55 protein-coding genes and 1 riboswitch (1 of these 56 running past the window's edge) are annotated in these 56,843 nt (G+C 59.9%); of the genes, 39 read left to right on the forward strand and 16 right to left on the reverse strand.

What is annotated here, in order from left to right:
* From FHT28_RS07285 to FHT28_RS07315, 7 genes are all read right to left on the reverse strand, one after another.
* On the reverse strand, positions 1 to 1,031 hold a 1,031-nt coding region (locus FHT28_RS07285; RefSeq protein ID WP_168595866.1), incomplete at its 3' end, for a HAMP domain-containing protein.
* Positions 1,032 to 1,055: 24 nt separating this feature from the next.
* Positions 1,056 to 1,568 (reverse strand): chemotaxis protein CheW, encoded by a 513-nt coding sequence (locus tag FHT28_RS07290; RefSeq protein WP_037191739.1) that lies wholly within the window; start codon positions 1,566 to 1,568, stop codon positions 1,056 to 1,058.
* Positions 1,565 to 3,598, reverse strand: a complete 2,034-nt coding sequence (locus tag FHT28_RS07295; protein WP_168595867.1) for a chemotaxis protein CheA — start codon at positions 3,596 to 3,598, stop codon at positions 1,565 to 1,567. The genes FHT28_RS07290 and FHT28_RS07295 overlap by 4 nt, the downstream gene beginning before the upstream one ends.
* Positions 3,595 to 3,963 (reverse strand): response regulator, encoded by a 369-nt coding sequence (locus tag FHT28_RS07300; RefSeq protein ID WP_034509986.1) that lies wholly within the window; start codon positions 3,961 to 3,963, stop codon positions 3,595 to 3,597. The genes FHT28_RS07295 and FHT28_RS07300 overlap by 4 nt, the downstream gene beginning before the upstream one ends.
* Positions 3,960 to 4,286 (reverse strand): hypothetical protein, encoded by a 327-nt coding sequence (locus FHT28_RS07305; protein ID WP_168595868.1) that lies wholly within the window; start codon positions 4,284 to 4,286, stop codon positions 3,960 to 3,962. Before FHT28_RS07305 ends, FHT28_RS07300 begins: the two co-directional genes overlap by 4 nt.
* A complete protein-coding gene (locus FHT28_RS07310; RefSeq protein ID WP_047555458.1) occupies positions 4,283 to 5,386 on the reverse strand; it encodes an HD domain-containing phosphohydrolase in 1,104 nt (367 codons plus the stop codon). Before FHT28_RS07310 ends, FHT28_RS07305 begins: the two co-directional genes overlap by 4 nt.
* A gap of 245 nt (positions 5,387 to 5,631) precedes the next feature.
* Positions 5,632 to 6,594: an AraC family transcriptional regulator gene (locus FHT28_RS07315; RefSeq protein WP_168595869.1), complete on the reverse strand. Its 963-nt coding sequence runs from the start codon at positions 6,592 to 6,594 to the stop codon at positions 5,632 to 5,634.
* Positions 6,595 to 6,836: 242 nt separating this feature from the next.
* Between FHT28_RS07315 and FHT28_RS07320 the strand changes: the two genes are divergently transcribed.
* From FHT28_RS07320 to nrdF, 6 genes are all read left to right on the forward strand, one after another.
* A complete protein-coding gene (locus FHT28_RS07320) occupies positions 6,837 to 8,573 on the forward strand; it encodes a hypothetical protein (RefSeq protein ID WP_168595870.1) in 1,737 nt (578 codons plus the stop codon).
* Between the two features lie 313 nt (positions 8,574 to 8,886).
* Positions 8,887 to 10,032 (forward strand): acyltransferase family protein, encoded by a 1,146-nt coding sequence (locus FHT28_RS07325; protein WP_168595871.1) that lies wholly within the window; start codon positions 8,887 to 8,889, stop codon positions 10,030 to 10,032.
* A gap of 259 nt (positions 10,033 to 10,291) precedes the next feature.
* Positions 10,292 to 10,512: riboswitch (cobalamin riboswitch) on the forward strand.
* A gap of 252 nt (positions 10,513 to 10,764) precedes the next feature.
* Positions 10,765 to 10,986 (forward strand): glutaredoxin-like protein NrdH, encoded by a 222-nt coding sequence (gene nrdH, locus FHT28_RS07330; protein ID WP_037191719.1) that lies wholly within the window; start codon positions 10,765 to 10,767, stop codon positions 10,984 to 10,986.
* Positions 10,987 to 10,997: 11 nt separating this feature from the next.
* Complete coding sequence (gene nrdI, locus FHT28_RS07335) at positions 10,998 to 11,393, forward strand: class Ib ribonucleoside-diphosphate reductase assembly flavoprotein NrdI (protein WP_168595872.1); 396 nt, start codon at positions 10,998 to 11,000, stop codon at positions 11,391 to 11,393.
* Complete coding sequence (gene nrdE / locus FHT28_RS07340; protein ID WP_168595873.1) at positions 11,381 to 13,591, forward strand: class 1b ribonucleoside-diphosphate reductase subunit alpha; 2,211 nt, start codon at positions 11,381 to 11,383, stop codon at positions 13,589 to 13,591. The genes nrdI and nrdE overlap by 13 nt, the downstream gene beginning before the upstream one ends.
* Before the next feature lie 25 nt (positions 13,592 to 13,616).
* On the forward strand, positions 13,617 to 14,591 hold the full coding sequence (nrdF, locus tag FHT28_RS07345; protein ID WP_047555831.1) for a class 1b ribonucleoside-diphosphate reductase subunit beta: 975 nt from the start codon (positions 13,617 to 13,619) through the stop codon (positions 14,589 to 14,591).
* 51 nt (positions 14,592 to 14,642) lie between these two features.
* Here the strand turns inward: nrdF and FHT28_RS07350 are convergent, their stop codons facing one another.
* Positions 14,643 to 15,569, reverse strand: a complete 927-nt coding sequence (locus tag FHT28_RS07350) for a LysR family transcriptional regulator (protein ID WP_037191712.1) — start codon at positions 15,567 to 15,569, stop codon at positions 14,643 to 14,645.
* 281 nt (positions 15,570 to 15,850) lie between these two features.
* On the opposite strand from FHT28_RS07350, the gene FHT28_RS07355 reads away from it, so the two are divergent.
* The 5 genes from FHT28_RS07355 to FHT28_RS07375 are packed head-to-tail and all read left to right on the forward strand — an operon-like array spanning position 15,851 to position 20,103.
* A complete protein-coding gene (locus FHT28_RS07355) occupies positions 15,851 to 16,633 on the forward strand; it encodes a 5-oxoprolinase subunit PxpA (protein WP_037191711.1) in 783 nt (260 codons plus the stop codon).
* A gap of 9 nt (positions 16,634 to 16,642) precedes the next feature.
* A complete protein-coding gene (locus tag FHT28_RS07360) occupies positions 16,643 to 16,885 on the forward strand; it encodes an acetyl-CoA carboxylase (protein WP_168595874.1) in 243 nt (80 codons plus the stop codon).
* Positions 16,882 to 18,267, forward strand: coding sequence for an acetyl-CoA carboxylase biotin carboxylase subunit (locus FHT28_RS07365; protein WP_168595875.1), 1,386 nt, complete (start codon positions 16,882 to 16,884; stop codon positions 18,265 to 18,267). The genes FHT28_RS07360 and FHT28_RS07365 overlap by 4 nt, the downstream gene beginning before the upstream one ends.
* Complete coding sequence (locus tag FHT28_RS07370; protein WP_047640875.1) at positions 18,267 to 19,142, forward strand: carboxyltransferase domain-containing protein; 876 nt, start codon at positions 18,267 to 18,269, stop codon at positions 19,140 to 19,142. The genes FHT28_RS07365 and FHT28_RS07370 overlap by 1 nt, the downstream gene beginning before the upstream one ends.
* Positions 19,132 to 20,103 (forward strand): biotin-dependent carboxyltransferase family protein, encoded by a 972-nt coding sequence (locus FHT28_RS07375; protein ID WP_047555467.1) that lies wholly within the window; start codon positions 19,132 to 19,134, stop codon positions 20,101 to 20,103. Before FHT28_RS07370 ends, FHT28_RS07375 begins: the two co-directional genes overlap by 11 nt.
* A 125-nt stretch (positions 20,104 to 20,228) precedes the next feature.
* Here FHT28_RS07375 and FHT28_RS07380 read toward each other — a convergent pair whose 3' ends face one another.
* Positions 20,229 to 20,507, reverse strand: coding sequence for an HU family DNA-binding protein (locus tag FHT28_RS07380; protein WP_037192047.1), 279 nt, complete (start codon positions 20,505 to 20,507; stop codon positions 20,229 to 20,231).
* 375 nt (positions 20,508 to 20,882) lie between these two features.
* On the opposite strand from FHT28_RS07380, the gene FHT28_RS07385 reads away from it, so the two are divergent.
* A complete protein-coding gene (locus FHT28_RS07385; protein WP_037191705.1) occupies positions 20,883 to 21,104 on the forward strand; it encodes a hypothetical protein in 222 nt (73 codons plus the stop codon).
* A 49-nt stretch (positions 21,105 to 21,153) separates the two neighbouring features.
* On the opposite strand, the gene FHT28_RS07390 is transcribed toward FHT28_RS07385, so the two are convergent.
* Complete coding sequence (locus FHT28_RS07390) at positions 21,154 to 21,870, reverse strand: hypothetical protein (RefSeq protein ID WP_168595876.1); 717 nt, start codon at positions 21,868 to 21,870, stop codon at positions 21,154 to 21,156.
* Between the two features lie 490 nt (positions 21,871 to 22,360).
* On the opposite strand from FHT28_RS07390, the gene FHT28_RS07395 reads away from it, so the two are divergent.
* The 6 genes from FHT28_RS07395 (at position 22,361) to FHT28_RS07420 (ending at position 28,515) form a co-directional block, all read left to right on the forward strand.
* Complete coding sequence (locus FHT28_RS07395; protein WP_168595877.1) at positions 22,361 to 23,353, forward strand: Tim44 domain-containing protein; 993 nt, start codon at positions 22,361 to 22,363, stop codon at positions 23,351 to 23,353.
* Between the two features lie 308 nt (positions 23,354 to 23,661).
* Positions 23,662 to 24,486 (forward strand): aldolase, encoded by an 825-nt coding sequence (locus FHT28_RS07400; protein WP_047555470.1) that lies wholly within the window; start codon positions 23,662 to 23,664, stop codon positions 24,484 to 24,486.
* Positions 24,487 to 24,507: 21 nt separating this feature from the next.
* Positions 24,508 to 25,662 carry a Gfo/Idh/MocA family oxidoreductase gene (locus tag FHT28_RS07405; RefSeq protein ID WP_168595878.1) on the forward strand — a complete coding sequence of 385 codons (1,155 nt, stop codon included), beginning with the start codon at positions 24,508 to 24,510 and terminating at the stop codon, positions 25,660 to 25,662.
* Entirely contained in the window at positions 25,662 to 26,330 is a 669-nt protein-coding gene (locus tag FHT28_RS07410; protein WP_168595879.1) for a D-lyxose/D-mannose family sugar isomerase, read from the forward strand. The genes FHT28_RS07405 and FHT28_RS07410 overlap by 1 nt, the downstream gene beginning before the upstream one ends.
* Before the next feature lie 2 nt (positions 26,331 to 26,332).
* Positions 26,333 to 27,394: a carbohydrate kinase family protein gene (locus FHT28_RS07415; RefSeq protein WP_168596110.1), complete on the forward strand. Its 1,062-nt coding sequence runs from the start codon at positions 26,333 to 26,335 to the stop codon at positions 27,392 to 27,394.
* Between the two features lie 110 nt (positions 27,395 to 27,504).
* Positions 27,505 to 28,515, forward strand: coding sequence for a zinc-dependent alcohol dehydrogenase family protein (locus tag FHT28_RS07420; protein WP_168595880.1), 1,011 nt, complete (start codon positions 27,505 to 27,507; stop codon positions 28,513 to 28,515).
* A gap of 50 nt (positions 28,516 to 28,565) precedes the next feature.
* On the opposite strand, the gene FHT28_RS07425 is transcribed toward FHT28_RS07420, so the two are convergent.
* Positions 28,566 to 29,585, reverse strand: a complete 1,020-nt coding sequence (locus FHT28_RS07425) for a LacI family DNA-binding transcriptional regulator (RefSeq protein ID WP_168595881.1) — start codon at positions 29,583 to 29,585, stop codon at positions 28,566 to 28,568.
* A gap of 242 nt (positions 29,586 to 29,827) precedes the next feature.
* Here FHT28_RS07425 and FHT28_RS07430 point away from each other — a divergent pair, with 242 nt between their 5' ends.
* The 13 genes from FHT28_RS07430 (at position 29,828) to FHT28_RS07490 (ending at position 43,794) form a co-directional block, all read left to right on the forward strand.
* Complete coding sequence (locus FHT28_RS07430) at positions 29,828 to 30,736, forward strand: TIGR03571 family LLM class oxidoreductase (protein WP_348644971.1); 909 nt, start codon at positions 29,828 to 29,830, stop codon at positions 30,734 to 30,736.
* Between the two features lie 315 nt (positions 30,737 to 31,051).
* On the forward strand, positions 31,052 to 31,141 hold the full coding sequence (kdpF, locus tag FHT28_RS07435) for a K(+)-transporting ATPase subunit F (protein WP_034509905.1): 90 nt from the start codon (positions 31,052 to 31,054) through the stop codon (positions 31,139 to 31,141).
* A 32-nt stretch (positions 31,142 to 31,173) separates the two neighbouring features.
* Positions 31,174 to 32,877 carry a potassium-transporting ATPase subunit KdpA gene (kdpA, locus tag FHT28_RS07440; protein ID WP_168595883.1) on the forward strand — a complete coding sequence of 568 codons (1,704 nt, stop codon included), beginning with the start codon at positions 31,174 to 31,176 and terminating at the stop codon, positions 32,875 to 32,877.
* A 12-nt stretch (positions 32,878 to 32,889) separates the two neighbouring features.
* A complete protein-coding gene (locus FHT28_RS07445; RefSeq protein ID WP_156143622.1) occupies positions 32,890 to 33,051 on the forward strand; it encodes a hypothetical protein in 162 nt (53 codons plus the stop codon).
* Positions 33,052 to 33,098: 47 nt separating this feature from the next.
* A complete protein-coding gene (gene kdpB / locus FHT28_RS07450) occupies positions 33,099 to 35,186 on the forward strand; it encodes a potassium-transporting ATPase subunit KdpB (protein WP_168595884.1) in 2,088 nt (695 codons plus the stop codon).
* 11 nt (positions 35,187 to 35,197) lie between these two features.
* Positions 35,198 to 35,803 (forward strand): K(+)-transporting ATPase subunit C, encoded by a 606-nt coding sequence (locus FHT28_RS07455; protein WP_047555476.1) that lies wholly within the window; start codon positions 35,198 to 35,200, stop codon positions 35,801 to 35,803.
* A 59-nt stretch (positions 35,804 to 35,862) separates the two neighbouring features.
* The gene (locus tag FHT28_RS07460) at positions 35,863 to 38,574 is read left to right on the forward strand and encodes a sensor histidine kinase KdpD (protein ID WP_037191672.1); all 2,712 of its coding nucleotides are present in this window, start codon (positions 35,863 to 35,865) and stop codon (positions 38,572 to 38,574) included.
* Entirely contained in the window at positions 38,571 to 39,263 is a 693-nt protein-coding gene (locus tag FHT28_RS07465; protein WP_168595885.1) for a response regulator transcription factor, read from the forward strand. The genes FHT28_RS07460 and FHT28_RS07465 overlap by 4 nt, the downstream gene beginning before the upstream one ends.
* A gap of 101 nt (positions 39,264 to 39,364) precedes the next feature.
* A complete protein-coding gene (locus FHT28_RS07470; protein ID WP_037191668.1) occupies positions 39,365 to 39,820 on the forward strand; it encodes a PTS sugar transporter subunit IIA in 456 nt (151 codons plus the stop codon).
* A 161-nt stretch (positions 39,821 to 39,981) separates the two neighbouring features.
* Positions 39,982 to 41,010 (forward strand): sulfate ABC transporter substrate-binding protein, encoded by a 1,029-nt coding sequence (locus tag FHT28_RS07475; RefSeq protein ID WP_037191666.1) that lies wholly within the window; start codon positions 39,982 to 39,984, stop codon positions 41,008 to 41,010.
* 6 nt (positions 41,011 to 41,016) lie between these two features.
* The gene (gene cysT, locus FHT28_RS07480; RefSeq protein ID WP_037191664.1) at positions 41,017 to 41,874 is read left to right on the forward strand and encodes a sulfate ABC transporter permease subunit CysT; all 858 of its coding nucleotides are present in this window, start codon (positions 41,017 to 41,019) and stop codon (positions 41,872 to 41,874) included.
* Positions 41,864 to 42,736, forward strand: coding sequence for a sulfate ABC transporter permease subunit CysW (gene cysW / locus FHT28_RS07485; RefSeq protein WP_037191662.1), 873 nt, complete (start codon positions 41,864 to 41,866; stop codon positions 42,734 to 42,736). The genes cysT and cysW overlap by 11 nt, the downstream gene beginning before the upstream one ends.
* An 11-nt stretch (positions 42,737 to 42,747) precedes the next feature.
* Complete coding sequence (locus tag FHT28_RS07490) at positions 42,748 to 43,794, forward strand: sulfate/molybdate ABC transporter ATP-binding protein (protein WP_037191660.1); 1,047 nt, start codon at positions 42,748 to 42,750, stop codon at positions 43,792 to 43,794.
* Positions 43,795 to 43,822: 28 nt separating this feature from the next.
* Here FHT28_RS07490 and FHT28_RS07495 read toward each other — a convergent pair whose 3' ends face one another.
* The 3 genes from FHT28_RS07495 to FHT28_RS07505 form a co-directional block, all read right to left on the reverse strand.
* Entirely contained in the window at positions 43,823 to 44,620 is a 798-nt protein-coding gene (locus tag FHT28_RS07495) for an NAD(P)-dependent oxidoreductase (RefSeq protein WP_168595886.1), read from the reverse strand.
* 170 nt (positions 44,621 to 44,790) lie between these two features.
* A complete protein-coding gene (locus FHT28_RS07500; RefSeq protein ID WP_047555479.1) occupies positions 44,791 to 45,630 on the reverse strand; it encodes an endonuclease/exonuclease/phosphatase family protein in 840 nt (279 codons plus the stop codon).
* 124 nt (positions 45,631 to 45,754) lie between these two features.
* Positions 45,755 to 47,218: a phosphatidylserine/phosphatidylglycerophosphate/cardiolipin synthase family protein gene (locus FHT28_RS07505; RefSeq protein WP_168595887.1), complete on the reverse strand. Its 1,464-nt coding sequence runs from the start codon at positions 47,216 to 47,218 to the stop codon at positions 45,755 to 45,757.
* A gap of 349 nt (positions 47,219 to 47,567) precedes the next feature.
* Between FHT28_RS07505 and FHT28_RS07510 the strand changes: the two genes are divergently transcribed.
* From FHT28_RS07510 to FHT28_RS07530, 5 genes are all read left to right on the forward strand, one after another.
* Complete coding sequence (locus FHT28_RS07510) at positions 47,568 to 47,840, forward strand: DUF2934 domain-containing protein (protein ID WP_037192035.1); 273 nt, start codon at positions 47,568 to 47,570, stop codon at positions 47,838 to 47,840.
* Positions 47,841 to 48,116: 276 nt separating this feature from the next.
* A complete protein-coding gene (locus FHT28_RS07515) occupies positions 48,117 to 48,290 on the forward strand; it encodes a hypothetical protein (protein WP_168595888.1) in 174 nt (57 codons plus the stop codon).
* 60 nt (positions 48,291 to 48,350) lie between these two features.
* Entirely contained in the window at positions 48,351 to 48,665 is a 315-nt protein-coding gene (locus FHT28_RS07520) for a plasmid stabilization protein (protein WP_168595889.1), read from the forward strand.
* 239 nt (positions 48,666 to 48,904) lie between these two features.
* Positions 48,905 to 49,642, forward strand: a complete 738-nt coding sequence (locus tag FHT28_RS07525; RefSeq protein ID WP_168595890.1) for a glutathione S-transferase — start codon at positions 48,905 to 48,907, stop codon at positions 49,640 to 49,642.
* On the forward strand, positions 49,639 to 50,217 hold the full coding sequence (locus tag FHT28_RS07530) for an isoprenylcysteine carboxylmethyltransferase family protein (RefSeq protein ID WP_037191649.1): 579 nt from the start codon (positions 49,639 to 49,641) through the stop codon (positions 50,215 to 50,217). Before FHT28_RS07525 ends, FHT28_RS07530 begins: the two co-directional genes overlap by 4 nt.
* A gap of 2 nt (positions 50,218 to 50,219) precedes the next feature.
* Here the strand turns inward: FHT28_RS07530 and ligD are convergent, their stop codons facing one another.
* Together ligD and FHT28_RS07540 are read right to left on the reverse strand one after the other, a co-directional pair.
* A complete protein-coding gene (gene ligD / locus FHT28_RS07535) occupies positions 50,220 to 51,107 on the reverse strand; it encodes a non-homologous end-joining DNA ligase (RefSeq protein WP_047555842.1) in 888 nt (295 codons plus the stop codon).
* A 90-nt stretch (positions 51,108 to 51,197) separates the two neighbouring features.
* Positions 51,198 to 51,992, reverse strand: a complete 795-nt coding sequence (locus FHT28_RS07540; RefSeq protein ID WP_047555482.1) for an SDR family oxidoreductase — start codon at positions 51,990 to 51,992, stop codon at positions 51,198 to 51,200.
* 231 nt (positions 51,993 to 52,223) lie between these two features.
* Here FHT28_RS07540 and FHT28_RS07545 point away from each other — a divergent pair, with 231 nt between their 5' ends.
* The 3 genes from FHT28_RS07545 to FHT28_RS07555 all read left to right on the forward strand — a co-directional run.
* Positions 52,224 to 54,149 (forward strand): S9 family peptidase, encoded by a 1,926-nt coding sequence (locus tag FHT28_RS07545; RefSeq protein WP_210255700.1) that lies wholly within the window; start codon positions 52,224 to 52,226, stop codon positions 54,147 to 54,149.
* A gap of 180 nt (positions 54,150 to 54,329) precedes the next feature.
* On the forward strand, positions 54,330 to 54,725 hold the full coding sequence (locus FHT28_RS07550) for a RidA family protein (RefSeq protein WP_113108377.1): 396 nt from the start codon (positions 54,330 to 54,332) through the stop codon (positions 54,723 to 54,725).
* Positions 54,726 to 55,248: 523 nt separating this feature from the next.
* On the forward strand, positions 55,249 to 56,843 hold the 5' portion of the coding sequence (locus tag FHT28_RS07555; RefSeq protein ID WP_168595891.1) for an ABC transporter substrate-binding protein. 100 nt of this gene lie beyond the right edge of the window; 1,595 of the gene's 1,695 nt are visible here — the first part of the coding sequence; its start codon is at positions 55,249 to 55,251; its stop codon lies beyond the right edge, outside the window.

Below are 56,843 nucleotides of genomic sequence, written 5' to 3' on the forward strand. Positions count from 1 at the left end.
CGCATGGCGTTGACGGCGCGGTCGACGGCCTGGCCGCTGACCTCGGCATCCCTGGCGGACTGGCGGGCGATCTTTTCCGTCTGGGCGGCATTGTCGGCGTTCTGCTTGATGTTGGCGGCCATCTCCTCCATCGAGGCGGAGGCCTCTTCGGCGGAGGAGGCCTGTTCGGTGGCACCCTGCGAGAGCTGCTCGGACCCGGCCGATAGCTGCTGGCTGCCCGATGATACGTTGTCGGAGGCAGACAGCGCATCGGCGACGACACCACGCAGCCGCTCGATCATCGCGTTGACATGGCCAAGAAGCTCGCCGATTTCATCCCTGGTGGTGATTTTGGCGAATTCCGTCAGATCGCCCTCGGCAACCGTCTGAACCGTGTTGACGGCGCGGTTGATGCCCCTGTTGATCGAAAGAATAATCGCGATCGCCGAAACGAGCGCGATGATCGATGCCGCAGATGCTATGGCGATCAGGATGGACCGTGCGTTTGCATAATCGTTTGCAGCATCCTGGTCGGCCTGCTTCAGCCGGGCGCGTTCGGTTTCGAATATCTGGGCCAACGCACTGTCGATCTTGGCGCTCGTTTCACGCGCTGCGGTGGACGAAACGTGAAGCGCCCCGGCGCTGTCGCCGGCAAGCATCATGCTGCGAATGCGGTCGTCGGCATCACGCCAATTGGCACTAAGATCCTTGATCTGCGACCAGAGAGGCATGTCCTGATCGGTGGTATTGTCAAGGATCTTGGCGAAATCGGCGTCAAAGGTCGTGCGTGCGGCATCGCTCTTTGCGATATAGTTCTTGGTCTCGTCGACCGAACCGGACGACAGCATATTTTTCTGCTGCCTCAGCTGTTGGAGAACGGCGATATCCAGATTCTGGGCCAGCCGGAGACGTTCCGCGGGTCCTGACAGAGTATCAGACCAGTTATTGTTGACCTGGCCGAGGGTTGTGATGCTGTAGATGGCCGTGCCAACAAGCATGGCGATCACGACAGCAAAGGTTAGAAGCAGCTTGAGCTTTATCGTAAACCGCATTTGTTAGCTTCCTTGTTCCACAAATTATGCCGTTGCTCTGACCGCACTTGCCCGCTGCGAAGAGAAGATCGCCTGCAAGTTCGGGATGATGATGAATTCGCGTTCGCGCTTTACGAGGGCGTGGATGTAATCGGCGCGCCAGCGCATGCCGACGATGGGGGGCGGCTCGCTCGCGGATAGCGATAGCTGCGTGACTTCGTGAACCTTGTCGGTGCGGATGCCGATCAGCGTCGTCTCGCCGTCGAGCTCCAACTCTGTCACCACGATGCGGCTGTCGATCGTGACATTGGCCGCTTCCATGCCGAAAGCGACACGAATGTCGGCCAGCGGGATTACCTTGCCGCGGAAATTGATGACGCTGCCGACGAAGGGCAGACTGCCGGGAACATTGGTTTCGGGCAGCAGGTCCAGAATTTCCTGTACGACGACCGCGTCGATGGCGAAGGTTTCGCCATTGAGGCTGAACGTCAGAACCGAAAGCTCTTCAGCGTCTTTCCAGACAGCGCGATAGTCGGATTTCAAACCTGTCTCACTCATCCTGCTGCCCGCAATTGCGCCTCCTGATGTTGTCCGGCTGCGATCAGATGCGCGACATCGAGGATCAGAGCCACGTTGCCGTCACCGAGGATGGTCGCGCCTGAGAAAGTCGAGACTTGGTCGTGGAGCTTCGACATCGATTTGATGACGGTCTGATGGTCGCCGATGATTTGATCGACGACGAGGCCGACCTGCTCGCTGCCGGTCGAGATGACCACGACTTTTTGATAGGGGTCCGGCTCGGTGCCGGTGCGAAACAGTTCGCGCAGGCGAAGGAAGGGCACCAGCTTGTCGCGCAGCGAGATGAAGCTGCGGCCGCGCGACCGCAGATCCTGTTCTACCGAGAGCTCGAGGCATTCCTCGACTGCGGTAAGCGGGATGACGTAGCGCCCATTGCCCACCCGCACGAGAAGCCCGTCGATGATGGCGAGCGTTAGCGGGATCCGCAATGCGATATCGGAACCCTTGCCGAATTCGCTCGTAATATCGATTGAACCGCGCAGCGTCTCGATCGTTTTCTTGACCACGTCCATGCCGACGCCGCGGCCGGAGAGGTTGGTGACTTTCTCCGCCGTGGAAAAGCCGGGCTGAAAGATGAGCTGCAGCAGGTCCTTGTCCGAAAGCTGGGCGCCGGGCTGGATGAGCCCGTTGGCCTCGGCCTTCGCACGCACCTTCTGGCGATCGATGCCGCGACCGTCATCCCTGATGGAGATCACCACTTCGCTGCCGGTCTGGTGCGCAGAGAGGATGACTCGCCCGGTCATGGGCTTGCCGGCTGCGGCACGATCGTCCGGGCCTTCCAGCCCATGATCGATGGAGTTGCGCACAAGGTGAACGAGCGGGTCGGCGAGGCGATCGATGACCGTCTTGTCGACTTCCGTAGTTTCACCCTCGGTGACAAGCTCGATATCCTTGCCGGTCTCGCGTGCGAGATCGTGGACCAGGCGGCGGAAGCGGCTGAAGAGGCTTGCGACCGGCATCATGCGCAGGACCATCATCGTGTCCCGCAGCTCGCCGGCCAGACGCTCGATCTCTTCCGAGACCGAGCGAAGGCCGAGGTCGGCGGCCGAATTTGCCATCTGGCTGAGGCGTGACTGGGCAATCACCAGCTCGCCGACCCGGTCCATCATCTCGTCGAGACGCAATGCGGGAATGCGGACATTGTCCGCCTGCTTTTGCGACTTTGTATCGGCAGGCTGAACCTTGCCTGCCTCCGTCGGCGGGATTGCGGCTTTGGGTGGCTCGCTCGCCGGCGACTGTCGTGGGCTCAGGGCGGCGGGCGTGGGATTGGGTTGTTTTGGAGCCGAATGCTCCTTGAGCTCCATCGTCATCTCGTCCATCACGAAGATGAAGACGTCTTCGATCTCGGAGCGCGGCTTTTCGGTTGTCAGATGAATCGTCCAACCGATGTGGAGATCGCGCGGATCGAGGTCTTGAAGCGGCGGAATGGCCCCGATATCAGCCTCGATCCGGCACTCCCCGAGCTCGCGTAACTCGTCCAGAAGACCGAGCGGATTGGTGCCGTTGGCCATGGAGTTGGCTGGGAGGCTGAATTTCAGCTGCCATGCCTTGGCCTCGCCGGCGATGGAGGCAGAGCTGATCGAGGTCGAGGGCGGCGGCGTGATAACGGGCGCTGCGGGCGCATTTTGCGAGGCAGTGGCGCCAACTGCATTACGCAGGTTCTCCAACAGAACGGAGCTCATGGCTTCATGATCGCCGTTCGGATTTTCCAAGAGCGCCTGCATGTGGCCCTGCGCGTCGAGAACGGCGCCCACCAACTCCTTGGTGGCCGCAGCCTCGCCCCTGCGAACCCGGTCGAAGGCCGTTTCGCAATGATGGGTGAAGGCGGCCAGTTGATCGAAGCCGAACATGGAGCCCGATCCTTTCAGGGTGTGAAGCCCCCTGAAGACCGAATCGATCTGAGCCCTGTCGCTCAAGTCGCGCATCAGATCGAGAAGTCCGGCCTCGATCAGTTCGAGCTGTTCGGCGGCCTCTGTCCTGAAGACGGCGATCGGATCGAGATCGTTCATCTGCCCAGCACCTTGCGCGCGATCTTGACGAGGGTATCGGGCTCGAAAGGCTTGGTCAGCCAGCCTGTCGCGCCGGCAGCTTTTGCCTGCTGTTTCAGGTCGCCGTCCGACTCGGTGGTCAGGAAGATCACCGGCGTTCCCATATAGGCCGGCAATTGCCGCAGGCCGCGGATCATGGTCAGCCCGTCCATATTGGGCATGTTGAGATCGGTGACGATCAGATCGAAATTGCCAGCCTTCAGCTTGTTGAGGCCGTCGGCGCCATCGACCGCTTCGGTGACCGAATATCCGGCGCCAGTGAGTGCAATGCGCGTGGTCAGCCGAATGCTGGCGGAATCATCGACGGTGAGAATATTGGCGCTCATGCTGCTTTTCCTTCTAGCCAGAAACTGTCTTGTTGCCGGTCCCCGCAAAGGAGACCCGCGCGCTGCAGGACGGCCAGAAAATTGCCGTCTGCCGGCTTGTTCAAAGCGATCGTCACACCCGCCCGCTCGGCCGTGTGTCGGGCGGAAAGAAGTAGTTGCGGCAGGGTGAGATCGATGTCCGCGTTGCCATCTATGTCGATGATCAGGGACCGGCTAAGCGATGCCGATTCCTGAAGGTAGACCTGGACGATGTCCCTTGCGTTTGTGATCGTCTTGATGGTCAGTGGACCGCGAAGATGCAGTATTTCCATTTGTCCGCTCATGCCGAACCTCGGGATAGTTGAAATGTGGGCGCGGTTTTCGACGTCTGCTGCGGCGTCACGGGATCGCCGTCGGACAGCTGCAGCTCGAAAAGACCCTTTATATCCGCCCAGCGGCGGCAGAAGGCCGCGACACAGGCGGGATCGAAATGCGTTCCGCTGCTGTTGACAATCTCGCGGAACGCTTCCGCGATCGGCCAGGCGGGCTTGTAGGAGCGCTTGGAGCAGAGTGCGTCGAAGACGTCGGCTATGGCGACGATACGGGCCTCAAGCGGGATGGAGGATCCTGAGATTCCCTTGGGATATCCGGTCCCATCCCATTTCTCGTGGTGGCTTTCGGCAATCCTTTGGGCGGTCTGGATCAATTCGCTTGAGCTGTCGTTCAATATCTCGCTGCCGAATTCGGCATGCCGCTGCATTTGGCGGCGCTCCTCGGCGCTCAAGGGCCCGGGCTTTGAGAGAATGGCGTCCGGCAAGCCGATCTTGCCGACATCGTGCAGGGCGCTGCCAAGAAAGATCATGCGGGATTGGCGTGCGCCCACACCAAGTTCCTCGGCGATCATCCGCGCGACGATGGCGACCCGGTCCAGATGGTCCGCCGTCTCGCCGTGGCGGGCGGCGATCGCCTTGGAGAGGCGCCAGATGATTTCCTCCTCGTGCCGCTCTACCGTCTTCATCGCTGCGTCGAAATCGCGCTGCAGGCTTGCCGCCTTGGCTGCGAGTGCCAGCCGCTCCTCTCCGATGCTGAGAATGTTGCGAACGCGTATCGTCAGCTCCGTCTCGTCGATCGGCTTGGTGAGGAATTCGGTGGCGCCTGCCTGCATCGCAGCCAGCTTGATGTCAGTCTCCTTGCGGGATGTGATCATGATAGCGGGAACGTGGGCCGTAAGCGCATTCCTACGGACATGGGTGATTACTTCGATACCGTTCATGTCCGGCATCATATAGTCCACGAGAATGAGGTCGGGCGTTTGGTCATCAAGCCGCTTGAGAGCCTCTCTCGGCTGCAAGAACGACAGGACCTCGCTGCCTCTGATCGCTTCGACCGCTTGGCAAAGCTTGGCGACAACGGAAGGACTGTCGTCTATTACGAAGATGCGCATAGTGACCCCGCTAAGCGTCCGCGTTGTCACGCGCGGATCCGCTCACGATTATCGGCTTGGATGTTTGGATGACCTTTCGGATGAAAGGGCCGCGTCACAATGATTGTGAATCTTGGCTCAGGTAACGAAATCGTTAAATGGCTAACGGTGCGTTAAACTCGGCTTCAACCAGTGCGCGACTTTGCAATTAACTGCGATAAAGTGATAGCGTTGCGTTTTTCTGATATAAAATGCACGCTGGAGTATCAACGATGACGACCAGTGCGTGTTGAAGACGGCGAAACGCCATATAGGGCGCGATAGCGCGCAGCAAAATATCCCATGTGACTGAAGCCCCAGCGAGCAGCAATATCGGATATGTTCTCGTCTGCATTGCCATGAAGCAGATCATGGTGGATTTGCTGCAACCGCAATCGCTGCACATAGCTCAAGGGGTTCATGCCCAGGTTCTGCCGAAAGGACATCTGCAGTCCGCGGACGCTTTGTCCGGCGTTCCTTGCGATGTCAAGAACGGTGAACTCTTCCCCCAGGTGCGCCCGGATCCAATCCAGCGCCCGCTTCAAATTGCGAGGGCGCGCCGTCTGTGGCGTGGCTTTTGCCGCCGATCTTGGCCATGACTGCACGAAAGTGGCAACAATCGCCTCCTTGAAGAGGGAGGCACCAAGCGGCGAGCCGGCAAAGAGATGATCATCCGGCTCCAGAAGCAGGTCTGCCATTCGATAGAGCGTTCGCACACCTTTGTCGGCGATGTCGGCCATTCTGTCGAAACGTCCGAAGAACAACTCAGGATCTTCGTCCGTCACATCTATCAGCGGCAGGCAGAGCGCGCGTGGTATTGCAAGTGCGATCTTGCGGGCGTCGCGCGAGGCTCTGAGCCTTATGAAGCCGTGAGACAGCAACATGAACGTCGTTCCGGCCGTTGCCGTGAACTCCTGATCCTCCGTTTCAACCTGAAATGTGCCGCTCTCGACGAAGTGCAGTTCTATGCGGTCGCTGTGACGAAGCAGATAACGGATTTCATAACCCGTTTCGGAAAATATCTTCCAAGCCGTCATCTTCCGAATCATCGCGAGCGTCACGTCGATGTGAAAATCCGATGCTTCCGATCCCCGGTTCAGGGAAACCGATATGTTGGTTGCCCTCAGGCTTTCCTGTAGCTCCGCAGGCTCGCAGGACGACCATGCATATTTGTCGACGGCAACATTCATCTTCGTTCAATCAGCTTCGACGGGCTTGTTTGCGGGTAAATCGCAATCGGCACCGATGGCCTGAAAAAGGTACTGGCGCTCTCGAGGTAATGTCTACTCCCCGGGTCTTGCCCAAAGCTTTAGCGCTCTCAGTTCGAAAGCTGAGGTTGCTGATCGGCCCATTTCACACGTCATGTTAACTCCGTATTTCTTTGTACGCTTTAGGTTGCGGTAAGCGGTCTTAGGCGGAGTCCAAAAGAATTATGGTGCATGCAGCGACAAGCCGGCAATTTACTCTTCCCGAGGATGATGTCATCGGTCGGTTGGAAGGCGCTCGGCTGCAGATCGAGCAGCGTTTTCTGGACGGCGGCGCCGTCCTTCTCACGGTGACAGAAGTTCTGGCCAAGCTGGTCAATCTGCTGGAAGATATCGGCGGCTCGCTGAAGGAGGAAAACGCAGCCGAAGCGACCGCCCGGCTGCTTCAGACAGTCGATCTGCTCAACAAGTTGCCGCCCGCGGAAGTTCGTCGTCAGGAGTGCGTGGTCTCTATTGGTCAAACCGGGCGGCTTCTCGCCACGCAGGTCCTCTCCATGGAAGAAACCCTGCGGTACCTCAGAACCTTTGCTGCGACAGCGAAAATTGCGGGCGCGCGAATTCCGGATTTCTCCAGTTTTGCCAGCGAGATCGTCGAACGCATCGAGTTCGCCACCGGCGAGGTCAAAGCACTTTCGGGGCAGATCCGCGTGCTTGAAAACGGGATAAAATCAGCGGCGGCAAGCGAGGACGGCTCGCTCGGACAATATCTGGATGACATACCGTCCATCGTCCAGCGCCTTCTGTCGAATGCACAGGAGATCCAGACCCAGCGCCGCGGTCTGTCGACATTGGCCGATACCGTTGCCGGGCTTGCGCGCCGGATTCAGAACAAGGTCGCCCACACCCTCTCCGCGATGCAGATCGGCGATATCACCCGGCAAAGGGTCGAGCATTGCCAGGCCGTCTATTCGATCACGGATGCCTATCTTGCCTCCCAGGCGTCCCTCAATCTTTCCGCGACTGATCGCAATCGCATCACGGCTCTGACGACGACCCTCGTCTTCGAGCTGCTCAGCGAGACAACAGACGGTTTCAACCGCGAGACCGCAAAAATCGTCGACAACATCCGTAGCTTCAGGGACGATATCGGCACCCTGCTCGACCTCTATCAAACCATGATGTCGCAGAGCGGGCAGGACGGGCGCAGCCCGATCAATTCGCTGCGCGGTGATCTTTCCGCCGCCCGGGCAGTCGTCGATCGCATTGATGTCGCCGCGGCCGGAGCAAATCGGCTCAGCGAAAAGACGAGCGAGATGGTCAAGGAGCTGACCACGAGCATTCTGACCATCCAGCTCGTGCGTCGGGACATCCAATACATGGCGCTCAACACCAATCTGCGCTGCGGCAAGCTTGGCGAAGAGGGGCGGGCAATCAACGTGGTCGCCGGAGAGCTGCGCTCGTTCGCATCGCTTCTCGATGAAGATGCGGAAAAAATCCTTATCGGGTTGGGCATGCTGGAGGGCCAGACTGCCGGCCTGAAGGACTGGCGGCAGAGCGATGACCAGGATAGTTCGTCGGGTTCCGGTGCGCATATCGATGCCGCTTTGCTGCACATTACCGAGGCTGGCGCATCCATGGATGTCAACGTGAAGGAGCTTCGCCGCTGTGGCGAGGATATGACCTCCAAGGTCGCCGAGGTCGTCAACAGCCTGGATTTCCGGGCGGGAATCGGCGAAACGCTCGCATCCTGCACGGAGGAAGCCGGTCGTGATTATTGCGCTGTCGAGGATTTGATCGGGCTCGAAGCGCCGCTAGCTGCCATTTCGGAGCGCATCGCGAAGATCTATACGATGGCGGCAGAACGCGAGATACATGCGAGTGTTTTTGGCGTGGCGACAGCTCCGGCCAGTCACGGACCGACGACTGGCAATGATGAGGAGTTGTTTGCAGAGGCTCTCTTCTGATCAGTGAGGTCTAAAAATCACCGAATACGTCCTGCCGCCGGTCAGGAGTTTGACGCGCTCGTCCACTTTGCCGCATAGCAGGACGATGATGTTGCGAAGAAGTAGATCCGTCACCGCTGTTGTGGTTGCCGCGCAGTCCTAGAGGGGCGCGCGCGAACCCCTGGGGGTGACGAGCGATCTTCCCGGAAGGCGATGGCGCTAGCGGGCGTAGCAGCATCGCTGCAAAGCATTCGAGATCACTATCCTCTATAGGTTGAGTTTTTTAATCGACAACTCAACCTGATCTTAAAGATTATGCCTTATAGCGTGAACCATGGAGGCAACGTCACGTCGGCATGATCTGGATTTTATCAGGGTCGCAGCATTCATGCTGCTGATCGTCTATCATGTCAGCCTGATGTATAACTCCAGGGGCTTTCTTCTGAAGGCACCGGACAGCTCTCCCATCTTTGACATCATCCATCTGTGGACCCACCCTTGGCGCATGTCGCTGCTGTTTTTGATCTCAGGCGTCGTCACGGGGATATTGCTGACACGGCAAACTCCCGAGGTGCTGAGGAAGGCGCGAACGAGGCAGTTGCTGGTTCCGCTGCTGGTTGGAATGCTGTTTCTGATCCCTCCCCAAATGTATGTCTGCCTGAATACCAGCCTGGGGGTCGACATCAGCCTCCGAGACGTCTTCTGGCACTATCTGACCCTGACGCCCATTCCGCTGCCCGACGGACGTGAGGTCAATCTCTTCTGGATGCAGCACCTGTGGTACCTCGCCTATCTCTGGACCTATACCGCAATCCTGACGCTTGTCGTATCGGCCTGGCCGAAGTTGCTGCCCCTCGCGGGGGATCGGCTGACGCCCCGGCTGGCGGGCAAGTGGATACTGATATTTCCCGCCATACTGTTCATCTTGCTCAGGCTCGCGCTGCGGCCGGCCTTCCCCCCGACACTCAATATCCTCACCGACTGGTACAGCCATAGTATCTATCTGATGTCATTTCTGCTCGGTGTCGTGATGGCCATGCGCAGCGAATGCTGGGAGGCGGTCGTCGACGCGCGAAAACCCGCCCTGATCCTGGCGCTGGGTTGTGCGGTGCTTCTGACGATGCTCTTCCCGGGCCTGCCTGCCGGCGAGCCTGACATGTGGCAGGCATTTGCGGGAAGGGTGCTTGCCGGCACGTTCCAATGGTGTGCGATCGTCGCAATTCTCGGATACGCAAAGGTCTGGCTGAATTCGGAGAACGCCGTTGTCCGCTATCTGAACAGGGCAGTGCTGACCTACTACGTGCTTCACCAGACGGTCATGTTGGTTATTGCCTACTGGTTGCGTGAGTTTGGGTTGATGTCCGCCTCGTCTTTCATCCCGATCGTGGTTGCGACGCTCGCCGTCTGTGCGTTGTGTTACGAACTGAAACGACGCCTGGAAATCTCCTGGAAAGCCAGGATCCGCGCTGGCATTGCCTGACGTATGGATATCTCGATGTTCACCCGGCATGGGCTCCCTGGAGCAATCTCTCTGCTTCAGGGTTAAGAGGGCGTCCGGTGCGCCGACAATCGGCCCCGGCTTTCACGATATCCACTCGCCGCACATTCCCGAGGTCGAGAAGATGACCGATCTTCTGTCGTTGTCGCGAAAACGTCTTCGGGACTTAGCCGCAGGCCTTATCAACATCTTAAATGAAGGATCGGTGACGGAACCTGTTGACGCAAATTTAACCTCGTCTACTATATCTAGTGTTCGAGGTTCCTTCGATTCGCAAGGATTGGAGGCTAAGATGGGAATACGGTCGCCGAGCATGATGCTCGTCAAGCCGTAGCTGCCCCCGCAACTGTGAGCGGCGAGTATTGTTCTGCATGTGCCACTGAGGAATATATGCCTCGGGAAGGCATGAGCAAATACTTCGACCCGCAAGCCAGGAGACCTGCCTCGAGCAATAGCGTCCACGGGCGGGGTGTCCGGATGGCGAGCGATGGTTTGCGGCAGCTCGCCGTTGCCGTCGCTTTCCTCGAATGGCCCGCAAAGGTTACTTCGAGGTGTGAAGTCCATGTCTTTGAGTATCCTTATCTGCCTGCACGACTGACGGCCGCCTAAGCGTCCGGCAGTCGGTTGTGCCCGCCGCCATTTTTCAGATTGCCGAACGGGTGTCGCCCGACGCCCGGACGATCTCGCACGCCTGTCATATATACGAGGACATCCATGAGCATTACCGTCTACAGCAAGCCCGCTTGCGTCCAGTGCACCGCGACCACACGCGCCCTCGACCGCCAGGGTATCGATTACACCATCGTCGACGTGTCCACCGATACTGAAGCCTACGAGCTGGTGCAGGGTCTCGGCTATCGTCAGGTCCCGGTCGTTATCGCCGGCGAGCAGCATTGGGCTGGCTTCCGCCCCGACATGATCAGCGCGCTCGCCTGAGGAACCGGGCGGTGGGCGAGATCGTCTATTTCTCCAGCAGATCTGAGAACACCCATCGCTTCGTTGCCAAGCTTGCCTTGCCGGCCGCTCGCATTCCGCTCGGCGCGGGTGAAGAGCTGCGAGCGGCCCGTCCTTACGTTCTCATTGTCCCAACCTATTGTGGTGAAGGGGGCAAGGGTGCCGTGCCCAAGCAGGTTATCCGCTTCCTCAACGATGCGGATAACCGTTCAAACATCCGCGGGGTCATTGCCGCGGGCAACAGCAACTTCGGGGCGACCTTTGGTATCGCCGGCGACATCATCTCCACCAAATGCCAGGTGCCGTTTCTCTATCGGTTCGAGCTTTTGGGCACGGAAGAGGATGTCGTGAATGTCAGACACGGATTGGAACGATTTTGGACACGCTAAGCTCTTCTTTGTCGCGGCACGCGGCCGAAAAACCGCTTCACACTTTTTCTCATCCCGCGAGCGACCGGCCATCGAAGGTCACGGAAACGGCGTTGGACTATCACGCCCTCAACGCCATGCTGAACCTCTATGACGAGCAGGGTAGTATCCAACTCGACAAGGACCGCTTGGCGGCCAAGCAGTATTTCCTCCAGCATGTCAACCAGAATACGGTGTTCTTCCATAACCTGCGGGAGAAGCTCGATTACCTGGTGACGGAGGGCTATTACGAACGGGAGGTGCTGGACCAATATTCCTTCAACTTCGTCCGCGATCTCTTCGATCATGCCTATGCGAAGAAGTTCCGCTTTCCGACGTTCCTCGGCGCTTTCAAATATTACACCAGCTATACGCTGAAGACCTTCGACGGAAAGCGCTATCTGGAGCGCTATGAAGACCGTGTCTGCATGGTAGCCTTGGCGCTGGCGCGCGGCAGCGAGCAGCTTGCCCATGACATGGTGGACGAGATTATTTCCGGCCGCTTCCAGCCGGCGACGCCGACCTTCCTCAACGCCGGCAAGAAGCAGCGCGGCGAGCTGGTTTCCTGCTTCCTGCTGCGCGTCGAAGACAACATGGAATCGATCGGCCGCGCCATCAATTCCGCGCTGCAGCTTTCCAAGCGCGGCGGCGGCGTGGCGCTGTCGCTCACCAACATCCGCGAGGCCGGCGCGCCGATCAAGCACATCGAGAACCAGTCTTCCGGCATCATCCCGGTGATGAAGCTGCTCGAAGACTCTTTCTCCTACGCCAACCAGCTCGGAGCCAGGCAGGGCGCGGGCGCCGTATATCTCAACGCCCATCACCCTGATATCATGCGCTTCCTCGACACCAAGCGCGAGAATGCCGACGAGAAGATCCGCATCAAGACCCTGTCGCTCGGTGTCGTCATTCCCGACATCACCTTCGAGCTCGCGAAGAACAATGACGATATGTATCTGTTCTCGCCCTATGACGTGGAGCGCGTCTATGGCGTGCCTTTCACGGAAATCTCGGTGACAGAAAAGTACCGCGAGATGGTGGCAGACAGCCGCATCCGCAAGAAGAAGATCAAGGCGCGCGACTTCTTCCAGGTGATTGCCGAAATCCAGTTCGAAAGCGGCTATCCCTACATCATGTTCGAGGACACTGTGAACCGCGCGAACCCGATCGCCGGCCGCATCACCATGAGCAATCTCTGCTCGGAAATCCTGCAGGTGAGCGAAGCGAGCGAATACAGCGACGACCTTTCCTACACGCATATGGGCAAGGACATCTCCTGCAATCTCGGCTCGCTCAACATCGCAGCCGCGATGGACAGCCCCGATTTCGGCAAGACGATCGAAATGTCGATTCGCGCGCTGACGGCAGTCTCCGACATGAGCCATATCTCGTCGGTGCCTTCGATCGAAAAGGGCAATGACGACAGCCACGCCATCGGCCTCGGCCAGATGAACCTGCACGGCTATCTTGCCCGCGAGCGCATCTTCTACGGCTCCGAGGAAGGCGTCGATTTCACCAACATCTATTTCTATACCGTGACCTATCACGCCATCCGTGCCTCGAACCTCCTAGCGGTCGAGCGCGGGCAGAGCTTCAAGGGCTTCGAGAACTCGAAATACGCGTCCGGTGAGTACTTCGACAAATATACCGAGCAGGAATGGAAGCCGGCGACCGAACGCGTGGCCGAACTGTTCGAAAAGGCCGGCATCGCCATCCCGACACAGGAAGATTGGGCGAAGTTGAAGCAGTCCGTGATGAAGGGCGGCCTTTATAACCAGAACCTGCAGGCCGTGCCTCCCACAGGTTCGATCTCCTATATCAACCACTCGACTTCTTCGATCCATCCGATCGTCTCCAAGATCGAAATCCGCAAGGAAGGCAAGATCGGCCGCGTCTATTATCCGGCCGCCTTCATGACCAACGACAATCTCGATTATTATCAGGACGCCTACGAGATCGGGCCGGAAAAGATCATCGACACCTATGCGGCCGCCACCCAGCATGTCGATCAGGGCCTGTCCCTGACGCTGTTCTTCCGCGACACGGCAACCACGCGCGACATCAACAAGGCGCAGATCTACGCCTGGAAGAAGGGTATCAAGACCATCTACTACATCCGCCTTCGCCAGATGGCGCTGTCCGGCACCGAGGTGCAGGGCTGCGTTTCCTGCGCCCTTTGATTTCCGGTTTGAAAAGGACATTTCCGTGAACATGCAATTCAAGCCGGTAAGCCGTATCCGCGCCATCAACTGGAACCGTATCGAGGACGACAAGGATCTCGAGGTCTGGAACCGCCTGACCGGAAATTTCTGGTTGCCCGAAAAGGTGCCATTGTCGAACGACATCCCGTCCTGGGCAACCCTGAAGCCGGAGGAGCAGCAGCTCACCATCCGCGTCTTCACTGGCCTGACCCTGCTCGACACGATCCAGAACGGAGTAGGCTCCGTGAAGCTGATGGCCGACGCCGCCACGCCGCATGAAGAGGCGGTGCTGTCGAACATCTCCTTCATGGAGGCCGTGCACGCTCGATCCTACTCATCGATCTTCTCGACGCTCTGCTCGACGCCGGATGTCGACGATGCCTATCGCTGGTCGGAAGAGAACGAATTTCTGCAGCGCAAGTCGACGTTGATCATGGAGCAATATGCTTCCGGTGATCCGCTGAAGAAGAAGGTCGCCAGCGTCTTCCTCGAAAGTTTCCTGTTCTATTCGGGCTTCTACCTGCCGATGTTCTGGTCGAGCCGTGCCAAGCTCACCAACACCGCCGACATGATCCGCCTCATCATCCGCGATGAGGCGGTGCATGGCTATTACATCGGCTACAAGTTCCAGCGCGGGCTTGAGCGGCTGCCGGAGGAGCGCCGGCAGGAGATCAAGGACTTCGCCTTCGACCTCCTGCTCGAACTCTATGATAACGAGGCTAGGTACACCGAGTCACTCTATGACGGTGTCGGCTTGACCGAAGACGTCAAGAAGTTCCTGCACTACAACGCCAACAAGGCGCTGATGAACCTTGGCTACGAGGCGCTCTTTCCCGCGGAGGCCTGCAAGGTCAATCCGGCGATCCTCTCGGCGCTGTCGCCGAATGCCGACGAGAACCATGACTTCTTCTCCGGCTCCGGCTCGTCCTATGTGATCGGGAAGGCAGTCGCGACCGAAGATGAAGATTGGAATTTCTAGGACTGGGTGATCCGTCCGCACGGCGTCGGGGGTCGCCCTGACGCCGTGGGCCTACTCGGGCGCCGGTTTTCCGCCGGCCACGCCCGGCAAGCCGAAAGCCTGTTGGAAGTAGTTCCGAAATGCCTGCATCGCAGGCGTCAAGGCGTTACCCGCACGCCATGCAAGTCCCACGTCCATGGCCGGTACGGTTTCCTGGATGTTGATCGTCTCGATGCGGCGGCCTTCGAGCGACCACGGCCGATATACCATGTCGGAGAGGATGGCGACGCCCTGGTTGTTCGCGACCATGGACCGAACGGCTTCCACCGATGAAGTGCGAAGCGTTACATTCGGTTGGTAGGGGGTCTTGCTCCAATATTTGAGCGATGACTGTGCGGCTTCGTCCACCGTCAGCATGATGTAGGGCTCTTGCGATATTTCCTGCAGCCCCACGCCCTTTCGCCGCAGCAGGTGATGTTGCGCCGGAACCCAGAGCCTGCGCACCGAGCTCAACAGCGTCTCTGTCGTGATCATCGGGTTGAGAATGTTCGAGGTGAGTAGGACGGAAAGGTCGTAGCGGTTGGTCAGCAAACCTTCCTCGATCGATTCCCTGTTCAGTTCATAGAGCTGCACCCGCAGTTTCGGGAAGAGCCGGCGTATCCGCTCGATGTGCATCGGCAGGAAATAGCCGATCACCGTGTAGGTGGCCGCGACGACCAGTTCGCCCTCGACATCGGTGTTGATGAAGTTGAGTTGCATCGCCTCGTCGATCTTGGCCAGGATCTCGTAGGCATGCGACAGGAACTGCCGTCCTGACGAGGTCAATTCCATCCCCTGCGCCGTGCGGGCGAAGAGCGGAACGCCGACGATCTGCTCGAGTTCCTTGATGGCCGCGGTTATGGCGGATTGAGAAATATTCTGGCTGATCGCCGCCTGGGAAACCTGCCCATATTCCGCGGTCGCGACGAAATAGCGAAGCTGGCGAATGCTGAGAGCCACCGAACCGTCCCTCCAATAAATTCAGACTACTGCACTGCAAAAATGAATAATGCTGGTCAAAACTGCATCATCTTCAGGAGCAATTTTTGAGCATGCCTTGTAACTATATATTTTATCGCGATTTTTTCCGCACCACTCCGACACATCATTATCATGTTTTCAGATATTACTGCTCAAAAAAATCTATTTTTCAAGCTGGCAATTAGACCCTACCGTACTGATGAGGAAGGCGCCCGCCGAGGGCGGCCTTTGGCGCCGATCTACCAGTGAGGATTGCGGGTTTGAAGCGAACGGTGGATATCAACTGTGATATGGGGGAAGCGTTCGGCCGGTGGCGTATCGGCGATACCAGCGATGAGCACCTCATAGCGCATATAAGCTCCGCCAACATAGCGGCGGGCTTTCACGCCGGCGATCCCAATCTCATCAATGACACGGTAAAACTGGCTGCCGAGCACGGCGTCGCGGTCGGCGCGCATCCGGGATACAACGACCTGCAAGGTTTCGGACGCCGAAAGATCTCGGGCAGCAACAAGGAAATCGTCAACGACATCGTCTACCAGGTCGGTGCGCTTCGCGAGTTCTGCAGGCGTCACGGCACCAGCATGCAGCATGTCAAGCCGCATGGCGCTCTCTACATGGAACTTGCTGCCAATCCGGAGCTGTCGGACGCTTTCATCGAGTACATGCGCACGACCGCACCCAATGCGCCCATTTTCTGCATGTGGAACTCAGCGACCTACGAGGCCGCCAGGCTGCTCGGCCATCCGGTCGTCAGGGAACTCTACGCTGATCGCGATTACGACGACAATGGCTGGATCGTCTTTACCCGCGATGCCGGGCGGCCCGATCCCAAGGCGATCGCCAGGAAGGTCTTGCGCGCCTGCACCGAAGGAAAAGTGCGCACCGTCCAGGGAAGAGACATCCCAATCGAATTTGAATCCATCTGCTTCCATTCCGATACGCTCGGAGCGTTGGATATCGTCCGCGAGATGCGCGAGGCGTTGGTGGCCGAAGGAATTCGGATCGCGCCTGTTTCCCAGATATTAGAACAGCAAAAATGAGGGGCTATCATGAGCAAAGCTGAAATCAGATCACCGCTGCCTGGCACCTTCTACAGGGCCTCTTCGCCGGATGCTCCTCCGTTCAAGGCCGATGGTCAGGACGTCGCGGAAAGTGACATCGTCGGCGTGATCGAAGTCATGAAGACCTTCCATGAGATCCCGGCGGGACTTTCCGGAAAGAACATCACCTTCCTCATCGACAACGAAGAGCCGATCATGGCCGGCCAGGTCATCGCGGAGGTAGAACAGTGACGATCAGCTCCGTTCTCATCGCCAATCGCGGCGAAATCGCGGTTCGCATCATCAAGGCCGCCAAGGCCCTTGGTATCCGCACGGTGCAGGTCCATAGCGCCGCCGATGCCGATATGCTGGCGGTGCGGCTGGCGGACGAGGCGATCAATATCGGACCGCCGGCGCCGAAGAAATCCTATCTCAACATCGAGGCCGTCATCGCGGCTGCCAAGGCCGCGAATGTCGATGCGGTGCATCCCGGCTATGGCTTCCTATCGGAGAATGGCGATTTCGCCGATGCCGTCGCGGCGGCCGGTTTGACGTTCATCGGCCCGAGTGGCGATGCCATTCGCCTGCTCGGAGACAAGGTTGCGGCGCGCGAGGTTGCCAAGCGCGCCGGTGTGCCGACCGTGCCCGGCAGCGGCGGGCGCATTTCCGATCTCGCTGAGGCTCACGAGATTGCCGAGCGTATCGGCTTCCCGGTGATGATCAAGGCTGCCGCCGGCGGTGGCGGCCGCGGCATCCGCATCGTGGAATCGCTTGCGGATCTCGACAAGCAGTTTCCGCTTGCCGCGGCTGAAGCGCTGGCCGCTTTCGGCGATGGCGGTCTTTATATCGAGAAGGTCATTTCCCGTGCGCGTCATGTCGAGGTGCAGATCTTCGGCGATGGGGAGAATTTCATCCATCTCCATGAGCGTGAATGCTCGTTGCAGCGCCGCCGTCAAAAGGTCTGGGAGGAGGCGCCGTCGCTCCTGCTGCCGCAGATCGTGCGTCAGAAGCTCTGCGAGAGTGCCGTCGCGCTGGCAAGAGAGGTTGGGTACAAGGGCGCCGGCACGGTCGAATATCTCTATGACGAAGATAGCAGCGAATTCTATTTCATCGAGGTCAACACGCGCATCCAGGTCGAGCATCCGGTGACCGAGATGATCACAGGCGTCGATCTTGTCCAGGAGATGTTCAGGGCCGCCGGCGGCGCGCCGCTTTCCGTCACGCAGGACGATATCCGCCCGCGCGGACATGCCATCGAGTGCCGCATCAACGCCGAGGATCCCTTCAAGGGTTTCGCGCCGGCCCCGGGGCTTGTCGGGCGCCTGGTGGTTCCCGAGGGAGACGGCATCCGCTTCGATACCATGCTCTACGAAGGCTATACCGTTCCGCCCTTCTATGATTCCCTGCTGGGCAAGCTCATTGTCTGGGGTGAGACAAGAGGCGAATGCCTGATAAGGCTTGGTCGAGCGCTCGACAATCTTGTGATCGAGGGGCTGGCGACGACCATTCCGCTGCATCAGGCACTCGTCCGCTCTTCGGCCGTGCAAATTGCGGCCTTCCATACGCGCTTCCTGGAAGGGTGGCTGGAAACCGAATTCTCTCCCAAAAATCATATTCGATCGGAGGTCGCCTGATGCCCGCGCGCTATAGTTTCGGAGGGGATGAACACCTCTTCATCGAATGCAGCGATGAGATGTCGCTGGAAGCCTTCTTCAAGAGCCTGTCGATGGCAACAGCCGTGCGGGAAAGCCAGATCAAGGGCGTCACCGAGATTTGCCCCGCCAATGCCTCGTTCCAGGTCAAGTTCAACCCGGATATCATCAAGCCCGATGACATGCTGAAGGAAGTCAGGGCGATCGAGGTCGATGCCGAAAAGGCCGAGCCCGTGCTCAAGACGCGGATCGTCGAAATCCCCGTCTTCTACAACGATCCCTGGACCCATGAGACCTTGATGCGCTTTCGCGAGCGGCACCAGGAGCCTGAGGGCACCGATCTCGACTACGCCGCCAGGATCAATGGCTACGATGCCGTCGGCAGCTTCATAGAGGCCCATCACGGCTCACCGTGGTTCGTTTCCATGGTCGGCTTCGTCGCCGGCCTTCCCTTCATGTATCAGATGGTCGAGCGTCAGCGGCAGATCGAGGTGCCGAAATATCTGCGCCCGAGAACCGATACGCCGCGGCTGACGGTCGGCCATGGCGGTTGCTTCGGCTGCATCTATTCGGTGCGCGGCGCCGGCGGCTATCAGATGTTCGGCATCACGCCCATGCCGATCTTCGATTCCAGCCAGACGACGAGCTATCTCCGCGATTTCATGGTCTTTTTCCGCCCGGGCGACATCGTGAAGTTCAAGCCTATCGATCGTGCCGCCTATGACCAGGCGGTCGAGGATGTCGACAGGGGCAGGTTTTCGCCGCCGATCCGTGAGGTCACTTTCGATCTTCGCGAATTCCAGAAGGACATCGACGGCTACAACACCAAGCTGGAGGGCACGCTCTATGCCCATTAAGGTCATACATCACGGCGTTTCCACCAGCGTTCAGGATCTCGGCCGCCCTGGCTATTTTCATCTGGGCATTCCGATGGGCGGCGCCATGGATCGCTACGCGTTGCGGGCAGCCAACCTTTTGGTCGGCAACGACGAGGGTGCGGCCGGCCTCGAGGCGGTCTTCATGGGGCCGAAGCTCGAGTTCACGCAAGATGCGCTCGTTGCTGTTACCGGTGCGGACATGCCCGCCAAGCTCGATGGCGAACCGGTCCCCGGCTGGACTGCTTTCAAAGTGAAGAGCGGTCAGGTCCTGACCTTCGATTTTCTGAAGTCCGGCGCCCGCATCTACATCGCGGTTGCCGGCGGCATCGATGTGCCAATCGCCCTTGGCAGCCGGTCGACCTATCCGATCGGCGCACTTGGCGGCTACAAAGGCAGGGCGCTTGCGCCGGGAGACGAACTGCCCGTCGGCCAAGGCGGCCTTGACGGCGAGGGGCGCACCATTGCTGAGGACCTGCGCCGCAAACCGGGAGCGCCGGCGGAACTTCGCGTGCTGCCGGGCCTCTACTGGGACAGGCTGACGGACGCGGCGAAGGCGAACTTCTTTGCCGACACCTGGAAGGTGGCGCCGGAGGCCGATCGCATGGGATATCGCTTTCGCGGCGGTCGCAAGATCGAGTTCGTCGAGCGCAAGCAGTCGTTCGGAGCCGGCTCCGATCCGTCCAACATCGTCGACAGCTGCTATCCCTATGGTTCCATCCAGATCCCGAGCGGCACGGAGCCAATCATCCTGCATCGTGATGCGGTCTCGGGCGGCGGCTATTTCATGGTCGGCACCGTGATTTCAGCCGACATGGATCTGATCGGGCAGCTTCAGCCGCATACGCCGACACGATTCATCGAGGTTTCGATGGACGAGGCCTTGGCTGCACGAAAGCACCGGGCTTCGCTGCTCGCCAAGCTCAGATCCACGTTTAACTGAGCATCTGCCCGTTTCGGCTTCTAAACTGCCAATGGGTGCGTCATCCAAGAGCTCGCAAGACAAATACACCGGCCCTTGATAGGGCCGGCATTTTCATCGTTGCACAACAAGGTCGTAACCCGCTCTTACTTGTTCAACGCATCCTTCAGCGCCTTGGCCGGCGTGAAGGTGAGCTTCTTTGCGGCGGCCACCTTGATGGTCGCGCCGGTCGATGGATTGCGTGCTTCCCGTGCCGGCGTGTCCTTGACCTTGAACTTGCCAAAGCCCGGGATCGATGTCTCGGCGCCGGAGGTTGCTGCTCCGGTGATGGCGGCGAAGACGGCTTCGACGACAGCCTTGCTCTGAGCCTTTGTCAGCTTGTGATCTGCGGCAATCTTGTCTGCGATTTCGTTGGTGGTGGTCATCATGCTTCCCCCGGGTTGTTTACGGTTGAATCATTTCCATCGTAATCGCCCAATGTCACGCGCTGCCCGGGTCTCAGAGGGCTCATACACCGGCATTTCCACAATTTCCGATGGGAAGAGCCCCATTTTCGGGCTTTTCCCTACCGGTTCCAGGAGATGCGGTGCCGCTTGTTGTTCTGTCGCGACACCTCCTTCTTTCTACTTTTGCTGATTCTTCCCTCCGGGCACGCACCACGGCGGTCTCGCCAAAAGGCATAATCTGGATGGACAAAATGATGGATTCATCACGTCGCGATCCGCGTTATGCCAGCGATGCTGGTCATGGGGCCGGTGACGGTATAGATGCCTCACGATGACAAATAACGGGAACAAGCAATGGAAGACGCGATCAAGATAGATAACCGCGGTGACTTCGGTCTGTGGGCCATCGAAGTTGCAAAGCAGATCGTCAGTGAGCAAGGTTTCGGCCTCGCCAAGGCAGCCCGAGACGGTACGGACGAAGATGTCCGCGTAGCCGGCGGCGCCCTCGGGCAGGCGATCACCAACGCGCTCATGGAAGTCTATGATGGTTTGCTCGATGGTGCGGATGAAGACTAGGCCGGAGCGCTGGCATCCCGCTGCCAGCGAGGGGCCGAATGCTCACGCTTCATGGTCGATGCGCGGGCGGAGCCGGGAAATCCAGAACGCTGTTCGTATAGGTTTCGACCAGCGTGCTGAATGGCGTACCATCCGGCAACTTCAGCACTGCGCGATGTTCGAGAAGAAACGGGGGCAGCGTCAGTTGTCCCGTGCCGGCGGACGGCAGATCGGCTTTCATCTCCCATCCTTCGGGAAGAGGTGACCAAAGCAATTTGGCTGACAGGTTCGTGCGGGTGAAGTTGAGTGACTGAACGGCTCGGCCAAAGGCGATATCGGATGTGTTCAGCGCCTCGTTCATGTCAGCCGTCAGTTTTGCCGGCACATACCAATTATCGGCTTCCGACAGGACGCGATCGCCACAGGCGAGACGAACGCGACGATAGGCAATCGGAACATCCGGCCCCACAGCCAGCAGCTCACGGATATGGGCGTCGGCCGGCTTATCCTGCCCATGCACACGCTGCGCCAGGATCTTGGAGCCCGCCGGCGCAAGCTTATGCGAGGCACACCAGCGGTCGAGCGTCAAAGTGGCGCTGGCATTGCTGAGGAGATTGGCATTCAGCGTCTGGAGGACTGCAAGGGCTTCCACCCGCGATGTCGGGGTGTCGGGCCATTGCGACGGAGCGGCTGAATCCTGAGCCATCAAAGCGTGGGCAGAAAGCATGGCGGCCGCGGAGCCGGCCAAAGCTGCGATCCGGACGAATGTCGAAAGGCGAAAAGGCATGGGAAAGGAAATCCTCTATATGAATATGTCTTGTCGGTCAGAATTGACGCATCTAACCTCTTGAAAGGCCATGCTTGCAAGCTCAATGGCGGCATAGATGGAGAGGGCTTTCCCGGCGGCAAGGTCCAGAGCGAACAATGGTCTCGATCGTGGCAATGAGCGGAGCAGTGTAGCGAACGACCAGACCCACGACCAGCGGCGTCGACCGAGGCACCGCAGGAAGCCGCCCATGGCGATCTGCGCCGCCACAAGGGCAAGCGCGCTTCCGTACACCACCAACACTCAAAACCGCCTGAATGCCAAAAGGCACGGGATCGCCATAGGTGGTAACGCACCGGACAAGGTTGCTTTTCGCGACTGTGATAACGACGCAGTCCTTATCGAAGGCGCGTATTTTCTGGCGGCTCTGTTCCAGTGCCAACTTACAATCGCTATTTGGCATCCCCATATGATCGACAGATTGTCTTTCTGCCCAATGACAGGAGAACCAATGTTCAGTGCAGTTCCGCGTTTCGCCAAGATCGCAGCCATCGTCGTCCTCGCTGCCGCATCGTCCTTTGCGAGCTTTAGCGATGCTGATGCTCGCCGTGCTGGCTCCAGCGGATTCGGCAGCCGCGGAACCAGGACTTTCGACACGCCTGCCATTACGCGGACAGCGCCAACCCAGGCCGCTCCGATCGACCGGACGATGACACCCCAGACGCAGACCGCGACGCAGCCGCCGATCAACGCGCAGCCTCGTCCCGGCCTTTTTGGCGGCTTCGGCGGGTCGATGATCGGCGGATTGATCGCCGGCGGCTTGCTTGGCATGCTGATCGGTCATGGTTTCGGCGGCGGCTTCGGCTTCCTCGGCATGCTGCTGCAGATCGGCCTGATCATCGCGGCGATAAGCTTTGCCATGCGCTTCTTCGCTAACCGCCAAAGAACGAACTATGCGGCATCGGCGCCGGGCACATCCTATAACACAAACAGCATGAATGCTTCGCAGCGTCCCTCCTTCTCGATCCCTCCGATCGGTGGCAGCGCGGCGAACGCGAAGCCGGCGGCGCGGCAGGCGAATGACGAGATCGGGTTGAAGCAGCCCGATCTCGAACGCTTCGAGCAGCTTCTTACCAAAATTCAAACGGCCTACGGGTCCGAGGATTACGCCGCGCTGCGCCAGCTGAGCACACCCGAAGCCATGTCCTATCTTGCCGAGGAGCTTGGCGAGAACGCGACCAACGGCGTCCGCAACAGCGTTTCCGATGTTCGCCTGTTGCAGGGCGATATCGCCGAAGCTTGGCGCGAGGACAGTGCCGAATACGCGACGCTCGCCATGCGCTATTCGAGCATCGACGCGATGGTCGATCGTACGACGGGAAAGCTCGTGGATGGCGACGATCGCAATCCCTCGGAAACCACCGAGATCTGGACCTTCGTGCGCAGGCCGGGTTCGGACTGGAAGCTCTCCGCGATCCAGGGGACAGGGCCTCACGGCGCCTGAACCCGCATTTGGCAAAGATTGCCCTCGCGAAAGATCTAGGGCAATCGCTGGCGCTTGTCGAAGAGATCTACGCACCCCCAAGGCGCTTCAGCAACTCCTCAATGAAGACCTTCAAGCGGGCGCTTTGATGTCTGCGTCGGGCTTGCTGCGAACCGAATGAGGGAAGACGAGCCCTATCGGGCTACCCTTTGGAATCTCCCAGGACACCCAAATGAGACGAATGTGGAAACGATACCGCATCCGTCTTGACTCATTGGATGAGTCCATTAATCTCAATGTGGAAACGTTACCATACTGGGAGGAACTGGATGAAATCCGCGCGGCTCAACCGCCTTTTCGGCGTGTCCGGCAATTGCTTCGATGTCGCCATCGATCATGGCATGTTCAATGAACGGACCTTCCTCGCCGGCATTGAGGACATGAAGACGGCCATCAAGGTGATCGCCGACGCCGCGCCGGATGCCATCCAGCTTCCACCGGGGACCGCGCCACTCTTGCAGGCGATCCCCGGCAAGCATCGCCCGGCGTTGGTCCTGCGCACGGATATCGCCAACATCTATGGCAATCCCCTGCCATCAGCGCTGTTTTCCGAAATGATCGACCGCGCGGTGGAGCAGGGCGTGGCGCTCGACGCGGCCTGCGTCGTCGTCAATCTCCTGATGCTACCGAACCAGCCCGAAGTCTATCGTGCCTGCGTGCGCAACGTGAATAGCCTGAAGCGTGAATGCGAGATCTATGGCATGCCGCTGATGGTGGAGCCGCTGGTCATGCAGGATAATTCCAAGGGCGCTTACATGGTCGATGGTGCGATCGACAAAATCCTGCCGCTGGTGCGTCAGGCCGCCGAACTCGGCGCCGATATCATCAAGGCTGACCCGTGCGATAATGTCGAGGAATATCACCGTGTCATCGAGATCGCCCAGGGCCTTCCGGTGCTGGTGCGCGGCGGTGGGCGCGTTTCTGATCAGGAAATCCTGAGCCGCACCAAGCAGCTGATGGGGCAGGGCGCGCGCGGCATCGTCTATGGCCGCAACGTCATCCAACACCAAAATCCTGCGGGCATGACGCGCGCCTTGATGGCGATCGTCCATGACGGTGCTTCCGTAGAGGAAGCCTCGCGGCATCTCGCCTGACGCATTCTGGGAGGAATGGACATGACAAGGGTATTCCGTTTCGGCGTCATCGGTTGCGGCCTGATGGGGCGCGAATTCGCAAGTGCCGTGGCGCGCTGGCTGCATCTTGCCGACGTGAAGGCGCGACCGGAAATCGTCGCTGTCTGCGACACCAATACGACGCTGCTCGACTGGTTCAGGGATCACGTGCCGACCGTGCGGCAGTTTACCGGCGACTATAAGGAGCTTCTGGCCAATCCAGAGATCGACGCGATCTATTGCGCGGTGCCGCATGTGCTGCACCAGCAATTCTATATCGATATCTTGAAGGCCGGAAAGCATCTGCTCGGCGAAAAGCCCTTCGGCATGGATGCGGCCCAGAACCGCGAGATCATGACGGTTCTTGCCGAACACCCGGAGCTTCTGGTTCGCTGCTCGTCGGAAATGCCTTTCTTCCCCGGTGCACAGAAGGTCATAGCGCTTGCGGAAAGCGGCGAGATGGGCGACCTCCTCGAGGTCGAGGCCGGTTTCCTGCACTCCTCTGACATTGACCGGCAGAAGCCGATCAATTGGAAGCGCATGGCTGAGATCAACGGCGAATATGGCTGCATGGGCGATCTCGGCATGCATGTCCTCCACGTGCCGTTGCGGCTCGGCTGGCGCCCGACGACCCTGCATGCGCAACTCGTCAAAAAGGTCACCGGGCGTCCTGACGGCAAGGGCGGAATGGTGCCTTGCACCACCTGGGACAATGCGACCATCAGCACGCGCGTGCGCGCCGGGGATCAGGATTTCCCGATGGTGCTCAAAACGTGGCGCATCGCGCCGGGCGAATCCAACACCTGGTACATCCGTATTCTGGGCATGAAGAAGAGCGCCTTCTTCAGCACCAAGTCGCCGCGCCAGTGGCAATGGATGGATTATACCGGTGGCACGCAGGCCTGGAGCACCGAGGACCTCGGCTATGGCTCGCTGTTTCCGGCCATAACGGGCAAGATTTTCGAGTTCGGCTTTGCCGATGCCATCCAGCAGATGTGGGCTGCTTTCGTCGATGAGCTGGCAGGCGGGAACGCCAACGGCTTTGGCTGCGCCACCCCGGCCGAAGCGCAGGCACATCACGCGGTGCTGACGGCGGCTCTCAAATCCGGTCGCGAGAACATCGTGGTGCCGGTCGACTATGAGGGGGCGGCGATCTGATGAAGCGCTCGGAGATTAACGCAGCGCTGCTGCGGGCAACGAAGACCCTCGAGCACTGGCGGTGGGCGCTGCCGGAGTGGGGATATTGGACTGCGGCGGAGTTCGCCGCCGATCCGCAGGCGACGGCCTATCTGCGCGCCCATCAACTGGGCTGGGACGTCACCGATTTCGGCTCGGGCCGGTTTGCCGAATGCGGTCTGGTGCTGTTCTGCCTGCGCAACGGCATCGTTAGCGTCGAGGGCGAGCGCACGTATGCGGAAAAACTCCTCTTCGTAGAGGAAGGCCAGGTAACGCCGACCCATCGTCATGCAGCGAAGATGGAAGACATCATCAATCGAGCCGGCGGCGATCTCGTCATCGAATTCGCCGCGGCCGACGCCGACGGCAATGTGCTGAAAGACGATGTCACCGTTCCGCTGGACGGACTGCCGCGCAAGCTCGCGGCATGGGAACCGCTGGTTCTTTCACCCGGCCAGAGCGTGACGATCCGCACCGGGCTCTATCATCGTTTCTACGGCAGAAGAGGCGGTGGCCCCGTCCTCGTCGGCGAGGTCAGCCAGGTCAACGACGACAATAGCGATAACTTCTTCCTGGATCCGATCGGGCGCTTTGCCGCGATCGAGGAGGATGAACCACCTCTCAGACCCTTGTGGAACGAGGCAGGCTGATGATGCGGACAGGGGAGGAGGTTCGCGGCAGCGAAAGGCAGGATAAGGGCGGCATCGTTTGCGCGGGAAATTTCATCGTCGACCGCGTTCACACACTGTCCTACTGGCCGAAACAGGGTAATCTCGCTCATATCCTGCATCAGGATCTGGGCGTGGGGGGCGGAGCCGCCAATGTCGTCACCGACCTCGCCTCGCTCGGTTTTCCCGGAAAGCTGGCGGCAGCGGGATGTGTCGGCGCCGATATTGACGGAGAGATCGTCAAGTCGCGCCTGGTCGATGCCGGCATCGATGTCGGCGGGCTGATGGTGCTGTCCGACCGGGCGACGGCGCACACCCATGTCATGAATGTGCCAGGTGAGAACCGCACTTTCTTCTATCACGGCGGTGCCAACGATGCGGTCACCGATGCGCTCGTCTTCCCCGAGGTCTTCGCGAGCGCCGGTTACCGGCTGTTCTATCTCGGTTATCTGATGCTGTTGCCCGGTCTCGACCGGCTCGGTCCGGACGGCCGCTCGGGAGCGTCGCGCCTGCTTGAAGCCGCCCGTCGAGCGGGCCTTACGACCTGTGTGGATTTCGTATCGAGCGAGGATCCGGAATTCGCCGCCAAGGTCGGCGCTTCGCTGCCATATTGCGATTTCCTGATCATCAATGAGGTCGAGGCGGGTCGTGCAACCGGCGTGGCTGTGCGCGATGCGCGGGGAGACCTGATCGAAGCGGGAATTCTGACTGCGGGCGAGCGTCTGCTTGCGGCGGGTGTGGCCAAGGGCGCCGTCATCCATGCGCCGGAGATCTGCTTCTGGTTTGCGCCTGGCGCTTCGCCTGTCGTCACACGTTCGCGGCCCGTCAATCCGAATGACATCGTCAGTACCGTCGGCGCCGGCGACGCTTTTTGCGCCGCCGTGCTTTACGGCCTGCACGAGAACTGGCCGGTCGGGCGCATCTGTGCTGTTGCCCACGCCGCCGCCGCCCGCTGCCTGGGAGGCGCGACGGCGACGGATGGCATCCCCGACATGGCGGTCCTCGTTGACGACGCGAAGGAAATGCACCCGGCATTTACGGCATAGAGCATCGCTCATGAGGTCGTCAGCATTGTTGGCGATTGATGGTAGTGTACCGTGGGGATTGGCTCATCATGCGGCGATGATCACTGGAATCTGAGGGCTGGAGGAGAAGAATGAGGGCCGTACGCTTGGAATCGATCGGGTCCATGATCATGCGCACCGTTGAGAAACCGGTTGCCCGGCCCGGCGAGCTCATCGTCCGGGTTCTGGCTGCCGGCATCTGCGGCTCCGATCGTCACATGTACAAGGGCGAGTATCCGACAGCGATCCCCGTTACCTTGGGACATGAATTCTGCGGCATCGTGGAGGAGGTCGGCGATGGAATCCCATCATTTGCCGGCGGAGAACTCGTCACCGTGGACCCGAATATCGCCTGCGGCACCTGTGCGGCCTGCAGGCGCGGGCGACCGAACCTGTGCGCAAGGCTGACAGCCATCGGGGTGACACGCGACGGCGGCTTTGCGGACTATGTGGCGGTGCCGTGCGGTCAGGCATTCACGCTGCCGTCCGATCTCGATCCCGTGCATGGCGCCTTCTGCGAACCGCTCGCCTGCTGCATTCACGCCATCGACAAGGCAGACATCCGACTGGGCGATAGCGTCGCCATCCTGGGCGGAGGTGTGATCGGCCTGCTCATGGTGCAATTGGCCCGCCTGGCCGGCGCCAGCCAAGTGATCCTGATCACGCGACAGCTATCGAGGCGCGAGGCTGCGCTGCGCCTGGGCGCCACGCGCGCCTTCGATCCAGCATCTTCGGATACGGTCGCTTCCGTTCGAGATGCTACCCAAGGCGGCGCAGACGTCGTCATCGAGTGTGCCGGTGTCGCCGACACCTTGCAGACCGGTCTCAGGATGGCGCGGCGCGGCGGCACTTTCGTGCTGTTCGGCGTGACGCCGGCCGGCATCGAAGTGCCCGTTCTACCCTTCGACCTGCTCGTCAACGAGGTTGATGTCAGGCCGGCCTATCTCAACCCGTTCACGCATTCCCGGGCCGCGGCAATGGTCGCGAGCGGAGCGCTCGAATTGGACTCCCTGGTGACCAAAGCCATAGGCCTCGAAGAGGTTGCAGGCGTAGTCGGCAGCGCGCCATTGCCGGGCGAAATCAAGGTCATAGTACGACCCTAGCTTTAGGAAATCACCGGTCTATCTTGGCGGTCGGGTACATGCCGCTCGCCTCAGCCGCGGACAGGTCCCGTGGAATCGCGTTCGATCAGCGTCACGGGGATCTTGACGACTATGCCCTGTCGCGGCTCGTGCCCCGCTTGCTGCTCCTCGATCAACGCCTTCAATTGCTGCGCCGCCTGCTCACCGACCTCGCGGATCGGCTGCGCGACGGTGGTCAATCGCGGAAAGACATAGGCAGCTTCCGGCAAGTCGTCGAAGCCGATCACCGAATAGTCGCGCGGAACGGAAAAGCCGCGATCCTGGACGGCATGGATGACTGCGATCGCCGAAATATCGGTTGTGCCGACGATCGCCGTCACTTCCGGCCGGGACGTGAGCAATTCACGCGCAAGCTCATAGGTTGCCGCAAAGCTATGCTCCTCCGCCATCGCCACCACGGCAGGCGTGATTCCGTCCTTCGCCATTTCCGCCCTCATGCCCTCAAGGCGAAGCTGGACGGGTTGGCTATGCGCGGGCGCGCCGACAATGGCGATCGACCGGTGGCCGAGACCGATCAGATGGCGCGCCATCAGCCGCCCGCCTTCCTCATGATCAGCCATGACGGCATCGTTTGCGATCCCGCCCAGTTCGCGGTCGATGGCGACGATCGGAATATCGGCATCGCGCAGCGCCTCGAAATGCTCGATACTGCCGAAGGCGCTGGCCACGATGACGCCGTCGATGCGCTGGGACAGCAGCATGGAAATGTAGCGCGCCTCGTGCTCCATGTTTTCCGCCGTGCTGCAGATCAGCGTCTGGTAGCCGTGCCGGAACAATTCCTGCTCGATGGCATGGGCGAGAATCCCAAAGAAAGGCACGTCGATCGACGGCAGCATCAGCCCGATCATCCGGCTCGGCGCACCCCGCAGCATGCGCGCGCCCTTGCTCGGTGTGTAGTTCAGCGTGCGGATCGCCGCTTCCACACGTTGCCTGAGCTCCGGGGAGGCGTAGCCGCTGTTGTTGAGCACGCGCGAGACGGAAGAGACCGATGTTCCTGCAAGCTTGGCGATATGTCTGATACTGGTCGTCACTTGCTCGCATTTCTTTGTCTGTCGGCCGATTCTTCAGAAAATGGCTGCAGATGTTCAACTCTATGTCGGCACCGACTAAACCACCGGCGGCACGTCGCATCAAGCGCAATAGGGGCGATCATTGACAGCGATCGGCAACGTCCGCGTCGATCCTATCAGGTATGCGCAAAGAGCCTCAGGCTCTTTTATCATGCGCAAACATCCTTATCTCAGCGCTACGGCAATATCTGTTGGGGCGCGATGTGCTTTTTCATCCAGATCGACTTTCATTCGGCATCGTCTTGCCGGTGCAACCGCGAACCTCTGCCGATGTCGAGTTCGATGCCCAGTTGAAGCTTGCAAGCCATGCGGACGAATTGGGTTTCGATGCGCTCTGGGTCCGAGATGTGCCGCTGAACAGCGAAAGCTATCCGGATCCGGTCGGACACGCCGATCCCTGGGTCTTCCTTGGAGCACTGGCGGCGGTCACTTCGAACATCGGCCTGGCGACAGGCGCGATCGTTCTGCCTTTGAGACATCCTCTGCACATTGCCAAGGCCGCGCTTTCGGTGGCGCTCCTCTCGCAAGGGCGGCTCGTTCTTGGTCTTGGGTCGGGAGACAGACCGACGGAATACGAGGTATTCGGGAAAGATCTGGAGAAGCGGAAGTCGATCTTTCAGGACAATTGGGAGCGTCTGGCTGCCGTGCTTCGCCCGGATCAGGAGATATTGGACGAGAACGGCCAGGCGCGAAGAGAATTCGCCGTCAGACCGAGGTTGCAACAAGCACCCATTCCTTTGGTGGCTGTCGGTTCGTCGTCGCAGTCCCTCGAATGGATCGCCCGGCATGCGACCGCATGGATGACATATTACAGGCAATTGCCCGTCCAAAGGGACCGGCTGACGCTTTGGCATAACGCCCAGGCGAAAGTGACGACGGAATTCCGCGGCTTCGGCCAGTCGATGGTGCTGGAGCTCGTCGACAGGCCCGATGCGGCCTACGAAGAGATAAATCTCGGCGGCAGAACCGGCAGGCGAGGGCTGATCGGCGCGCTATCGGCCATGCGTGAAGCCGGTATCCATCACGTCGCGTTCAATCTCATTTCGGGACATAGGCCGGCACACGACGTCATGGACGAAATCGCCGGGGATGTGATGCTCGCTTTGAGCTAGGCCGCACCGCCGGCGCTACTGGCACCGGCATTTATAAGATTTTTATATCTTCCGCATTCCCACCGTCTCGAACCTTAATGCGGTTTGGGCGCATGTTATACGGCGAAGATACACGCGAGGTGATCTTCTCTCTGTGCGGAAATAAAAGAGGCGCTCTCACCAAGAGCGCCCTGCATCGTTTTCGCAATCAACAAGAACAATCAAGGAATCGCGATCGATGATGGACATTATTCTTGTCGGGATCGGCGTTTTATTTTTCCTCCTCTGTGTCGCTTACACCAAGGCCTGCGACAGCCTCTAGTCGGAGAGACGGCAATGCTTCTCGATTACATTCTCGGTGGCGGCGTGACTCTTTTTCTCACCGCCTACCTGATTTACGCTCTCATTCGCCCCGAGCGCTTCTAATTCCATAGCGCTGGATAGGGAAAGTTACCCCCATGACCTTCAACGGATGGCTTCAGATCCTCATTTACATCGGGATCCTTCTTCTGCTCGTCAAACCGCTCGGCGGTTACATGACGCGTGTCTTCACCGGCGAGCGCACATTTCTTTCTTATGTCCTCGGTCCGTTGGAACGGGGACTTTATCGTCTCGCCGGCACGAATGAGCGCGAAGAGCAGCACTGGACGACCTATTCGATCTCCATGATTCTGTTCAGCCTCGCCGGCTTCTTCGTGCTCTATATCCTGCAGCGCTTCCAGGCGAGCCTGCCTTATAACCCGGCAGGCATGACCTCGATCGGCCCGGAGCTTTCGTTCAACAACGCCGCGAGCTTCGTGACCAACACCAACTGGCAGAATTACGGCGGCGAAAGCACGATGTCCTATCTCGTGCAGATGGCCGGTTTCACTGTCCAGAATTTCGCCTCCGCCGCCACCGGTATTGCGCTCGCCATTGCGCTGATCCGCGCCTTCTCGCGCGCTTCCGGCAAGGCGATCGGCAATTTCTGGGTCGATTTGACCAGGGCGACGCTCTATGTGCTGCTGCCGATCTGTATCGTCCTGACGCTGGTGTTCGTCTATCTCGGCGTGCCGCAGACGCTCGGGCCCTATGTCAATGCCACGACGCTTGAGGGCGCGCAGCAGACAATTGCCGTCGGCCCGGTCGCCTCGCAGCTTGCCATCAAGATGCTCGGCACCAATGGCGGCGGCTTCTTCAATGCCAACTCCGCCCATCCTTTCGAAAACCCAGATGCGATCTCCAATCTGATCCAGATGCTGGCGATCTTCGCGATCGGCGCTGCGCTGACCAATGTCTTCGGACGCATGGTCGGCAATCAGCGTCAGGGCTGGGCAATCCTCGGTGCCATGGGTGTGCTGTTCATCGCCGGCGTCATCGTCACCTATTGGGCTGAAGCTGCCGGCAATCCGCTGGTGCATGCGCTCGGCGTCCAGGGCGGCAATATGGAAGGCAAGGAAGTCCGCTTCGGCATCACGCTGTCGTCGCTCTTCGCGGTCATTACTACGGCGGCGTCCTGCGGCGCGGTCAATGCCATGCATGGCAGCTTCACAGCGATCGGCGGCATGATCCCGTTGATCAACCTGCAGCTCGGCGAAGTCATCGTTGGCGGCGTCGGTGCCGGTTTCTACGGCATCCTGATGTTCGTCATCATCGCCATCTTCGTTGCCGGCCTGATGGTCGGACGCACGCCGGAATATCTCGGCAAGAAGATCGAGGCCAAGGAAGTCAAGATGGCGATGCTTGCCGTCCTCTGCCTGCCCTTCGGCATGTTGATCTTCACGGCGATCTCGGTCGTGCTGCCGTCGGCCGTGGCCTTCATCGGAAATCCCGGTCCGCACGGCTTCTCGGAAATCCTCTATGCCTACAGCTCGGCAGCGGCAAACAACGGCTCGGCCTTCGGAGGTCTCTCCGGCAACACGCCCTGGTATAACGTCACCCTCGCTATCGTCATGCTGATCGGCCGCTTCTTCGTCATCGTGCCGGCGCTTGCGATTGCCGGTTCGTTGATCACCAAGAAGACGGTCCCGGCTTCCGCCGGCACCTTCCCGACGGATGGTCCGCTCTTCGTCGGCCTGCTGGTCGGCACGATCCTGATCGTCGGTGGCCTGACTTTCTTCCCGGCGCTCGCGCTCGGACCGATCGTCGAACATCTGTCGATGATCGCAGGCCAGGCCTTTTAAAGGATTGATGTCATGAGCGGTTCGCTTTTGACCAAGCTTAGAAAAGTTATCGATCCACGCCCCTTCGACAGGGGGCGTGGCCCAGCCGGGACGACCTGTGCCTCCGACGCCATTCTCTTGGCGATGGTCACCCTGTTCCTCGGCCTCGTTGTCTTCGGATTCTTAATCGGCTGATCGGTGCGTTCCGATCTGACGTTTTCCTCTTCACGCTGGAGCCTCTTATGAGCCAGTTAAAATCAGCGAGTATTCTGGATTCTCGCATCCTCGTTCCGGCGGTCGGCGCTGCTTTCAAGAAGCTGAACCCGCGCACGCTTGCCAAGAACCCCGTCATGTTCGTGGTCGCGGTCGTTTCGGCATTGACGACCGTTCTCTTTCTGCGCGACCTCCTCACCGGCGGCGACAATCTCGCCTTCTCCCTGCAGATCAATATCTGGCTGTGGTTCACGGTGCTGTTTGCCAACTTCGCCGAGGCCGTCGCCGAAGGCCGCGGCAAGGCGCAGGCGGATTCGCTGCGCAAATCGCGCACCGAAACCCAGGCAAAGCTTCTGGCCGGCAGCAGCCGCACCGACTACAAGATGGTGCCGGGCACCAGCCTGAAAGTCGGTGACGTTGTGCTCGTCGAAGCAGGCGACATCATCCCATCGGACGGCGAAGTCATCGAAGGCGTGGCCTCGGTCAACGAGGCGGCGATCACTGGTGAGTCGGCGCCGGTGATCCGCGAATCCGGCGGCGATCGCTCCGCGGTGACAGGCGGCACGCAAGTGCTGTCGGACGAGATCCGCGTGCGCATCACGGCAGCAGCCGGCTCGACCTTCATCGACCGCATGATCGCACTCGTAGAAGGCGCCGAACGGCAGAAAACGCCGAACGAGATCGCGCTCAACATCCTGCTCGCCGGCATGACACTGATCTTCGTGCTCGCCACGGTGACGATCCCGAGCTTTGCGGCCTATGCCGGCGGCTCCATCCAGACGGTCGTGCTCGTCGCCCTGTTCGTGACGCTGATCCCGACCACCATCGGCGCGCTGCTGTCGGCCATCGGTATCGCCGGCATGGACCGCCTGGTGCGCTTCAACGTGCTCGCCATGTCCGGCCGCGCCGTCGAAGCTGCCGGCGACGTCGACACGCTGCTGCTCGACAAAACAGGCACGATCACGCTTGGCAACCGCCAGGCAACCGCCTTTCGCCCGGTTCGGGGTGTGAGTGAACAGGATCTGGCCGACGCGGCGCAGCTCGCCTCGCTTGCAGACGAAACGCCTGAAGGACGCTCCATCGTCGTGCTCGCCAAGGAAAAGTATGCGATCCGTGGCCGTGATATGACGAGCCTGAAGGCAACCTTCGTGCCCTTCACGGCCCAGACGCGCATGAGCGGTGTCGACCTCGAAGGTTCGTCGATCCGCAAGGGTGCGGTCGATGCGGTGCTTGCCTATGTGGATGGTGCTGCCAATGGCGGCAGCGATGGCACCGCGGTGATCTCGCGCACTACCAGCGAGACGCTCCGTGAGCTGCAGTCGATCGCCGACGAGATCGCCAAGGCCGGCGGCACGCCGCTGGCGGTTGCCCGCGATGGTCGTCTCCTTGGCGTCATTCACCTCAAGGATATCATCAAGGGCGGCATCCGCGAGCGCTTTGCAGAATTGCGCCGCATGGGTATCCGCACCGTGATGATCACGGGCGACAATCCGCTGACGGCGGCCGCCATCGCCGCGGAAGCCGGCGTGGATGACTTCCTCGCCCAGGCGACGCCGGAAATGAAGCTGGCATTGATGCGCGAAGAGCAAGCCAAGGGCAAGCTCGTCGCCATGTGCGGCGACGGCACGAACGACGCCCCGGCACTTGCCCAGGCCGACGTCGGTGTCGCCATGAACACCGGCACGGTCGCTGCACGCGAAGCCGGCAACATGGTCGACCTCGACAGCGACCCGACGAAGCTGATCGAGATCGTCGAAATCGGCAAGCAATTGCTGATGACCCGCGGCGCGCTCACCACCTTCTCGATCGCCAACGATATCGCGAAGTACTTCGCCATCATTCCGGCGATGTTCATCGCCTTCTATCCGCAGCTGAAGGCGCTGAACATCATGGGGCTGGCGACCCCGCAAAGCGCCATTCTTTCGGCCATTATCTTCAATGCCTTGATCATCGTTGCGCTGATCCCACTGTCGCTGAAGGGTGTTCGCTATCGCCCGATCGGCGCCGGTGCGCTGCTCAGCCGTAACCTGCTGATCTACGGCGCTGGCGGTATCATCGTTCCCTTCATCGGCATCAAGGCCATCGACATGGCGATTACCGCCATGGGCCTCGTTTAAGGAGCTTTTCCATGCTGAATCAAATCAGACCGGCCATCGTCATGATCGTGGTCACCACCGCCGTGACAGGCCTTCTCTATCCGATCGCCATGACGGGCGCCGCCCAGGCGCTCTTCCCCAACCAGGCCAACGGCAGCCTGGTGGAGAAGGACGGCAAGGTGATCGGCTCGGCCCTCATCGGCCAGAGCTTCACCAGCGACCGCTACTTCCATGGCCGCCCGTCGGCGACAACCGGTGCAGACCCGAACGATGCAACCAAAACAGTTGCCGCACCCTACAACGCCGTCAATTCCATGGGCTCCAATCTCGGCCCGACCAGTGCGAGCCTGATCACCCGCATCAAGGGTGACGTGGCGACCTTGCAGGCGCAGAACCCGAACATGCCGGTTCCGATGGATCTGGTGACCACCTCCGGCAGCGGTCTCGATCCGGATATCTCGCCTGATGACGCCTACTTCCAGATCCCGCGCGTCGCCAAGGCTCGCAACATGGATGAGGCAAAGCTCCGCACGATCGTCGACGCCACAGTCGAGGGGCGCGAGCTCGGTGTTCTCGGTGAGCCAGTCGTCAACGTCCTGGCATTGAACCGCGCGCTCGATGCTTCTATGAATCAATAAGTTGAGCAGGTTGAGACGGCGGCTGCCGTCTCAACCTCGTCAGGAAAGACGATCCGCATATGGCAGATGACAGCCGCGACACACTGAGCAGGCCTTCACCCGATGCGCTTCTTGAAAAGGCGCGGGCCGAGGCACGCGGTCGGCTGAAAATCTTTCTGGGTGCGGCGCCGGGCGTGGGCAAGACCTATGAGATGCTGATCTCCGGCAAGGCGAAGATCGCCGATGGCGTGGATGTCGTTGTCGGCGTCGTCGAAACCCATGGCCGACGTGAGACGCAGGCACTGATCGAGGGCTTCGAAATCATCCCGCGTGTCAAGGTCGACTACAAGGGGCGGGCACTCGAGGAAATGGATCTCGACGCCATTCTGAAACGCCGGCCGCAGCTGGTGCTGGTCGACGAGCTTGCCCATACCAATGCGCAGGGCAGCCGCCATCCGAAACGCTATCTCGATGTCAAGGAACTGCTGGACCGTGGCATCGACGTCTATACGACGTTGAATATCCAGCATGTCGAAAGCCTGAATGACGTTGTTTCCCAGATTACCCGTGTCCGTGTGCGCGAGACCGTGCCGGATTCGATCATCGATCTGGCCGACGATGTCGAGATCATCGACCTGACGCCCGACGACCTGATCAAACGCCTGCATGATGGCAAGGTCTACGTGTCGAATACGGCAGAGCGGGCGCTGACCAACTATTTCACACCCGGCAATCTGACGGCGCTGCGCGAGCTGGCGCTCAGGCGCACGGCGCAGCGCGTCGACGATCAGCTGCTCACCCATATGCAGGCGCATGCGATTTCGGGCCCTTGGGCTGCAGGCGAGCGCGTGCTGGTGTCCATCGATCATCACCCGCGCTCGGCGTCGCTGGTGCGCTATGCCGCGCGCATGGCCTCCCGCCTGCGCGCGCCCTGGGCTGCGGTCTATGTCGAAACCAACCGCTCTATCAGCCTGACGGAGCCGCAGCGCGACACGATCGCCGCAACGCTGCGACTGGCCGAACAGCTCGGTGGCGAGGCCATCACCATTCCCGGCCGCGAGGTGGCCGAGGAACTGATCCGTCATTCCGCCAGCAACAACGTCACCCATATCGTCATCGGCTCGCCGAAACTGGGGTCCTGGCGTGATTGGTCGCGCCGCTCGGTTTCCTATGACCTGATCCGCAAGGCCGGCGAGATCAGTGTCCATGTCATTTCCGGCAACGACGCGGATGCACAGGCCGCGAGCCGCGGCGTCCGGTCAGCGCCTGCTCCTACCCCCTTCCAGTTGCGCGGCTATGTGCTGGCAACGCTCTATGTCGCCGTCGCGCTTGGTTTCTGCGTCATCCTCGATCAGGTGCTGGACGTCCGCAATCTGGCACTCGTCTTTCTGATGGCGGTGCTGGCGACCGCGGTGACGCAAGGGCTGCGTCCGGCGCTTTATTCTTGCATCCTCGGCGCACTCGCCTTCAATTTCTTCTTCCTGCCGCCGCGCTACACCCTGACGATCAGCGATCCGGAAAGCGTGCTCGCCTTCTTCTTCTTCCTCGGCGTCGCGGTCATCGCCAGCAATCTGACGGCGACCGTGCAGCGGCAAGCAGCCGCCGCGCGCCAGCGGGCGCGAACGACGGAAGATCTTTACCTGTTCTCCAAGAAGCTCGCCGGCACCGGCACGCTTGATGACGTATTGTGGGCGACGGCTTTTCAGCTGGCCTCGATGCTGAAGCTGCGGGTCGTGCTGCTTCTGCCCGAGAGCGGCACGATCGCGGTCAAGGCCGGCTATCCGCCAGACGATACGCTCGACGACGCCGACATCGCCGCGGCGCGTTGGGCCTGGGAGCACAATCATGCGGCCGGTCGCGGCGCCGACACCTTGCCCGGCGCCAAACGTCTATACGTTCCGCTGCGCACGGGCCGCACCGCTGTCGGCGTCATCGGTCTCGACAGCGATCGCCGCGACGGGCCGCTGCTGACGCCGGAACAGCAGCGGCTTCTCGATGCCCTGGCCGATCAGGCGGCGCTTGCCATCGAGCGCGTGCAGTTGGTGGCGGACGTCGACCGGGCAAAGCTCGCCGTCGAGGCAGACCGGCTGCGCTCGGCGCTGCTGACGTCGATTTCCCATGACCTGAAGACGCCGCTTGCCGCCATCCTGGGCGCTGCCGGAACGCTGCGCGATTATCTGGAGACGCTGCCGCATGAGGATCGCGTCGATCTACTGGCGACTGTCATCGATGAATCCGAACGGCTGAACCGCTTCATTGCCAATCTGCTCGACATGACGAAAATCGAGTCCGGCGCGATGGAGCCGAACTATGCCCTGCACTATGCCGGCGATATCGTCGGCAGCGCCCTTCGGCGCGCAGCGAAGATACTGGGCCGCCATCGCGTCGAGGCGCAGATGCCGGTCGACCTGCCGATGGTGCGGGTCGATCCCGTGTTGTTCGAGCAGGTGCTGTTCAATCTGCTCGACAATGCCGCCAAATATGCGCCTGAGACCTCGGCTATCCGCCTGGAGGCATGGGCCGACATCGACAACATCGTTTTCAGGGTCATGGACGAGGGTCCTGGCATCCCACCCGCCGATCTCGAGCGCGTCTTCGATACTTTCTACCGCGTGCGCAAGGGCGATCAGGTGCGGGCCGGCACCGGTCTTGGCCTTTCCATCTGCCGCGGCTTCATCGAGGCCATGGGCGGCACCATTGCCGCCGGCAACAGAACGGATCGTCAGGGGGCGGTCTTCACCATCCGCCTGCCAAGACCAACGGATATCCCGAAGCTGGATGAATTGAAATGAACACGACTGCCGTCAAGATTCTCGTTGTCGACGACGAGCCGCCGATCCGCAAGTTGCTGCGCGTCGGTCTCGGTGCCCAGGGCTACACCGTCAATGAGGCGCACAATGCCACCGCAGCCCAGGCCTCCGTCGACGAGGACCGGCCTGACCTGATCGTGCTCGATCTCGGACTGCCCGACAAGTCCGGCCAGGATCTGCTGATCGGATGGCGTGAGGATGGCATGCAGATTCCGGTCGTCATTCTGTCGAGCCGCACGGATGAGGCAGGCATCGTCAAGGCATTGGAAAGCGGGGCGGACGACTACGTCACCAAGCCCTTCGGCGTCAACGAGCTTGCGGCGCGCATTCGCGTCGCGCTGCGCCACCGGCTGCAGCAGCAGGGCGAAAAGGCGATCTTCCAGACCGGCGGCCTTTCGATCGATCTCGTCAAGCGCATCGTCAAGGTCGAGGGCAAGGAGATCAAGCTGTCGCCGAAGGAATACGATATTCTGCGTGTGCTCGCCCAGCATGCCGGCAAGGTGCTGACCCACCAGTTCCTGTTGAAGCAGATCTGGGGGCCGGCGGCGGATGTGCAATATCTGCGCGTCTATGTCCGCCAGCTCAGGCAGAAGATCGAGCAGATTCCCGATCAGCCCCACTATATCACGACCGAGACCGGCGTCGGCTACCGCCTACGCGAACCGGAGTGAGGCGAAGGATTCGGTTCCTGTGATGAGGCGCTCCCATCCAAACGGGTGTCGCGATGAGTATCATGCCAGCATTATCGATTGTCCGACCCTCAAGAGCGACCATGGCCCTTTCCACCATCATCCTGCCCGAGCATGTCTTCATCGGAATGTCGGCCCCGACCAAATGGCGGGCGCTGCAGATGCTGTCGTCGAAGGCGGCCAGCTGTTTTGGCCTGGATGAAGCGACGGTCCTGCGGGCGCTGGAAACGCGCGAGAGGCTTGGAACAACCGGTATCGGCAATGGCGTAGCGGTTCCGCACGCCGCGATCGCCGGCATGACCAGGCCGCGTGGCCTGCTGGTCCGCTTCTCTCATCCCGTGGATTTCGAAGCTATCGACGATATCCCGACCGAATGGGCCTTTGTGCTGCTTTTCGGGGAAGGGGGGCGTAGCGACTATCTGAACGTGCTTTCCGCGATTGCGAGGCGACTGAGGACGGAGGGCGTTCTGACGGCAATGCGGCAGGCAAAAAGCGCCGACGAACTTTATTCCGTTTTCATGTCCGACTCCGTCGCCTGATACCAGTGATTGTGGAGTGTTGTAGCCAAGCGGGAATGTGATTTCACTTTTCTAGATTCTATGGGATGCTGTTCTCTGGAATTCCCCAAAACGGGAACGGTCTTCGTTACTTTATACGACCAAGTTGATAGGGTTTAGGGACAAACGAAGGGGGTCCATCCATGCAGACGATAAAGCTTTCCCGGCTGCTCGCCACCGCAGTTCTGATCGGCAGTTTCTCGATTGCGGCGGTTGCGCCGACATGGGCTGCGGACAAGACGCTTCTGAATGTGTCCTACGATCCGACGCGCGAGTTATATAAGGATTTCAACGCCGTCTTCGCGGCGAAGTGGAAGAAGGATACCGGCGAGACCATCAATATCAAGGCTTCGCACGGTGGTTCCGGCGCGCAGGCCCGCTCGGTCATCGACGGTCTCGATGCAGATGTCGTCACCCTGGCGCTCGAGGGCGATATCGATGCGATCGCCAAGGCGACGCATAAGATCCCCGCGGACTGGAAAACCAAGTTCCCGAACAATTCCGTTCCCTATACCTCGACCATCGTCTTCCTGGTGCGCAAGGGCAATCCGAAGGGCATCAAGGACTGGTCGGATCTGGTCAAGGATGGTGTCGAGGTCATCACGCCGAACCCGAAGACATCGGGTGGCGCGCGCTGGAATATTCTGGCGGCATGGGCATGGGCCAAGCACGCCAATGGCGGCGACGACGCAAAGGCGCAAGAGTATCTCACGCAACTTCTCAAGCATGTACCGGTTCTCGATACCGGTGCGCGCGGCGCAACGACGACCTTCGTCCAGCGCGGCCTCGGCGATGTCCTGCTTGCCTGGGAAAACGAAGCCTACCTCTCGATCGACGAACTCGGTCCTGATAAATTCGAGGTCGTGACCCCGTCTTTCTCGATCCGGGCTGATCCGCCGGTCGCAGTCGTCGACGGCAATGTCGACGCCAAGGGGACCCGCAAGATCGCGGAAGCCTATCTGAACTATCTCTACTCGGATGATGGTCAGAAGATCGCCGCCAAGCATTATTATCGGCCGATCAAGCCGGCAGCGGCCGATCCCAAGGATGTCGCCCGTTTCCCGGCTTTGAAGCTCGCAACGATTGACGATTTCGGTGGATGGGCTAAAGCTCAGCCGAAGTTCTTCGACGACGGTGGCGTCTTCGATCAGGTCTACAAGCCGGGAAAATAAGTCTGAATGCATTCCATAACCCGCAAACGGTGGCGGTTTCGGCAGCCGAGTGTCATTCCGGGCTTCGGATTGGCGCTCGGCGTTACCTTGGCTTGGCTCATCTTTATCGTTCTCATCCCGCTGTCGGGACTGCTGTGGAAGAGCAGCTCTCTTGGCTGGGAGAAATTCTGGGCCTTGGCTCTTGATCTGCGCACGCTTTACGCGCTGCGCATGAGCTTTGGCGGTGCCTTCATCGCGGCGCTCGTCAATGCAGTTCTCGGGCTCATTCTGGCCTGGGTGTTGGTGCGTTACCGTTTTCCCGGCAAGCGCATCATCGACGCCATGGTCGATCTGCCATTCGCGCTGCCGACAGCGGTTGCCGGTATCGCGCTGACGACGCTTTATGCACCGACCGGCTGGATCGGACAGTTTCTGACGCCGCTCGGCATCAAGATCGCCTTCACTCCGGTCGGCATCGTCATCGCGCTGATTTTCGTCGGCCTGCCCTTCGTGGTACGCACCGCCCAACCGGTCATGGAGGAAATCGACCGCGAAGTCGAAGAGGCGGCCGCGACCTTGGGAGCGACCCGTTTCCAGACGATCACCCGGGTTTTGTTGCCGGGACTGGCGCCTGCCGCGCTAACCGGTTTTGCGTTGGCTTTTGCGCGCGCTGCCGGCGAATACGGATCGGTCATCTTTATCGCTGGCAACAAGCCGTATGTCTCGGAAATTGCGCCTTTGCTTATCGTCATCCGCCTCGAGGAATATAATTACGCGGCGGCAACGGCGATCGCGACGGTGATGTTGTTCATCTCCTTCACCATGCTTTTGATCATCAATCTCATTCAGGCCTGGAGCAGGGGGAGGTACGGCTATGGCACATGATCTTTCCGCCGCCTCCGGTGTAGAGCATCCCGTCATTACCGAAAGCCGGGTCGCGCGCATTATTTTCGTGGTGATCTCGCTCGTCTTTCTGACGCTGATGGTGCTGCTGCCTCTGGCGGCCGTCTTCGTTGAGGCCTTCCGCAAGGGCATAGAGGCATTTTTCGATGCCCTGGTCGACGACGAGACTTTTGCCGCAATCAAGCTGACATTGATCGTTGCCGGCATCAGCGTGCCGCTTAATCTTGTCTGCGGCGTCGCGGCAGCCTGGGCGATCGCCAAGTTCGAGTTCAAGGGCAAGGCATTCCTGACGACCCTGATCGATCTGCCTTTCTCCGTCTCGCCGGTCATATCCGGTCTGGTGTTCGTGTTGCTGTTCAGTTCCAACAGCACACTCGGTCCCTGGCTGCAGAGCCACGGTATCCAGATCCTGTTTGCTGTTCCCGGTCTCGTCCTGGCGACGATGTTCGTGACTTTCCCCTTCGTCGCGCGCGAATTGATCCCGCTGATGCAGGAGCAAGGGAACGCGGACGAGGAGGCGGCCCTCTCGCTCGGGGCCAATGGCTGGCAGACCTTCTGGTACGTCACGCTGCCGAACATAAAATGGGGTCTGCTTTACGGCGTTCTGCTCTGCAACGCCCGTGCCATGGGTGAATTCGGCGCCGTCTCGGTCGTCTCCGGTCATATCCGCGGTGAAACCAACACCATGCCGCTGCAGGTCGAGATCCTTTATAACGACTATAATTTCTCGGGAGCGTTTGCCGTTGCCACGCTGCTGGCCATGCTTGCCCTTGTCACACTTATACTGAAGACGTTGCTGGAAATGCGCTATAGCGAAGAGATCGCAGCCAGCCGGCGTCACTGAAGGAATTTTTGATGGAAGTTCGCGTTCAAAATCTGCGCAAGGAATTCGGTCGCTTTCCCGCATTGCATGACGTCTCCCTGGATATTCGTTCGAGCGAACTGATTGCGCTTCTCGGGCCGTCCGGCTCCGGCAAGACAACGCTTCTGCGGCTGATCGCCGGGCTGGAGACGCCGACGGAAGGTCGGATTTTCTTTGGCGAAGAGGATGCTTCGCGAAAGACCGTGCAGCAGCGCAATATCGGCTTCGTGTTCCAGCATTATGCGCTGTTTCGGCATATGACCGTGCTGGAGAACATTTCATTCGGCCTCAAGGTCCGCTCTGCATCGCGTCGCCCGCCACGTGCCGAAATTCATCGGCGCGCTACGGAACTGTTGGAACTGGTGCAGCTCAACGGCCTGGAGAAGCGTTATCCGGCGCAGCTTTCGGGCGGCCAGCGCCAGCGCGTGGCTCTGGCGCGCGCCATGGCGGTCGAGCCGAACGTGCTGCTTCTGGACGAGCCTTTCGGCGCCCTGGACGCGCAGGTGCGCAAGGACTTGCGTAAGTGGCTCAGGGAAATTCACGATCGCACCGGTCATACGACGGTTTTCGTGACCCACGACCAGGAAGAGGCGCTGGAGCTTGCCGATCGGGTCGTGGTTCTCAACAAGGGCGCGATCGAGCAGGTCGGCACACCGGACGAGATCTACGATACGCCGAATTCCCCGTTCGTTTATGGCTTCATCGGTCAATCCAACCGCGTCAAGGTGCGCATCACCAGCGGCGAGATATGGTTCGAGGACAGGCCGCTCGGTTTGAGTACGCCGCATGAGCCGGATGGCGAGGCCTATCTCTATTTCCGTCCGCACGACATCGAGCTTCATGAAGGCGATGGTGGTGCGATCGCCGGCTTGCTCGTTGGAAGCAGGCGTGTCGCCGGCACGCGCCATCTCGAAATCAATATCGGCGCCAGCCACGATCCTATCGAGATCGAGCTGCCGCCGAACAAGGCGGATGCTCTCGACCGCAACCGCATCGCATTCAGGCCGACCCGCTGGAAGCTGTTTCGCAACGGCAGCTGAAATCGATCGCCGTGCTTATAACTGCGCCTCAGTCTTCGGGGTGAGCGGCTGAAGCAAAGCAACCGCCCTGAAAGATGACGGCCGGATCGTTCGGATCTTCCTCGGGTGTCCTCGCGAGAATTTCGGCCCGCCAATGGGCGGCGTTATCCTGCGGTTTCCAGCCGAGGAAGGCGGCATTGCCGTTATCCCACCATTGTTCGTCATTGTCGGAGACGCCGTAGACGATCGTATGTCCGAGCCTGGGGGCTTCGAAGGCGCGTCCGCAGAGGGAGAGAAAATCCCGGACGCTGAACCAGGTTGCCAGCATGCGGGTGTTGCGCGGCTCGGGAAAGCACGAGCCGATGCGCACGGACAGCGTTTCCTGGCCGAACTTGTCGAAATAGAGGCTCGCCACCGCCTCGCCGAACACCTTGGAAACGCCGTACAATGAATCGGGTCGTGTCGGCACCGTGTTGTCGATGCGCTCGTCGCGGCGATAAAAGCCGATCGTGTGGTTCGAACTGGCAAAGACGATGCGCGGTCTGCCGGCAGCACGGGCAGCCTCGTAGAGATTGTAGAGGCCGACGATGTTTCCCTGCAGGATCATGTCGAAGGGCTTTTCAAGCGAAATCCCACCGAGATGAATGATGCCGTCGACACCCCTGAGCAATTCCTCGACCCCGCTGCGGTCGGCAAGATCGCAGGCAACGAAGCGCTCGCTCGGGCGAAGGTCGTTTATGGGCTTGAGATCGGACAGCACGACGGTCTCGGCAATCTGCGACAGAAGGGGCCTGAGCGCCTGGCCGACGCCACCGGCAGCGCCAGTCAGCAGCAGAGTTTTCAGCATGGTTACCTCCCAGATCGGTCTAGTCGGTGGGGACGTTATAAGATGGTCTTTCGGCAGTCACCATATATCTGCGGAGCGCCTATTTAAAAGCGAGGAAGGCCGGAATCTGGTGTTATATCAGGCCGTTCGGCGGGAATGTCTGATTAAGCAAGCCGCGACGCCGGCGATCTCTAGGCAGTGCGCGAATGCGCCTGGGCTTCACCGTCCAATGTTTCCAAACTGATCACGGCCTTGATGGGCAGATGATCGGACGCGACGCGCGCCAACGGCGAGTCGTGGACTTCGACCGCTGAGATCATGCCGCGCCGGTTGGCCATGATGCGATCCAATGCCAGAAGCGGCAGCGCCGCGGGGAAGCTCGGCACGGCCGGAGGCAATGGCCCAAAGGCGGCCTGGAAGGTGCTGAGCGACGAACGGTCGCCGAGCCGCCATTCATTGAGGTCTCCGAGCAGGATTGTCGGGATTGAGCCGCCGTCATTCATCAGCTCGACGATCAGGCGCGTTTGTTGGGCACGCGAGCGATGCAACAGGCCGAGATGGGCGGCGATGATCCTGATGCTTCCGCCACGCGCCAGTTCTATCTCGGCAATCAAGGCGCCGCGCGGCTCCAGCCCGGGCAACTTTATCTGATGCACGTCACGCACCGTGCCCTGCTTGAACAGCACGACATTGCCGTGCCAGCCATGCGCCTTGGTGACGCCGGCGATCGGCACGGGAATGAGCCCGGTCTCGCGTTCGAGCCTGCGCAGATCGAGCAGGCCCGTGCGTTCGCCAAAACGCGTATCGGCCTCCTGCAGGCCGATGACGTCGGCATCGATTTCATGGATGACCCGGCTAGTCCTCTCCGGATCGAAGCGCCGGTCGGCGCCGACGCATTTGTGGACATTGTAGGAGGCGATCAGGGTGCCTTCTGGGCGGGCAGGTTTGCCGGCTTGCTTGGGGCTCGATTTGCTTCTGCTCTTCAGGCTTTCCAGGATGCTCGCACGAAGACTTTCTTTCTTTTTCCGCATATGTCCGTCGACCGTTCCCTTGACCAGACCACGCCGGGCGTATCGGTATGAGTATAGGAAGCGAAGACCGGCCTTGTCATGTAAAAAGGCTGCGATGAACGCAGATTGGCCGAGGGAGCCTTCATCAGAGATAGGGCGAGCCGAGCCAGAGGATCTTCTCGATCAGCCTGACGACAAAAGGCCGCGCCCGGAGCTTTTCGAGGTCCACCGGTTGCGCCGTTTCGAGTATCGCGCCGATATGCGCGTCGATCGTGCCGGCAAAACCGCGGTCGATGACCTCCAGATCCACTTCGAAGTTCAGCCGCAACGAACGGGGATCGAGATTGGAGGAGCCGACATAGGCCCACGTGCCGTCGATCGCCAAAAGCTTGGAATGGTTGAACGGACCTTCGGCACGCCATATACGGCAGTAGCTCTTCAGCATCTGGTCGAACTGCGCCGTCATGGCGCGGTCCACGAGCACGAGATTGTTGGCTGTCGGCACGATGATATCGACTTCGACACCACGCCGTGCTGCCGTCACCAACGCGCTGATGAGCTCCCGATCCGGCAGAAAATAGGGCGACATGATGCGGATCGACTTGCGTGCGACCGAAAGCGCGCCGATGAGCATCTTGTGGTTGGTTTCGATGCTGCGATCGGGGCCGGACGTGACAACCCGCATGAAGACCGGCGCTCCCGGCTCGTTGGATGGCGCTGCAATCCGCCACTCGTTCCCACTCAAGACTTCGCCCGTCGTGAAGCGCCAGTCCTCGGCCGCCGTGTTGAAGAGATCGGCGACTGCAGGCCCCGTCACGCAGAAATGCATGTCGCGGGCGCAATGGTCGGTGGCGAATTCGCGCGTGAAGCCCTGCCGGATGTTCATGCCGCCGGTAAAGGCGATCCGTCCGTCGATGCTCAGGATCTTGCGGTGGGTGCGCAGATTGGCATAGGGCAATCTGAGCCCGATGATGACGTTGCCGTTGAAGACGTCGACGTCGACGCCTCCTTGGCTGAGATAGCCCATGATACTCGGCACGGAATAGCGGGCGCCGACGGCGTCGATCAGCACGCGAACGCTGACACCGCGTTTGACGGCTTCAATCAGCGCGTCGGCCATGCGCAGGCCGATGGGGTCGCGGTCGAATATATAGGTTTCCATGAGAATGCTGCGTTCCGCGCCGTCTATGGCGGCCTTCATCGCCGCATAGGCCGCATCGCCGCTCGTCAGCATTTCGATCGTATTGCCGGTGCTCATCGTGCAGCGGGCGACACGGTCGCCGAGCGTCTTCATCGAGGCAAAGCGTTCGCCGAAATTACGCCGCACCTGGTCGTCGTCTGCGTCGAAACTGGCAAGGTCGCCGCTCGCATCCTTGCGAAAGAGCGCGTCGCGTTGCGAACTCAGCGAAGCGCGACGGATGCGGTTGATGCCGGCGAACATGTAGAGCAATGCGCCGATGATCGGCGACAGGATGACGACGCCGACCCAGCCGATTGCCGCTCGCACATCCTCTTTCGTCATGGCCGCATGAATTGCGGCAGCCGCACCCATGGCAATGGACAGGACGGCAAGAATTTGGCCCCAATGGGCAACCAGAAGGTCAAACATGGCGCAAGTATATCTTTACCCGCGAAAGCTGCAATCTCGGCCGTCCTGCCAAACGGCTATGTCCGGCCGATAGCAGTGCGAAAACCCGTCGTATTAGATATTTTTAATTGAACAGCATTCTTGCTGCCTTCATATTGATGGTGCTTCGGCTGCTTCGCTACCGTCCCCCACGGTACCCATGTTTCTTGTGCGAGGCGCCACTGCGGTTCGAGAGCCGAGATTCGCGGAATCGTGCCATGGCGTTGTCACGGCCATGGTGTCTTGGCTGCTCGGGGGAGGCAAGAAGCCCGCATTTCAGAACGGGCATTGGTCATCAACCATGTTCAATGATGCGAACGGAGGACAGCAGATGTTGGAATCTCGGGACGAATGGATCAAGAAACGCGCATACGCGATCTGGGAGGAGGAGGGCTATCCTTCCGGTCGCGATACCATGCATTGGGAACAGGCGAGCAACGAGCGCATCGCGCTCGAAAAAAGCGACGGCAAGGATGTCAAAATCAGCGCCAAGTCCAAAGCGAAGCGCAAGCCGACGGTTGCCGTGGTTGCTGTTGCAAGTGAACCCGCGCCCAAGCCTGCTGCGAAACTGACATCGAAGAAGGCGGCGGTAGCCAAGGTGTAGAGCAGGCGTGCTCTTCTCAAGAATGTGGCGGGGACAAAGCGGCTCGATGCTCAGCATCGGGCCGTTCGCTTCTTAACACTGCGGCGGCAGAAATATCTGCAACAATTTCGGCAGTTTGCGTGCCGGCGCGAAACAGATGTCACACATCGGTGCTAACGAGCGAGGAGGGAGCCTCGCGATGTGCAATAGCTATATCCTTTATCTGAAAGTCGTTGTTTCGACGATCGTCGTGGCGCGCTGTCCTTTATCCTCAGCGGATCGTGCCGAGGTGATGCGATGACATCGCTGCTCGTTCTCGCCAGCCTCTATCTTTTGGCGGCACTCGTGCTGATCCTGATCATCGACCGCTCTGTCGGTGTCTTCTTCCCTGCCTCGGCCAAGCACCGCGCCGAGCCGCAGCATGGCCGTCGGGTACGGTTATCGCCGACGAGCCGCGATTCCTCGAGTTAGACAACGGAACCTTTTCCGTAATGATGGGTTGGTTTTTCATCCGCAACGAGGAGAAGAACCATGCCACGAGGAGACAAATCCGCCTACACCGACAAGCAGAAGCGCAAGGCCGAGCATATCGAGGAAGGCTATGAAGATCGCGGCGTTTCCGCGGATGAGGCCGAGCGCCGCGCGTGGGCGACCGTGAACAAGGAAAGCGGTGGCGGCAAGAAATCCGGCTCGGGCCGGGGGCATTCTGAAAATCATGAATCGTCGGAAAAGGGCGGCAAGCTCGGCGGACGTGCGGCCGCGAAACGTCCGGCTGCGGAGCGTTCAGCATCCGCAAAGAAGGCGGCCGCAACCCGCAAACGCAACGAACAGCGCGCTCATTCTTAAAGAACCGGCATGCGGGCTTCGCTTTTCCATTGAGGCGCCCTTGAAGCCCTGCTGTCAAGGTCGTTGATAGGCGGTGCAAATGCCGCAGGGTCCGCCCTTCCGTTCTGTTGCGCCGATGCTAAATTCGGCATGGAGAGAGTCGAAGCTGGACCGGCCGGTCGGCCGGGAAGGCAGATCAGCCAAAGGGCCAGACTCCTGCACGAGCAGGTGTATCGATGGTCCCATGGGAGGGAAACCGCATGCCTTATGAGCTTTACTACTGGGACGGCATCCAGGGCCGCGGCGAATTCGTGCGGCTGGCGCTGGAAGAGGCTGGCGCCGATTATGTCGATATTTGCCGCGGTCCGGCAAGCAAGGGGCAGGGTACACGCGCCATGTTGGCTATTATGGGCAGCAAGTCCGAGCCTGGCATCCCGTTCGCGCCGCCGTTTTTGAAGGATGGCGATCTGATCATTTCCCATGTGGCGAACATCCTGATGTATCTCGGGCCGACACTTGGTCTTGCCCCCAGGGATGAAGCGCAGCGTCATGAGCTGAACTCTCTGCAACTGACGATCACCGATCTCGTCGCGGAAGTGCACGACACACATCACCCAATCGCCACCTCGAAATATTATGAGGAGCAGAAGGAAGAGGCCAAGGCTCGCTCGGCTGAGTTCATCGACAATCGCATCCCAAAATACCTTGGCTATTTCGAGCGCGTCCTGCAGCAGAACCCGCATGGGCCGGCGCATGTTTTCGGCAGCGGGCTTACCTATGTCGATCTGTCGCTATTTCAGGTCTATGAGGGATTGCGGTATGCATTTCCGCGCGCCACCGCGCATCTGGCGGACCGCTATCCCCATCTTGCAGCTCTGCACGCCGCTGTCATGAAACGGCCGAATATTGCTCGCTATCTTCAATCCGACCGTCGTATTCCCTTCAACGAGGATGGCATCTTCCGGCACTATCCGGAGCTGGACAGGAGCGAGGCGTGAGCGAAGGAAGACTGCTGACGTTATTCTTTCCAGTCTGCTGGGGCATATGGGCATTGATCTGGTTTGTGGCATCGTTCGGTGTCAAGAAGGCGACGCGCCACGAGGATCCATGGTCGCGACTGTCGAATACCGCCCCGATCTGGATCTGCGCCTTTCTGCTGGTGGTGCCTTCATCCTGGCTCGGTCCCCTGTCGCTCCGGCTCGTCCCGCGAAATCTGACCTATTACGGCATCGGCGCGGTGCTAACCGTCATCGGGCTCGGCTTCGCCGTCTGGGCGCGCTATCACATCGGCCGTAACTGGAGCGGGGTGATCACGGTCAAGGAGGATCACGCGCTGATCCGCACCGGCCCCTACGCCATCGTCCGCCATCCGATCTATTCCGGCCTGATACTGGCCATCCTCGGCGCAGTGCTGGCTCGAGGCGATATTGCTGCGTTGCTCGCGTTCGCCTTCATGCTCTATGCCGTTCTGCGCCGTGTCGGCATCGAGGAACGCTGGATGAGCGAGACCTTCGGTCGCGACTATGCCGACTACAAGGCCAGCACGCCGGCACTGATCCCCTTTGTCGTGTGATATTAGGTCTTCAACGGTGAAGCGGCATCGAAGAAGTCGGCCCAAGGATCGCCGCTGGCCTTGCTCAGTCGCGAGGTCGCGTTCCTTACCGTAAAGGAGGCGGGTCCGATCTTATTGGTCAACTCTTCCCAGGCTAACGGCATCGAAATCGGTGCACCCGGCCTTGCGCGCGTCGAATAGGGTGCGACCGCGGTGTTGCCGCGGCCGTTGCGCAGGTAATCGATGAAGATGTGGCCGGTCCGCTTTGCCTTGCTAGCGACCGACAGATATGCGTCAGGACTATCGGCGCTCATAGAATGCGCAATCGCCTCGGCTGTATCCTTGACCTGCGGCCAGTCCGCCTTGGGCTTGAGGGAGGCAACCACATGCAGACCCTTGCCGCCCGAGGTCTTGATGAAGGAGGTAAGCCCCAGCGCAGAAAAACGCTCCCGTATTTCCTTCGCAGCCGTGATGACCTTGGCCCAAGCGACATCCTCGCCGGGATCGAGATCCATGATGATCATGTCGGGTTTTTCCCAATGATCGGTGGTGGTGCCCCAGGGGTGTATTTCCAGCGCCGCGGATTGGACGAGTGCCGCAAGGCCGTCGAAATCCGCGATCTTCAGGAGCTTGGCGCCGTCCTTGTCCTCGGGATCGGCGATTTCTTCGATATGCGGATTGATGCCTTTCCAGGCATGTTTCTGGAAGAAGCGCGGCCCGCTTATGCCATCCGGGCAGCGCAGCAGCGCCAGGGGACGATTGACGACGAAAGGCGCCATGCGCGGCCAGGCCAATGCGTAATAATCGACGAGATCCTGCTTGCTGACACCGTCGTCAGGCCAGTAGATCCGCTCGGGGTGGGTCAATTGAACGGAGGTTTCGATCCGGTTCTCAATGGGCGTCTTTGCCATTCGCATGCGCTCCATCTTCTTTCGGCGCGATCGCCGCGCCGAGCAAAGATTACCATTGCCCGGCGCAAAAAGTCGATCACCTCTAGCGCCTTACGGCATGAGCTGGCCGCCATTGACCTCGATGATCTGGCCGGTGATGTAGCCGGACAGTGTCGGCGACGCGAGGAACAGATAGGCGCCGACGCAATCCTCCGGAGTGCCGACGAAGCCCATGGGAATGGTCTTGCGCTGCAATTCCATCTGCTCGTCATTGGTATAGCGCTCGTGGAACGGCGTTGCGATAACGCCCGGCGCGACCGCATTGACACGGATCTTGTCGTTGACGAATTCCTTGGCGTGACCGTGGGTAATGGTCGAGACGAAGCCCTTGGAGGCGGCATAAAGGATCGCGCCATTGCCGCCGCCGTTGCGGGCGGCGATCGACGTGGTGTTGATGACGAAGCCGCCTTGCTTCTTGAGGTGAGGGTGGGCGGCGCGGGTCGCGGCGAGTACCGAGCGGGCGTTCAAGTTCATCACACGCTCATAGTGCTCGTCGGTCATGGCCGAGGTCGGCAGTCGTCCGAGCATACCGCCTGCATTGTTCACCAACCCGTCGAGGCCGCCAAGAGCTTCGGCGGCTTCATTGACGACGCGTTCCGTCTCGCCATCCTGCGAGACATCGCCCTGGATCAGATGCACCGTACCGCCGCTGGCCTTGATCTCGGCAGCCAGCCGTTCGGCCGGTTCGCGGCTGGCATTGAAGTGAAGGCCGACCTTCATGCCCTGCGCGGCGAAGGCGAGTGCAAGCGCTGCTCCGATACCAGTCGAGGCGCCGGTGATCAGCACACGCTTGCCGGCAAGATCGGGAATACGAATGGACGCAAGGGACTGCGCAAGTTCTGTCATGACGACTCCTCCTGAACATCAATCAATCATATGACGAAATCGGTCCTGTCTTAGCAGGCACAGGCGCGGCAAGGCAATCGAGGCGTGACCGACAAAAAGACGCGGCTTCGGGAAGGGCAGGCAGGCAATCCCGTTGAACGAAAACTTCTCCCATTGATTGCTTCGAGCGGTATTGCCGGTTGCAGCTCCTGAACTACGTTCCCATCGGATCGCTGCGATAGGAGCCTCGCCTTGGACAACCCTCCCGAATTGATCTCTCGCCGTCGTCTTTTCTCCGACCCTGAGCGACGTGTGGTTCGCATCAGCCCCGACGGGACGCACGTTGCCTTCCAGGCGCCCTTGGACGGCATACTGAACATATGGATCGCACCGCTCGACGATGTGGGCAACGCCAGGCCGGTGACTGAAGTCAGGGACAGAAATATTGCGGCATGGCATCTGTGGACGCATGACAACCGCTATGTCGTCTATGCCCGCGACCAAGCAGGCGACGAGAACTGGCAGATCTGGAGGGTTGATGTCGAGACGGGAGAATCCAGATACCTAACGCCAAGCCCAGGAGTGACTGCCTACATCCAACAGAGGTCGCTGCATTTTCCGGCTGAGCTGCTTATTGCCCATAACGAGCGCGACAAGCGCTATGTCGATCTCTATCGCGTCGATATAGCCAGTGGTGAGGCTGCTCCTGTGCACCTCAATGAAGAGTTCGGCGGCTTTTTCACCGACGATCAATTCCATGTTCGGTTCGCAAGTCGCCAGACCGAAAATGGTGCGACCGAATATCTTCAAAGGAATGGGAAAGGAGTGTGGGAACGGTTCACGCTGATCGACGTTGAGGACGCCCTCACCACCCGACCGATTGAATACAGCAGCAATGGCCGCGAGTTCTATTGGCTGGACAGCCGCGGGCGTAATACAGCGGCGGTTGTCGCTCAGGATCTGAGCGGCGGACAATCACGCGTCCTCGCTGAAGACCAGCAATCCGATTATGTGTCCGTTGTGCTGGATCCGATCACTCGGCGCCCGCTGGCCGCCGCACGCCAGTTCGAGCGGATCGAGTGGCAGGCCCTCGATCCGGAATTCGAAGAGACTTTGGCGTTCCTCACGCAGGATTCTCGCGGGGACTTACTGTTTGCAGGCATGTCGCAGGACCGGAGACATATCCTCTACGCCTGCCAGTACGACGATGCGCCGCTTGAATATTTCCACTACGACCACGTCGCAAAGCACAAACGGCGGCTGTTCGGCTCGGTACCGGCTCTCGAAAACGTGCCGCTGGTTCCGATGACGCCGTCGACCATCCGCTCGCGCGACGGGCTGGACTTGCATTGCTACCTTTCACTGCCGGATGGAGCGGAGGCAGGCGCAAAGCTGCCGATGGTGCTGCTGGTTCACGGTGGCCCCTGGGGCCGGGATGCCTGGGGCCTTTCTGCAAATCATCAATGGCTTGCCAATCGCGGCTACGCGGTTCTGAGCGTCAATTTCCGCGGTTCGACCGGCTTCGGAAAGGCCTTCGTCAATGCCGCGAATCTGGAATGGGCCGGGAAAATGCATGACGACCTGATCGATGCGGTCGACTGGGCGATCGCCGAAGGCATTGCCGATCCTTCCAGAATTGCGATCATGGGTGGGAGCTACGGCGGATATGCCGCGCTTGTCGGGCTGACGTTCACGCCGGAGAAATTCGCCTGCGCCATCGACCTCGTCGGAATATCCAGCCTGGTCACTTTCATCAACACGATCCCAGAATATTGGAAGCCCTGGAAATCGCTGTGGAAGACCCGGATGGGAGATTTCGATACGCCCGCGGGCCTTCAGTTTCTAGAGGAACGCTCGCCGCTCAACAGAGCGGACCGAATCGTGCGGCCGCTCCTGATCGCTCAGGGAGCCAACGACGTTCGCGTCAAGGCATCGGAATCCGATCAGATCGTCGCCGCGATGCAGAAGCACGGCATTCCCGTTACTTACATTTCCTATCCCGACGAAGGTCACGGCCTCGGGCACGCGGAAAACCGCCGGTCCTTTGCCGCAGTCGCCGAGGCGTTTCTCGCTGCGCATCTGGGCGGTCGGTTCGAGCCCTTAGGTGATGCCTTCGAGGGCTCGTCTCTCGAGTTCAAGGCGGGTCGGGGCCTCATACCTGGTTTGCAAGATCAATAAGACCGCCGCCATGATGCGCACGGCCATGCGTGAACCTCGACAAGGATCGGGAAGAGGCCTCTGGCGTCGCCGTGTCACGGCGGATAAGGAAGATGGCAATGGAGTCGAGCGCCTGGCCCTCATTGATAATGAAGCGATGGCGACTGCGGCTTTCGATAACAAAGAGAGACCGAATATATCATGAGCAAGAACAAGCTGATCCGTTTCGATATCGCCGATAGTCAGGCCGGCGGCCAGCGGCGTCCTTTTGCCAAGGCCGTGCGTGCCGGGGATTTTGTCTATGTTTCGGGTCAGGTTCCGACCATCAACGGCGAGGTCGTGGTCGGCAATATCGTCGCGCAGACCGAGCAGGTCATCGCCAATATCAAGGAAGTTCTTGCCCTGGCCGATTGCACCCTCGAGCATGTGGTGAAGGTCAATGCCTGGCTGGACGACGCACGCGATTTTTCCAGTTTCAATGCGGTCTTCCAGAAGCATTTCATCGACCATCCGCCGGCGCGCTCGACGGTTCAGTCGCCCATGATGGTCGATGTAAAGGTCGAGATGGACGTCATCGCCTACAAGCCGCTCGACTGAACTGACGCTCCCTGATTATTTAGAAGCTCCGTTTTGAGGTGCGGCTTCCAAAGCGAAGCTGTCTTGCAATGAAGGGATTGCGGTGCGCGCCTGCGGCGCCGCGATCCGTATTCTAGAGCGGTTACGCGTTTCAGGGAATCGCCTGACCGCTGTATGCTATTGTTTTTACGCAATTCCGGACGGAAAACCGCTACGCACTTTTCCTGGAATTGCTCTGGCCACTCATCCCGGCGGCGCTGCGGCCATTTCTCTGCGGACAACGTCTGTTCCCGGGCGTTTCCCTGTTGAACAAGAGTCCAAACCGGCCAACGCCCCGTTATCGGCATATGACCGGAGTGAGCCGGACAGCCCGCAAGTCTCTCCATAATTTCGATTGTGACAGATTGCCGCTCAGTCGGCAGCGGCTGCGCGTGATTGCTCACGCCAATGCCTGTTGATTTCCAATCAGCGGATTGACGTATGCGCAAACTCGAGATTAAATCAATTTGATTGACTACTCGAAATAAACGAGAGGGAACTGAAAATGGGAATGAAGAAAAGCAGATTGCGTAATCTTTTGCACCGGGCTCCATGGCTTGCGACGGCGGCATTGGGCGCCACGCTGGCATTCGGTTCGGGTGTCGCATCGGCCGCTGAATCAGTGCTGACGATGCACATCGAGGAACAGACCAGCTGGGTCAGTAACTTCAATCCCTTCGATCTGGCCGGTCGCCGCCAGAGCACGATGGATTTCATCTATGAGCCACTGGTCATCTTCAACGCCAATGACGGCGGCAAGCCGGTCTGGCGTCTGGCGACGAGCTACAAGTTCTCCGATGATCTGATGTCGATCACCTATGAGCTGCGTCCCGGCGTGAAGTGGTCGGATGGCCAGCCGCTGACCTCGGCCGACGTGAAATACACGATCGACCTGATGCTGAAGAACCCGGCTGTCGACACCGTCGGCGTTGGCCAGACTGTCGCTTCCGTCGAGACGCCTTCGCCGACCCAGGTAAAGATCAACCTCAAGGCCGTGAATTCGGAATTCCCCGAATCCCTGGCCGACCTTGCCGTCGTGCCGGAGCATATCTGGAAGGACATTGCCGATCCGGTCGCCTACAAGAATGAGAAGCCCATCGGGTCAGGGCCGATGACGGAGGTTCGCCGCTTTACTCCGCAGGTCTATGAGCAGTGCCGCAATCCGAATTATTGGGATGCGGCGTCGCTGCATGTGGATTGCCTGCGCCTGCCGCAGATCTCGGGCAACGACCAGATGCTGGCGCTGCTGCCGGAAGGCACGGTCGACTGGATCGGTTCTTTCCTGCCGCAGATAGACAAGACCTTCGTCGCGCTCGATCCGCAGCATAACGGTTATTGGCAGCCGCCGGCGGAAACCGTCGCCTTCCAGATGAACTTCAAGTCCACGAATGTCGGCAATCTGGAGGCCTTCAAGGATCTGAACTTCCGTCACGCTTTCAGCCTGGCGATGGACCGCACGTCGATGGTCGATATTGCCGGCTTCGGCTATCCGGTCGTCAACCTGCATGCGAGCGGTCTGCCGCCGCGTTTCGAATCCTGGCGCAACAAGGCTGCCGAAGGCGACAAGGATGCCTTCATGGGCTTCGACACCGACAAGGCGAACAAGATTCTCGATGACGCCGGTTACAAGAAGGGCGCCGACGGCTTCCGCACCACGCCAAGCGGCAAGCCGATCGCTTTCCCTGTCATCGTGCCGAATGGCTGGACGGATTGGATCGACGCCGTGCAGATCGCCGTTGAAGGGCTGCGGGCCATCGGCATCAATGCCTCGGTCGCCACGCCTGAATACGAGCAGTGGCGCAAGCAGCTTCTCGATGGCAGCTTCGATGTCGTCATGAACTCGCGCGCCGACAGCGCCACACCGTTCCAGGGCTATTACCAGAGCCTGTCGACGGACTATGCCGGTAAGCTCACCGTCGCCGCGCCGCGTTACTCCAACCCGAAGCTCGACGCGCTCTTCGATCAGTATCGGAAGTCGTCCTCCGATGACGATCACAAGAAGATCTTCAACGATATCCAGGTTCTGATCGCCGATGACTTCCCGGTCGTGCCGGTCTTCAACGGACCGACCTGGTACCAGTATTCCAGCAAGCGGTTTAC

The sequence above is a fragment of the Rhizobium sp. SG570 genome (assembly GCF_012275345.1).
GTDB lineage: Bacteria > Pseudomonadota > Alphaproteobacteria > Rhizobiales > Rhizobiaceae > Rhizobium > Rhizobium lusitanum.

What these genes read in the sequence shown, in the direction of transcription:
- FHT28_RS07290 (WP_037191739.1), bottom strand. Translation starts at nt 1,568, where the DNA reads ATGAGTGAGACAGGTTTGAAATCCGACTATCGCGCTGTCTGGAAAGAC.
- FHT28_RS07295 (WP_168595867.1), bottom strand. Translation starts at nt 3,598, where the DNA reads ATGAACGATCTCGATCCGATCGCCGTCTTCAGGACAGAGGCCGCCGAA.
- FHT28_RS07300 (WP_034509986.1), bottom strand. Translation starts at nt 3,963, where the DNA reads ATGAGCGCCAATATTCTCACCGTCGATGATTCCGCCAGCATTCGGCTG.
- FHT28_RS07305 (WP_168595868.1), bottom strand. Translation starts at nt 4,286, where the DNA reads ATGAGCGGACAAATGGAAATACTGCATCTTCGCGGTCCACTGACCATC.
- FHT28_RS07310 (WP_047555458.1), bottom strand. Translation starts at nt 5,386, where the DNA reads ATGCGCATCTTCGTAATAGACGACAGTCCTTCCGTTGTCGCCAAGCTT.
- FHT28_RS07315 (WP_168595869.1), bottom strand. Translation starts at nt 6,594, where the DNA reads ATGAATGTTGCCGTCGACAAATATGCATGGTCGTCCTGCGAGCCTGCG.
- FHT28_RS07320 (WP_168595870.1), top strand. Translation starts at nt 6,837, where the DNA reads ATGGTGCATGCAGCGACAAGCCGGCAATTTACTCTTCCCGAGGATGAT.
- FHT28_RS07325 (WP_168595871.1), top strand. Translation starts at nt 8,887, where the DNA reads ATGGAGGCAACGTCACGTCGGCATGATCTGGATTTTATCAGGGTCGCA.
- nrdH (WP_037191719.1), top strand. Translation starts at nt 10,765, where the DNA reads ATGAGCATTACCGTCTACAGCAAGCCCGCTTGCGTCCAGTGCACCGCG.
- FHT28_RS07360 (WP_168595874.1), top strand. Translation starts at nt 16,643, where the DNA reads ATGAGCAAAGCTGAAATCAGATCACCGCTGCCTGGCACCTTCTACAGG.
- FHT28_RS07370 (WP_047640875.1), top strand. Translation starts at nt 18,267, where the DNA reads ATGCCCGCGCGCTATAGTTTCGGAGGGGATGAACACCTCTTCATCGAA.
- FHT28_RS07375 (WP_047555467.1), top strand. Translation starts at nt 19,132, where the DNA reads ATGCCCATTAAGGTCATACATCACGGCGTTTCCACCAGCGTTCAGGAT.
- FHT28_RS07380 (WP_037192047.1), bottom strand. Translation starts at nt 20,507, where the DNA reads ATGACCACCACCAACGAAATCGCAGACAAGATTGCCGCAGATCACAAG.
- FHT28_RS07385 (WP_037191705.1), top strand. Translation starts at nt 20,883, where the DNA reads ATGGAAGACGCGATCAAGATAGATAACCGCGGTGACTTCGGTCTGTGG.
- FHT28_RS07390 (WP_168595876.1), bottom strand. Translation starts at nt 21,870, where the DNA reads ATGCCTTTTCGCCTTTCGACATTCGTCCGGATCGCAGCTTTGGCCGGC.
- FHT28_RS07395 (WP_168595877.1), top strand. Translation starts at nt 22,361, where the DNA reads ATGTTCAGTGCAGTTCCGCGTTTCGCCAAGATCGCAGCCATCGTCGTC.
- FHT28_RS07400 (WP_047555470.1), top strand. Translation starts at nt 23,662, where the DNA reads ATGAAATCCGCGCGGCTCAACCGCCTTTTCGGCGTGTCCGGCAATTGC.
- FHT28_RS07405 (WP_168595878.1), top strand. Translation starts at nt 24,508, where the DNA reads ATGACAAGGGTATTCCGTTTCGGCGTCATCGGTTGCGGCCTGATGGGG.
- FHT28_RS07410 (WP_168595879.1), top strand. Translation starts at nt 25,662, where the DNA reads ATGAAGCGCTCGGAGATTAACGCAGCGCTGCTGCGGGCAACGAAGACC.
- FHT28_RS07415 (WP_168596110.1), top strand. Translation starts at nt 26,333, where the DNA reads ATGCGGACAGGGGAGGAGGTTCGCGGCAGCGAAAGGCAGGATAAGGGC.
- FHT28_RS07420 (WP_168595880.1), top strand. Translation starts at nt 27,505, where the DNA reads ATGAGGGCCGTACGCTTGGAATCGATCGGGTCCATGATCATGCGCACC.
- kdpF (WP_034509905.1), top strand. Translation starts at nt 31,052, where the DNA reads ATGCTTCTCGATTACATTCTCGGTGGCGGCGTGACTCTTTTTCTCACC.
- kdpA (WP_168595883.1), top strand. Translation starts at nt 31,174, where the DNA reads ATGACCTTCAACGGATGGCTTCAGATCCTCATTTACATCGGGATCCTT.
- FHT28_RS07445 (WP_156143622.1), top strand. Translation starts at nt 32,890, where the DNA reads ATGAGCGGTTCGCTTTTGACCAAGCTTAGAAAAGTTATCGATCCACGC.
- kdpB (WP_168595884.1), top strand. Translation starts at nt 33,099, where the DNA reads ATGAGCCAGTTAAAATCAGCGAGTATTCTGGATTCTCGCATCCTCGTT.
- FHT28_RS07455 (WP_047555476.1), top strand. Translation starts at nt 35,198, where the DNA reads ATGCTGAATCAAATCAGACCGGCCATCGTCATGATCGTGGTCACCACC.
- FHT28_RS07460 (WP_037191672.1), top strand. Translation starts at nt 35,863, where the DNA reads ATGGCAGATGACAGCCGCGACACACTGAGCAGGCCTTCACCCGATGCG.
- FHT28_RS07465 (WP_168595885.1), top strand. Translation starts at nt 38,571, where the DNA reads ATGAACACGACTGCCGTCAAGATTCTCGTTGTCGACGACGAGCCGCCG.
- FHT28_RS07470 (WP_037191668.1), top strand. Translation starts at nt 39,365, where the DNA reads ATGGCCCTTTCCACCATCATCCTGCCCGAGCATGTCTTCATCGGAATG.
- FHT28_RS07475 (WP_037191666.1), top strand. Translation starts at nt 39,982, where the DNA reads ATGCAGACGATAAAGCTTTCCCGGCTGCTCGCCACCGCAGTTCTGATC.
- cysT (WP_037191664.1), top strand. Translation starts at nt 41,017, where the DNA reads ATGCATTCCATAACCCGCAAACGGTGGCGGTTTCGGCAGCCGAGTGTC.
- cysW (WP_037191662.1), top strand. Translation starts at nt 41,864, where the DNA reads ATGGCACATGATCTTTCCGCCGCCTCCGGTGTAGAGCATCCCGTCATT.
- FHT28_RS07490 (WP_037191660.1), top strand. Translation starts at nt 42,748, where the DNA reads ATGGAAGTTCGCGTTCAAAATCTGCGCAAGGAATTCGGTCGCTTTCCC.
- FHT28_RS07495 (WP_168595886.1), bottom strand. Translation starts at nt 44,620, where the DNA reads ATGCTGAAAACTCTGCTGCTGACTGGCGCTGCCGGTGGCGTCGGCCAG.
- FHT28_RS07500 (WP_047555479.1), bottom strand. Translation starts at nt 45,630, where the DNA reads ATGCGGAAAAAGAAAGAAAGTCTTCGTGCGAGCATCCTGGAAAGCCTG.
- FHT28_RS07505 (WP_168595887.1), bottom strand. Translation starts at nt 47,218, where the DNA reads ATGTTTGACCTTCTGGTTGCCCATTGGGGCCAAATTCTTGCCGTCCTG.
- FHT28_RS07510 (WP_037192035.1), top strand. Translation starts at nt 47,568, where the DNA reads ATGTTGGAATCTCGGGACGAATGGATCAAGAAACGCGCATACGCGATC.
- FHT28_RS07515 (WP_168595888.1), top strand. Translation starts at nt 48,117, where the DNA reads ATGACATCGCTGCTCGTTCTCGCCAGCCTCTATCTTTTGGCGGCACTC.
- FHT28_RS07520 (WP_168595889.1), top strand. Translation starts at nt 48,351, where the DNA reads ATGCCACGAGGAGACAAATCCGCCTACACCGACAAGCAGAAGCGCAAG.
- FHT28_RS07525 (WP_168595890.1), top strand. Translation starts at nt 48,905, where the DNA reads ATGCCTTATGAGCTTTACTACTGGGACGGCATCCAGGGCCGCGGCGAA.
- ligD (WP_047555842.1), bottom strand. Translation starts at nt 51,107, where the DNA reads ATGGCAAAGACGCCCATTGAGAACCGGATCGAAACCTCCGTTCAATTG.
- FHT28_RS07540 (WP_047555482.1), bottom strand. Translation starts at nt 51,992, where the DNA reads ATGACAGAACTTGCGCAGTCCCTTGCGTCCATTCGTATTCCCGATCTT.
- FHT28_RS07550 (WP_113108377.1), top strand. Translation starts at nt 54,330, where the DNA reads ATGAGCAAGAACAAGCTGATCCGTTTCGATATCGCCGATAGTCAGGCC.